Source organism: Halomonas ventosae, assembly GCF_004361885.1.
GTDB lineage: Bacteria > Pseudomonadota > Gammaproteobacteria > Pseudomonadales > Halomonadaceae > Halomonas > Halomonas ventosae_C.
In genome coordinates, this window is sequence record NZ_SNWH01000021.1 from 1 (window position 1) to 44350 (window position 44350).

The following is a 44350-nucleotide window of genomic DNA, read 5'->3' on the forward strand; positions in this document are numbered from 1 at the left end:
GGCGCTCGTCGGAGTACTTCATCGGAACCTCGTCACGCCCCACAGGGTTCAGAGTCTAACAGCCGCTGAGGCTCCAACTAGCTTGACAGTGGGGGGGAAACGACCGTCGAGGCTGTCGACGCCGGCAAGCTCGATGCACTGGCCGATGATCGAGAGGCCGGCATGGCTGGTGAGGGTGCGACCACTGGCGCGGAATTTGACGTTGGGCATGGTAGGCTACGGGTGAAGGGCTGGTTGAGCTATATTGCCATGCAGGTCAGTGGGTTAGAAGTGTTTTTAGGTACCGGGCTCACGGATTCAGGACACAGTCTGCTAGACTCGTCCCATGAAGCAAATTAACTGGAATGCTGAAAAGAACCAGCAGTTGATGAGCGAGCGCGGAGTTTCCTTCGAAGATGTCCTGTTTGCTCTTCAGTCTGGTGGTTTACTTGATGATGGACCTCACCCCAACAGGGACAAGTATCCGAATCAACGCCTGCTTGTGGTTCGGATTGACGATTACGCCTGGCTGGTGCCGTACGTCGAGAATGATAGAGAGATCTTTCTCAAAACGGTCATCCCCAGTCGCAAGGCCACCAAGACATTTCTAGGGGGGTAGCATGGCCAAGACCAAATTGGATCCCGAAGAGCAAGAGCTGCTGGAGGCATACGAATCCGGGGAGTTCGAGTCAGATCTGGATGCCGATCGTCGAGAGTACCTGACGAAGGCAGCGGAAGAAACGTTTAAGAAAGATAAGCGGATAAATATACGCATCTCCAGTCGCGACCTGGAGGCACTTCAACGTCGGGCGTTGGAAGAGGGGCTTCCTTACCAGTCCCTCGTTTCTAGTGTCCTGCACAAGTATGTTTCCGGCGGCCTCAAGGACATCTCTGCTAACAAGTCAGGCCAGCGGACGCGCTAATGCGCGCCGCTGCCTTCTGCGTTATGCAAAGCGTTCGCCTTGACGTACGTACCTATAGGCGTACGCTTAGTGGGAATTGAACATGCAAGAGGTGCGTCATGACCGGAATCACAGCAACTGAGGCACGCAGCAACCTTTATCGGTTAATTGACGAGACCGCCGAATCCCATCAACCTATCGTCATAATGGGCAAGCGGAAAAAAGCCGTCCTGGTTTCGAGGAAGATTGGTTCGCAATCCAGGAAACACGTTATCTGCTCTCTATACCCCGTATGCGGGAGTCTGTTCGTGAGGGTATGGAAATCACGGTGGGTAAATGCGATGAGGAGCTGGACTGGTGACATGGAAGTTGGTTTACATCAAGCAAGTCCAGAAAGATGCAAAGAAGTTAACCTCCAGCGGCCTCAAACCAAAAGCTCAGGAACTGTTAGCGCTGATAGCGAATGATCCATACCGCAAGCCGTCTGCGTTTGAGAAGCTTATTGGTGATCTTGCAGGGGCCTATTCATGCCGCATCAATATAAACCATTGGCTGTTTATGCATCGAGTGGTATAGGTTTTTCCTGTGGGTCGAGTTGACCCGTTGGATCACTCCTTTGAATCGGTTTGCGTCTGGGAGCTTAAGATGCTGGAACTCTACTTGATGCGCCATGCCAAGGCCAAACGGGCGCAAGGTGGCATGGCCGATCATCAGCGGCCATTACGCAAGCGGGGCAGGCGGCAAGCGGCCGCCATGGCACACGCGCTACAGCGCTGGCAGGCGCTGGAGGGCGAGATCCACGTCAGTGATGCGGCGCGTACGCGGGAGACCCTTGACGAGATCGCCAAGCAGCTTTCTGAACCCTCCCTGGTCGAACGGGCGTGCTTTGATGAGGCCCTCTACACTTTCGATGCCCAGGCGCTGCTGGCGTGGTTGAAAGCCCTGCCAGACGAGGTTGAGAGAGTGCTGGTGATCGGCCACAACCCGGCGCTGCTGGAGTTGGCCCGTTGGCTCTGCGCGGAGGCTCCCAGCGAGCTCACCACCGGCAGCCTGTTGCACCTTTCATTGCCGGATACGCCTTGGCAGTCGCTGGAACACCATGCTGCGGAGAACGTGAACTGCCTGACACCGGAGCAGGCCAGTCATGCACTCTTCAAGCGCAAGGCCCCTGCGAAACCGTCCCTGCACAAGGCCAGCCTGGCCAAGCGCATTCGCGGTCAGCTGGAGCACCAGTATCTGATGGTCAGGGTCCTGGAGCCGGGGGTGGCGGCCGGTATCGACCCCGAATTCCTGCACCAGTATCGGGTCAACCTGCGCCGCAGTCGTGCGATCGGCCAGTCCGTGTGGGCTGCCATCAAGGTGCCCGGCTTGAAGAAGCGCTTGAAACACCTCAAGCACCGCGCCCAGGCCACCAGTGACCTGCGTGACCTGGATGTCTTTCTGGAAAGCCTGAGCGAGGCCCCGCCGCCGCTGACATCATATTCCTGTCAGGCCCTCGAGCGTTGGTTGCTGAACCGCCGAGACGAGGAGCATGCTGCGCTTTGCCAACAGCTGGTCACCCCCGACTATGCCGAGGAGATGCAGGCCTGGCGGGACTTTATCTCCTCCGGGAACTTTCGCAAGATCCTGCGCAAGCTTTCGTCGGAGCGCATCGAGGCGGTACTGGCCGAGCGCATCGCCCGTCATGATAGCGACCTGGCAGCCCTCTCCAGCGACTCCCCTGACGCAGCTTTCCACGAGCTGCGCAAGGTCGTCAAACGTATCCGCTATCTGGCCGAGCTGGACCCGAAACGCCACCGTACTTTCCTGTCGAAATTGAAGCGCCGTCAGAGTCTGCTCGGCGACATTCAGGACTTGTGTACGCGACAGGCCTGGATCGAGGCCTTCAGTGCAAGTTCTCGCAACGCTCCCAGGCGGGTGCAGGAGTGTGCTGCCTGGCGCGGCGCCCTCGAGAAGCAGAAGCACTCGCTGCGAGAAGATGTGGTGGCGCTGGCGCCACTGACAGACGTTTACTGAGAATCGCTCAAGCGCTGACCAACTTCGCTCGGCTGATGGCGTTGCCTATCGACCCCCACCGGGATCGACGCCGGAATGCAGCTGTTCAGGAGTCCCCATGCCGACGGTACGTCTTCACGACTGGAACCTCGCCCCTGTTGATGCCATCGCCCTGCAGAAGCGCCTGGCCGGGTGCGTGGAGCGGACCGATCGCCTGGATCCGGTTCGCCATCTCGCCGGCGTGGATATCGGCTTCGAGCAGAATGGTGCGATCACCCGGGCGGCGGTGGTGGTGCTGGCCTGGCCGCCGGGTGCGTCAGGCGAGTTCGAGCCGGCCACCCTGGAGCTGGAGATAGTGGAGCAGGTGGTGCATCGCGAGCCGACGCGCATGCCCTATGTGCCGGGGCTGCTGTCGTTTCGCGAGGTGCCGGCGGCACTGGCGGCCTTCGACCAACTAACGGTGACGCCGCAACTGGTGATGGTGGACGGCCAGGGCATCGCCCATCCGCGGCGCATCGGTGTGGCCAGCCACCTGGGGCTTTGGCTCGACCTGCCCACCATCGGTGTGGCCAAGTCGCGGCTGTGTGGCCGCCACGGCGAGCCCGGGCCGGCGCGGGGCAACTGGACGCCGCTGGTGGATGGTCCGCAGGACGAAGTGATCGGCGCGGTGCTACGCTCGCGGGTGAAGGTGAAACCGATTTTCGTCTCGCCTGGGCACCGGGTGTCGTTGCCCACGGCGCTCGAGTGGGTCACGGCCTGCCTGGGGCGTACCAAGCTGCCAGAGCCGACCCGGCTGGCTGATCGCCTGGCCTCGCGGCGGGGCGAGTAGGAGCTGGCCGCCTGGCTATATGGCCATGCCGGGTTTTGTTTCTTTCATTCGCTCACTTCCTTTTGACCGAGGCGACCATGACTGCATTTTCCGATCCACTTGTCGCCACCCGTGCCTGGGTGGAGAGCTTCGTGGTTGCCCGCGACGTCTGCCCCTTTGCCGGTCGCGAGGTGGCTCGCGAGCGCATCCGCTACCTGGCGGTGCCGGCCCGAGATCGTGAGGCGGCATTGCTGGCGCTGTTCGATGCCTGCCGCCACCTGGATGAGACGTCCGAGGTGGAGACCACCCTGCTGGTGCTCAGCGAGGGGCTCGACGACTTCGACGACTACCTGGATCTGCTGGAGGTCGCCGAGGCGCTGCTGGCCGAGCAAGGCTATGAAGGCACCTACCAGCTGGCGAGCTTCCACCCCGACTATGTCTTCGCTGATACCCAGCCGGACGATCCTGCCAATTTTACCAACCGTTCGCCCTTCCCGATGTGGCATCTGCTGCGCGAGGCAAGCGTGGAGCGGGCCCTGGCCTACCACCCGGACCCGGCAGGCATTCCCGAGGGCAATATCGCGGCGATGCGTGCGCTGGGCCACCCGTCCCTCTTCGCTGCCCTGGCCAGGTTACGCGGCTAGGTGGCAGCGCCGAGCCTAGACAATATCCAGTGGCGGCTTACGGCTCGGCGCCGGAATGCATGCTGGGGGAAGCCGGCATGGGAGTCTCCTGTCGTCAGCCTTCCTGACATAGTTTTCATTGAATCTGGGCGCTGGCCCTCACCGATACAATCGACCTTGTGTCGGGGCTCGGATAGCTCCATGGTATAGGGTGTAGCGGTAATGGTTCATTCCTCAACGAGAAGGAGACGACATGAGCATCCACAAATCCGGCAGCGCCGTCTGGCAGGGAGGCCTCAAGGATGGCAAGGGGACGGTATCCACCCAGAGCGGCGTGATCCAGGATATTCCCTACAGCTTCGCCAAGCGCTTCGAGGGTGAGGCGGGGTCCAACCCTGAGGAGCTGATCGGCGCCGCTCATGCCAGCTGCTACTCCATGGCACTCTCCATGATCCTGGGCGAGGACGGCCTGACGGCCGAGCGTATCGACACCGAGGCCAAGGTAACGCTGGATCAGGTTGAGGGCGGATTCGCGATTACCAAGGTGCATCTGAGCACCGTGGCGAAGATTCCCGATACCGACGAAGCGACCTTCAAGGCGGCGGCCGACAAAGCCAAGGCGGGGTGTCCGGTCTCCAAGCTGTTCAATGCCGAGATCACCCTGGATGCCAAGCTGGAAAACTGAACTTGGCGCCGGTCGCATGGGCTAAAGCATGCTGAATAGCGCCGGTGCCGCCGCAAGGTGGCTCCGGCGTCTTGTTGGAGAAGGGAGTAGCTGCCTGCTCTGGGCCGGGCTACGGCGTAGGCATGCTGCGCTGGGCAGCAGCCACCAGGGCGCGGATTAGCCGTTGCTGGGGGCGGTTGAAGATCAGCCACTCGGGATGCCACTGCACGCCGATCAGGAACTCATGATCGCGGGATGCGATGCCCTGCACCAGGCCATGGCGATCCCGGGCGACGATCTCGATGCCTGTCCCGGTGCGTTGCACAGCCTGGTGGTGCAGGCTGTTGATACGACACCAGCTTACTTTGAGGATGCGATGCAACTGGCTGTCGGCAACGATGTCCACGGTCTTGCGGGGCAGCACGGTGCGTCGCCGCTTGAGCCCTTCATGGGTGGTGTAGATGTCTGGGTCCAGGGTGCCGCCCTGGTAGATATTGATCAGCTGGGCGCCGCGGCAGATACCCAGCACCGGCTTGCCCAGCGGAATGAAGTGTTTTAGCAGCTCGAGCTCGAGCTCATCGCGCTGTGGGTCGACGCGCACATCCAGCTGTACCTCGGCATCGTAGAGGTGGGCCTGGATGTCGTCGCCGCCGCCGATAATCAGGCCATCGAGCGTCTCCGGGAAAGGACGTGAGGGCGATAGCCGCCGCGGTCGGCCACCATGGCGCCAAACGGCAAACCAGTCGAACCACCAGGCGATCCGGCTTTTGGCATCGGAGGTGGTGATGCCGATCAAGGGGCGTTTGTTGCCGCTCATTGGCGAGATACCCAGCGGCGCAGGCGGGTCAGCCAGCGGCGCGGTGCGGATGGACGGTGGCGGGCGAGAAACTGCGCGCTGCGCTCGGCCAGGGTCTCCGGGGTAGTGGCCAGTCGTTCGACCTCCAGCCAGCGGTTCCACTCCGTGACTGCCCCCCAGCCGGGTTCCGAGAGCTGGGCATTAGGCAGGCGGTAATGGAAGGTCGGGCGTGCCTTGACCAGCTTGTTGCTCAGCAGCGCATGGGTATGGTCGGGGCGTAGATAGGCGAACAACGGGAAGAGATCCAGCTCGCGATTGCGGGTCGGGTTGTCGGCTAGGTAGTCGTCGATCAGGGTGTCGAGGTTCGGATCATAGTCCGGGTCGAGCACCCTCAGGGCGTAGGCCCGGGGAAAGGGGTTGGCATGTGGCAGCACCTCGCGGGTGATGTCCACGTGGATCTGTTCGCGCAGCCAGGCGGCGCTCAGCAGGTAGGCGCGCAGGTAGGCCAGCAGGCTTTCGACCTCGAAGTGTGCTACCTCAGGGTTGAGGTGCAGGCCAAAGCCGTAGAGCAGGCTTGCCTCGGTGCCCTTGGCTCCATGCAGGCGCAGCCCCTCGATGAGAACGTCGAGGTCGTCCAGTTCGTGCCAGGGCACCGGCGGGCAGACGATCTCGGTGGGTACCAGGCCGGTGACCACGTCACCGATCAGCTCTCGGGTGCGGGCGTGGAAGTCCAGGCGCATGCGCGCCCATTCACTGTCGCCGGCGGCCTCGGCCTCTACCAAGGCCTGGTCCGGGTGGGCATACTGGGTGTCGAGTTCGATGCCGAAGTTGCCCCAGCGGCTGCCGGTGACCTTCAGGCGATGAGGACTATCTCCTTCGATTTCACCACCGAACAGCCGGCACACTAACTCGGCCGTCTGACGCGGCGGGAGGCCGGCGAACTCAATTTCGACGCCGACGCGACGCGACTCGCCGTCGGTATTGCAGGGTTCGGGTGGCGGTTGCGGCGTCATGACGGCATCCTGTAGGGCATGTTGTCGGCAGCCTACCATACTGCCGCGGTAATCATGGAGTCGGCCTGGCCACGTGCTACTTTCCCCCTCGCCAGCCAGCCCATAGCATAACCAGATACTCGGGAGAGGAGATGTTAGGGAGTCGAGAGAGTGCCTGAAGCGTACCGCAAGCGCAGAGCCCAGCACGGCCTTCTTCGCTGGCTGCCGTTGGTGATGCTGCTGCTGTGCTCTATGGCATCGGCGCAGTCCTCGCTATTGTCCGAGCTGACACCAGGTAACGGAAACACGCCAGCCAGCCATGATCCCCAGGCCTTCCAGGCCTCGCTGGACGAGGTGATCAGCACTCTTGAAGATGCCAAGCAGCGAGAGGCTTTGCTGGAGAGCCTGCGCCAGCTGAAGAAGGCCCATGATCCGCTCGCCGCGGAGACCGGCATCACGCGTCCTCAGGGCCTGCTCGGCGCCCTGGCCGATACTATCAATGATCTCGGCGAACAGGCCGATTCCGGTCAGTCACCAATGGACGAGTGGCGACGCCAACTAAAGCAGGGTTGGTCCGACCTGGTGGCGCTGACGGTGCAGACTGGCAATTCCGAGTTGCTGCGCTTCGTCATCGAGCTGACCGTGCTGCTGGTGATCTGGGCTGGGCTGCTGGTGATCCTGATCGCCCTTGGGCGGTGGCTGGCCAAGCGGCGTGGCTGGCCCCTGGATCTGCCCCGCGAGCCCAGGGCCTGGCTGCTGGTGGTACATTTCCTGCGTCGCATGCTGCCCTGGGCGCTGGCCTTCCTGCTGATGCTGGGTATCGCCCAGCTGGTGCCGCAGAGCGCCGGGCGCATCGCGGCCCTGGTGATCGCTTATGTGGCATTATGTGGTCGTACTCTATCGGTGGTGGTGGAGATCGTGATCTCAGTCTTTACCAACGGCCATCGTTTCATCGCCGTGCAGATTTTGCATCAGCAGAGCCTTAGACCGCTGTTTATCATCGGCGCCTTGATTGCACTGGGCGATGCCTTCAACTCCGCGCGCCTCTCGGAACTCATCGGCAACGACCTGGCAAGCCTGATGTCGGTGCTGGCCAACGTGCTGGCGGCAATGATCAGTGGGCGCTTCATTCTGCGCTTCAAGCGCCCCATCAAGCACCTGATTCGCAATCGCCCCTATACCCTGCGGCGTGACAGGGGCAGCGCCTCGGAGGTAGTTCGGCTGGTCGGCGGCCTGTGGCACGTGCCGGCGCTGCTGCTGGTGGGAGGCTCGCTGCTGGCGATCTTCGTTACCGTGGGCGACGTGGGCACGGCGCTGGCCCGCTCTATCGTCTCGGCCTCTCTGCTGGTGCTGACACTGGTGGTTACCGGCCTGATCCGCCGGCATGGCGAGCGTCGCGCCAAGCGTCGGCGGCTCAGCGACTATCGCCGGCGCCTGGAACGCTTCGGTTATACCCTGGCTCATGTACTGGCCTGGATCGCCTTCGCCGAGCTTTCGCTGCAGGTCTGGGGGGCCTCGCTGATCGGCATCGGCCAGCAGGGGGTGGCCAGCGTGCGTATCGGCCAGGCCCTGCTGGCCATCGGCTTCACGGTGCTGCTGGCCTGGCTGATCTGGATCTTCGCCGACACCGCCATCCAGCGCGCCCTGACCAGCCCGGCGCGGGCTCGCGGGCGTCGGGTCAACCTGGCCCGGGCGCAGACCATCACGCCGATGATCCGCAATATCATCTTCGCCACCATCGTGATCGTTGCCGCCATCGTCGGCCTGGCCAACCTGGGGGTGAACGTCACGCCGCTGCTGGCCGGTGCCGGGGTGATCGGCCTGGCCGTCGGCTTCGGGGCCCAGACCCTGGTGCAAGACCTGATCACCGGCATCTTCATCCTCATCGAGGATTCGCTGGCGGTGGATGACTTCGTCAAGATCAACGGCCACATGGGCACCGTCGAGGGGCTGACCCTGCGTACCGTGCGCCTGCGCGACCTGGACGGCATCGTGCATATCATCACCTTCAGTCGCATAGAATCCATTCACAACATGTCGCGCCAGTTCGGCATCGCCTTGATGCGGATTCGTGTGCCCTTCGACATGAAGATCGACGACGCTACCACGCTGATACAGGAGACCGCCCAGGCGCTGCGCCAGGACCCGATGATGCGCCACTACATCTGGTCGCCGCTGGAGATGCAGGGCGTCGACAGCTTCGAGGACGGCTGCGCCATCCTGCGCATGCGTTTTCGCACCGCCCCGGAAATGCAGTGGGACGTGTCGCGGGCCTTCAACCTGCTGCTCAAGCAACGCATGGAGTCGCAGTCCATCGATCTCGGCGTGCCGCGGCTCAGCGTCAGCATGGAAGGGCAGGGCGGCGGCCGCCTGGATGGCACCGGCGAGGACGCCGAAACGCGCGATGCCAGCGGTCGGCAGCCCGGCGAGGCCGGGGTCGCCGACCCCGCCGGCGAGACCAGTCCCCGGGGCAGTTCGCCGGATCCGGCCTAGCTGCGACCCGCTCATGGTCGAGCGCCGCGAGAGCCTTTATCCCAAGCTCTCCCATGGGCTACTCAAGGTGGCGGGAGCTGGCGTGTCGCTGCACCCATGGCGGGTGACTGCTGTCTTGACGATGCAACTCACTATAGCTACGTCGTACACGTTAGACATATTGCGGCCGACGTTAACGAAGGAAAGGAGTTATGCAATGACCGAACAGATGCTGCAAGACAAGCGCGCCCTGGTCACCGGGGCCTCGAGTGGCCTCGGCCTGGCCATGGCCGAGGCGCTGGCGGAGGCGGGCGCAACAGTCGTGCTCACGGCACGCTCGGCCGACAAGCTCGATACTGTCGTAGCGTCTCTCGCGCAACGCGGGCTTGATGTCCATGCGCAGGTGATGGACGTGCGTGACGAACACTCCATCGCCACCGCGGTGGACGAGGTGCGGCAGCGCTGGGGCGGGCTGGATCTGCTGGTCAACAATGCCGGTATCGGCATGCGCACGGTCAATCCCGACTTCCTCACCGATCCTCAGCCATTCTACCAGGTCTCCGCGGCCGCCTTTCGTGACCTCATCGACACCAACCTGACCGGCTATTTCCTGGTCGCCAAGGGATTCATGCCGCTGTTCCTGGAGCAGCGCAGAGGCAAGATCGTCAATATCACCATGAATCACGCCACCATGCGTCGCAAGGGCTTCGTGCCCTATGGCCCGTCGCGGGCCGGCGCCGAGTCGCTCTCACTAATCATGGCCGAGGATCTCCGCGAGGCGAATGTCGACGTCAACATGCTGTTGCCGGGCGGGGCCACCGAGACCGGCATGATCCCCGAGCAGCACAAGGAGGCGATCAAGGCGCAATTCGATCTGCTCAGCCCCGACGTGATGGCCGAGCCCATCGTGTTCCTGGCCTCGGATGCCAGCGACGGCCTCACCGGCGAGCGTATCGTCGCCAGTGAGTTCGACGAGTGGCGGCGTCAACTCAAGCGTTGAGCCCGTGACACTGATGTGGCCACTGTTAACGGTGTTGTCATGGGGCTTCTTGGTGAGGTTTCCGGAGGCTGTTCCAGTGGTTGTACGTAGACAGGAAAGCCCCCGCTCGAGCCAGGGGGTTGGCCGCTAATCGGGTGTTCAGCTCGTGGCTGTCCGTGTGTTCATAGGCTTCAGGGTCGCGCTACAGCGTCTCCTCCAGCAGCATAGCGAGTCGCTTGTGGTGTAGGGCATCGGCGGCCGCGTCGTAGGAAGGAGCGTCCTTGGCGGTGAAGCCGTGGGCCGCGCCCTTGTAGAGCTCGGTAGTGAAGTGCATGCCGGCCCGGGCCAGCGCCTCGTCCATGCGGGCAATCTGCTCGGGCGGCAGCAGGGCATCCTGGTCGGCATGGCCGAAATAGACTCGCGCCTTGATGGTGTCGACTACATGCACAGGGCTATCGGGGTCGTCGGCCTCTGCCAGGCGAGCCGAGTGAAAGCCGGCTGTGGCGGCCACACGACCGGGATGCTGCGCTGCCATGCGCAGCGCGAAGGCACCGGTCATGCAGTAGCCGACCACACCCAGCTTGCCGTGTCTGAACTCGGCTTCGCTATCGAGGCAGCTCAGCAGGGCGGCGAAATCTCGTGACTGTGCCTCGGGTGTCAGGCGAGCGCCATACTCGACCAGAGTCGGTCGCACGTCAGGGTCGCGAAAGGACTTGCCCTCCGGCACTACCGTCCCCGCTGCATCGCGATAGTAGAGGTTGGGCATCAGCACCGCGTAGCCGTGGTCGGCGATCCGCTGGGTCTTCTCGTGATAACAGGGGCGCAGTCCCCCGATATCGGTGAACAGCACCACGGCCGGCAGCGCACCGGTGGCGTTATCGGGCGTGACGATATGGGCATCGATGATGCCGTCAGCGGCGGGAATGTTGATGGTGCGAGACATGGGCAGGCTCCGAAGTTTCCAGAGTAAGTAACGATAGCATAGCGGCTGCTGCTCATCGCACAGGGCCTCTGGGCTCAGGTTCTCGGCCCCGAAGGGGCGGGCAGCAACGCCTGCATGTTGTACTCCTTGAGCAGCCGGCCACCACCACGCCTACCCCGCCGAGTAGGAGGATGCCCCCTATCTTGATGACGTCCAGCACTGACGCGACCTAAGTAGACATAGCGCTGGTTGGACAGCTCGCGCTGCTGCCAGTCAGCATGCTCGCCCTCCCACTGTTTCTTGAACCGGGACTCTACACCTATCCTTCATACACAAGACTTGAGCTTGACTCGAAGACAAGCTGAACAAAGCAAAAAATAGTGTCAATCCATATCACGCCTTGACATTGGGCCCACCCATAGGTTGTAAGCTCATAACTGAAGCCAAAACAGCCTTTCCGGGCTGGGTAAGGCGAATTCTCTACCATCAGAAAGAAGAGAGTACAGACCATGATCAAGCACAAGCAGCTTCTCGCCATCGCTCTGGCCGCCAGCATGGGCGTCGCCGCCAGCGGTGCCGCCTCCGCGCATGGGATGCAACAGGGCCAGAACATGCCACAAGGCGACATGATGGGCGTTCAGGGCGGCATGGGACCCGGCATGATGATGGGCGGCCAGGGCGGCATGGGACCCGGCATGATGATGGGCGGCCAGGGCGGCATGGGACCCGGCATGATGATGGGCGGCCAGGGCGGCATGGGACCCGGTATGATGACGGGCGGCCAGGGCGGCATGGGACCCAGCATGATGATGGGCGGCCAGGGCGAAATGGGACCCAGCATGATGATGGGCGGTCAGGGCGGCATGGCCGGAATGCTCAACGAGGAGCAGCTGAGTTCCCTGCGCGGGATGCGCAAGGAGCACCGTTCCGCACAATTCAAACGCATGGGCGAGATGATGAACCTGCGTGACGATATGATGCTGCTGATGCAGGGAGAGCGTCCGGATCCGGATGAGGTCCAGGCTCTCCATGGCCAGATGGCTTCCCTTCATGGCGAGATGATGGCGGATAATGTCCGTATGCGTAATCGGATGCAGGACCTGCTGTCCGACAAACAGCGCGAGCAGCTGAAGCAGGACTCTTCCTCCGGCAACAACCCCCAGTGATACTCGATGCCCGCCGCCTGGCGGGCATCGCTCAGCCATCTCGCTCCATATTGCGCTGGGTCAAGGTGGTCAATCGCAGTATTGGCACATCGTGACGGATGAATAACCAGGAAATCACCATGACCGTACCGGTCACACCGTTGCACCGTACTCAAGGCGCACGCCTGCTGGCGTTGCTGATGCTGGGCCTCGGCATCGTCGCCCTGGACAAATATGTCTTCACGTTCCGTCGTCCCCAGAAGGATCGCTCATGAACCGCTTCGTCCCCACCCTCGTCTTCTCCGCCGCCCTGCTGGCCGGCGCCACCACCGCCCACGCCGCCCTGCCCGATGAGGCGACTCTCTACAAGAATCCCCAATGCGGTTGCTGTGATGGATACGCCAGCCGACTCGAAGATCTCGGTGTCGCGGTCACCATCGTCGACGACGTGCCGGTCGTGCAAGTCAAGGAGCATGCCGACCTGCCTTATGGCCTGGGCGCCTGCCACACCATCGAGATGGGTGAGTATGTGATCGAGGGACATGTGCCGCTGGCAGCGGTGGAGAGGCTGTTCGAAGAACGGCCGGCCATCGATGGCATCGGCCTGGCCGGCATGCCCATCGGTACGCCCGGCATGCCTGGTCCCAAGCAGCAGGCGTGGAACGTCTATCAGTTCAGCGGTGGCGAGGCCCGGCCATACATGACGCTTTAATGTCTATGGCGGTCGCTACTCGTCGTGCAGGGCCTGGGGGCTGAGATTTTCGGGCCCGAAGGCGTCCGGCAGCAGTGCCTGCATGTCGTACTCCTTGAGCAGCCGGCCCTCGCCGTCCACCACGCGGATGCGGGTCTCGGCGGTGGCGAACTCGCGGATGCGCTGGCGGCAGTCGCCGCAGGGCGTGCAGAGGTGCAGGCCGGGGCCGATTACCCAGACCTCGTGCAGTTGGCGTTCGCCGGCGCTGGCCATGGCGGCGATCGCCGAGGCCTCGGCGCAGATGCCCTTGTAGTGGGCCACCTCGACGTTGGCGCCGACATAGCGAGTGCCGCTTTCGCTGACCACCAGCGCGCCCACCGGATGCTGCGAGTAGGGGGCATAGGCGCGGTCGCGCACCGCCAGCAGCGCGGTGACGATGGCGGGATCGCTGGAATTGTTCATGGCGTTGCTCCCTTTGCGGCATCATCGCGCAGCACGGCATCCAGCGCGATTCGCATCATGTCGTCGAAGCTACGCTCTCGCGCGGTGCTGTGCAGGGAGTCGCCCCTGAGGATATGGTCCGAGACGGTGCAGATGGTGGCCGCGCGAGCACCGAACTCGGCGGCCACCCCAAAGAGGCCGGCAGCCTCCATCTCCACGCCGACGATGCGGTAGCGCCTGAGCAGCTCGGCGGTCTCCGGGCGCGGGTCGTAGAAGAGATCCGCCGAGAACAGGTTGCCGACCTTCACCGGCACCCCCAGCGACGCCGCGGCGCCCACCGCGTAACGGGTAAGTGTGAAGTCGGCGATGGCGGCGAAGTCCATGCCGGCGAAGCGCGTGCGGTTGACCCCGGAGTCGGTGCAGGCACCGAGGCCGATCACCACGTCGCGTACCGCCACGTCGTCGCGCACTGCGCCGCATGAACCGACGCGGATCAGTGTCCTGACGGCGTACTCGGTGATCAGCTCCTTGGCGTAGATGGAGACCGAGGGGATGCCCATGCCATGGCCCATCACCGAGATTGGCCGGCCCTGATAGCGCCCGGTGTAGCCGGCCATGTTACGCACGGTGTTTACCTGCCGAACCTCGTCGAGGAAGGTCTCGGCGATATAGGTGGCGCGCAGCGGGTCGCCGGGCATCAGCACGGTATCGGCGAAGTCACCGTGCTCGGCGTCGATATGGGGTGTGGCCATCAGTGGCCTCCCTTAGCGTTGGATGGTGCAGTCATGGGGCTTCCCGGCGGATAACGTCATGGATCAGGGGCGGGGGCGTGGCGGGGCCATCGCCTACCTTGATGGCCTTGCTGACTTGCCTGGCGGCTCGGTCGGCATCCGCGGCGCTGGCAGCGTGGATCAACGCCAGCGGACGCTGGGCGTCCACCGTTTCGTCCAGGGAGGCGATGTGTGATAGCCCGACCGCGGGGTCGATGGCCTCGCCGAGGGCACGGCGGCCGCCGCCCAAGGCCACCACGGCCAGGCCCAGGGCGCGGGTGTCGATGGCCTGGACCCGGCCCGGGTGCTCGGCATGCACCGCGCGGGTCACCGGGGCCTGGGGTAGGTAGTGGTCGGGGCGTTCGAGCAGGTCGCTGGGCCCGCCGAGGCCTGCCACCATGCGCGCGAAGCGCTCGGCGACCGCATCTGAGGCCAGTGTCTTATCCAGATGTGCCATGGCCGTCTCTCGGGAGTCGGCCAGTCGGCCGGCCAGCAGCAATTCGGCGGCCAGGTCACGGGTCACTTCCAGCAGGCGGCCATGGCGCTTCTCGCCGGTCAGCAGGCGCAGCGCCTCGCGCACCTCGAGCGCATTGCCGGCGCAGGGGGCCAGCGGCTGGCTCATGTTGGTAACCAGTGCCGTGGTCGGTGTGCCGGTCTGGCTTGCCACCTCGACGAGGGTTCGCGCCAGTCCCCTGGATGCCTCGGCGGTGGGCATGAAGGCGCCGTTGCCGGTCTTGACGTCCATCACCAGGGCGTCGAGGCCGCAGGCGAGTTTCTTGCCGAGGATCGAGCTGACGATCAACGGCAGCGATTCCACGGTGGCGGTGACGTCGCGTATCGCGTAGAGGCGACGGTCGGCCGGGGCGAGGTCGGCGGTCTGGCCGATGATCGCCACACCCACCTCGCGGACCAGGCGGCGGAAGCTGGCGGTGTCCGGGGTCACCGAATAGCCGGGGATCGCCTCCAGCTTGTCTAGGGTGCCACCGGTGTGGCCCAGGCCCCGCCCGGAGACCATCGGCACATGCCCGCCGCAGGCGGCGATCCAGGGCCCGAGCACCAGCGAGACAAGATCGCCCACGCCGCCGGTGGAGTGCTTGTCGAGCACGGGGCCGGGCAGGTCGAGGTCGGACCAGTCGAGTACCTCGCCAGAGTCGCGGATCGCCTCGGTCAGCGTCACCGTCTCTGCGGCGTTCATGCCCTTGAGAAACACCGCCATGGCCAGGGCACCCACCTGGGCATCGGAGAGGCTGCCGTCACTGATACCGGCGACCAGCTGCTCGATCGACTCGCGCTCCAGCACGCGCCCGTCGCGCTTGATGCGGATCAGCTCCGGAAGGAGAGTACGCGCTGTCATCAGAAGCCTTCGGAAGTTGCAATGCCGTCGCTGTCGTCGCGCAGGATTTGCAGCAGGTTGCCGAGCAGTCCCGATGCGCCGAAGCGAAAGTGGGCCGGGGTGATCCAGGCCACGCCCATCAGGCGTTCAGCGAGTTGCAGATAGGCCAGGGCTTCCTCGACGGTACGCACGCCGCCGGCGACCTTGACGCCTACGTCGCGACCGCTGTCACGCACGGCGAGCAGCAGTAGCTCGGTCGCTTCCAGGGTGGCATTGATGGCCACCTTGCCGGTCGAGGTCTTGAGGAAGTCGGCGCCGCCGGCGAGGGCCAATTCGCTGGCGCGGCGAATCAGCGCCGGGTCCTTGAGTTCGCCGGTCTCCAGGATCACCTTGAGCAGCGCATCGCCGGCGGCCTGCCTGCAGGCCGCCACCAGTTCATGACCGGTCGTCTCGTCGCCGGCCAGCAGGGCGCGCCAGGGGAAGACCACGTCCACCTCGTCGGCACCGCAGGCCGCGGCGGCGCGGGTCTCGCGGGCGGCGGCCATGATGTCGTCGCCGCCATGCGGGAAGTTGGTGACCGTGGCCACCTTGACGATGCCCTCGAGGCCATGCGCCTTGAGGGCTCGCCGTGCGGTGACCACGAAGGCCGGATAGATGCATACCGCCGCCGGCGTGCCGGCGGGCGTCTTCGCCTGCTGGCAGAGTGCCTCGATGGTCGCGTCGCTGTCGTCGTCGTTGAGGCTGGTGAGGTCCATCAGTGCCAGGGCCTGGCGCGCGGCCTGCTGCAGTTCGGTCATGGTAGCGTCCTATAAACGAGGAGACGGCGCCGCGCAGGGACGCGGTACCTGTCTGGCGTCTCGGCGGGTGTGTCGATCGCCATGTTTCAGCCACCCAGGGCGAGGAAGAAGCCGGCGAGGGTGGCTGACATCAGGTTGGAGAGGGTGCCAGCCAGCACCGCTTTGAGGCCAAAGCGGGCGATTTCGTGGCGGCGGTTCGGCGCGATGCTGCCCAGGCCGCCGAGCAGGATGGCGATGGAGGAGAGGTTGGCGAAGCCGCACAAGGCGAAGGAGAGGATCGCCGCGGTGTGCGCCGACAGTGCCTTGCCGGTAGCGGCGACCACCTGCTCGCCATCCAGATAGGGGGCCAGGTTGATATAGGCCACGAACTCGTTGACCACCAGCTTTTGGCCGATGAAGGAGCCGGCTAGCGTTGCTTCCTGCCAGGGCACGCCGAGCAGGAAGGCCAGCGGCGAGAACAGCCAGCCGAGGATCCACTCCAGGCTCAGCGACTCGATGCCGAACCAGCCGCCCAGCCCGCCCAGCATGCCATTGAGCAGGGCGATCAGGCCGATGAAGGCAAGCAGCATGGCGCCGACGTTGGCGGCCAGCTTGAGCCCCGAGGTGGCTCCTGCCGCAGCGGCGTCCAGCACGTTGCTGGGCTTGTCCTCGTGCTCCTCCAGCTCCTCCTCGACCTTCGAGACGCTGTCCTCGGGCTCTCGGGTCTCGGGCATGATCAGCTTGGCGAACAGCAGCCCGCCGGGGGCGGCCATGAAGGAGGCGGCCACCAGGTACTCCATGGGGATGCCCAGCGCGGCGTAGCCGGCCAGTACCGAACCGGCCACCGAGGCCAGCCCACCACACATCACCGCGAACAGCTGCGATGGGGTCATGCGGGCAATGAAGGGACGCACCACCAGCGGTGCTTCGGTCTGGCCGACGAAGATGTTAGCGGTGGCGGAAAGCGACTCGGTGCGCGAGGTGCCCAGCGTCTTCTGCAGGGCCCCGCCGAGGAGGCGAATCACCCACTGCATGATGCCCAGGTAGTAGAGCACCGCCGTCAACGAAGAGAAGAAGATGATCACCGGCAGCACCCGGATGGCGAATACGAAGCCGACGCTGTCGACATTGGCCAGGCCACCGAACAGGAAGTCGATACCGTCGTTGGCATAGAGCACCACCTGGCTGACGCCATCGGACACGGTCTTGAGCACCACCTGGCCGACAGGTACATAGAGCACGAAGGCCCCGATGCCGGCCTGGATGGCGAAGGCGCCGACCACGGTTCTCATGCGGATAGCGCGGCGCTCTGTGGAGAAGAGGAGGGCGATGGTCACGAGAGTCACTATCCCTACCAGGCTCATGAAGAGGGTCATGGGGGGCACCTATCTGACTGGGTGGCCTGAGGTGACAGGCATGTGGAGAAAGGCCAGGTGAAATTTATCGCATCAAGTGTTATTTTTCTAACCATTTTTCCTTGTCACCCGGTTGGGAGTGTTACCGGACATGAACGAACGCGCTGCTCGGCGCCTCGCCCGGCTGAGTGACGCCCTGGCTCGAGGCGGGAGCCTGCGCCTGCGGGATGCCGCGGACCTGTGCGGTGTCTCGGAGATGACCATTCGCCGCGATCTGGCCGCCGGGGAGGGCAGCCTCAAGCTGATGGGTGGCCACCTGGTCCGCAGCGACGACCCCCGTTATGCGCCGGTCTACGACCTGGCGGCCCAGCAGGATCGCCATGCCGAGCCCAAGCACCGGCTCTGCGAGCGGGCGGCGCGCCGCATTGCGCCCGGCGACACCCTGTTCATCGACTGCGGCACGACGCTGATGCCACTGGCCGCCGGCTTGCCGGGCGATTATTCGCTGACGGTGGTGACCTATGCGCTGAACGTGGCCAATGCGGTGAGTGTGTTGCCGGGGGTGCGCCTGATCCTGCTGGGCGGGGTTTACCATGGCTCCTCGCGCTCCTTCGCCAGCGAAGCCATGGGCGATGCCATCGGTCGGCTAGGCATCAACAAGGCCTTCCTCTCCGCGGCGGGGGTTCACCGCAAGAAGGGCCTGAGCTGCTTCCACTTCCACGAGGTGGCCCCCAAGCAGGCGGCGATCGCCACGGCCGCGCATCGCCTGCTGGTGGTGGACGCGAGCAAGTGGGGGGTGATCCGCCCGGCGCGCTTCGCCGGGCTCGAGGAGGTCGACGAGGTCATCACCGACGGTGAGTTCGCCGCGCAGGACGCACCGCCATGACGCGGGCGGCCGAAACCTGTCCCCGATCAAGGCAGGTCGGGAAAAGGATTGCTAGGTTGTAAGTTGTAAAAGTACCTAACACCCATTTACTGCTCGCTCATCATCCGGAGACCGTGTCCATGCAAGCCGCAGATGTCATGACCCCCAACGTGATCACCGTCACCCCCGACAGTGACGTCGGCGAGATCGCCAGCCTGCTGCTCGAGCACGGCATCAGTGCCGTGCCGGTGGTAGATGCCGACGACAAGGTGCTCGGCATTGTCAGCGAGGGGGATCTGATGCGCCGGATCGAGAACGACACCGACCAGCACAGGTCCTGGTGGCTAAAGCTGCTCAGTGGGGGCGGCAATGCCGTGGACTACGTAAAGAGCCATGGCCGCAAGGCCAGCGAGATCATGACGCCGCACCCGCTCACCGTCAGCGAGGACGAGCCGCTGCACCGCATCGCCTCATTACTGGAGAAGCGCCATATCAAGCGGGTGCCGGTGGTGCGGGATGGCAAGCTGGTAGGTATCGTTAGCCGCTCCAACCTGCTGCGCGGTTTGTCGGTGGGCCGCCAGTCGGCCGGTGGTACCGACGATCGGGCGATCCGCGACGCCATCCTCAAGGAGGTGGACGAGAACACCGGGGTGATGGTCGACCGGCTCAACATCATCGTCGCCGATGGCAAGGTGCAGCTCTGGGGCCTGGTAGACAGCAAGGAACAGCGCCAGGCTGTGCAGGTCGCGGCGGAGAACATCGACGGCGTGACCGAGGTGGAGAACAACCTCGGCTTCATGCCCCGTGGCGTGGGTGGCTACTGAGCCGCGTCGATCGGGCATACGACAGCGGGGCGGCCATCCGGCCGCCCCGCGTCCGTTGAGGCAAGCTGTCCGCGCCGGAATAAGGCGCGCGGCACGTTTAGTCTGAGTCGCGGCCCTGTACCTTCACCAGGGCCGTCTCCAGACTCTCGACGGTGCGCTGCGGGTGGTGAAGCTTGTCGAGGCCGAACAAGCCGATGCGGAAGGCGCGATAGTCGTTGCCTTCGTCACACATCAAGGGCACCCCGGCGGCCACCTGGACCCCGGCGGCCAGGAACTTGCTGACAATGGCCTCGTCATCGGTGTAGCAGACCACTACGCCGGGGGCTTCGAAGCCCGGGGCCGCGACGCTGGCAAAGCCGTGCTTGGCGAGCATCTCGCGCACGCGTCGCCCCACTTCCCACTGCTCGTCACGCACCTTGTTTAAGCCATACTGCCGGGTCTCGCGCATCACGTCGCGCAGCCGACGCAGGCCGTCGGTGGGCAGGGTGGCGTGATAGGCGTGGCCACCAGCCTCGTAGGCTTCCATGATTGACAGCCACTTCTTCAGATCGCAGGCGAAGCTGGTGCTGGTGGTCTCCTCGATGATCTCCCGGGCCGCGGGCGAGAGCATGACCATGCCGCAGCAGGGGCTGGCGCTCCAGCCCTTCTGCGGGGCACTGATCAGCACATCGACTCCGACATCCTGCATGTCGACCCACAGCGTGCCGGAGGCAATGCAGTCGAGCACGAAAAGCCCACCCAGTTCGTGGATGGCATCGGCGATCTGGCGCAGGTAGTCGTCCGGCAGCAGCATGCCCGAGGCGGTTTCCACGTGGGGAGCGAAGACGATATCAGGCTGCTGGTCATGGATCGACGCGACCACGTCCTCGATGGCAGGCGGGGCGAAGGGTGAGGTCGGGTCATCCTCGTCGAGGCGACGCGCCTTGAGCACACTGACCTCGGCGGGGATCTTGCCCATCTCCAGTATCTGGCTCCAGCGATAGCTGAACCAGCCGTTGCGGATCACCAGGCAGCGACGATCCTTGGCGAACTGGCGTGCCACGGCTTCCATGCCGAAGGTACCGCTGCCGGGGACGATTACCGTCGAGTGGGCATTGTACACCTCCTTCAGGGTGGAGGAGATGTCGCGCATCACGCCCTGGAAGCTCTTCGACATGTGGTTCAGTGAGCGATCGGTGTAGACCACCGAGTACTCGAGCAGCCCATCGGGGTCGACATCGGGAAGCAAGCCGGCCATTTCGTTCTCCGTGTAGATGTTTCGGGCCTGCTGCATTCAGGCCGTCTGTCCCCCGAGGATATTCCGATTCCCTCTGTCGGGCCAGCCACAGGATCAACCCTGGACTCACCGCTTAGTGTGGTTGGGCGGCCTGAATGGCGGTCAGGGCGATGGTGTAGACGATGTCGTCGACCAGAGCGCCGCGCGAGAGGTCGTTCACCGGCTTGTTGAGCCCCTGCAGCATGGGGCCGACGCTGACCACCCCGGCGCTGCGCTGTACCGCCTTGTAGGTGGTATTGCCGGTATTGAGGTCGGGGAAGATGAACACGGTGGCACGACCCGCCACCGGCGAGTCTGGGGCTTTCTGACGGCCCACACTCTCGATGGCGGCGGCGTCGTACTGCAACGGGCCATCGATGCATAGCGAGGGCTCGCGTTCCCGGGCGATACGCGTCGCCTGGCGAACCTTCTCTACATCGGCGCCGCTGCCCGATTCGCCGGTGGAGTAGCTGATCATGGCTACCCGCGGCTCGATGCCGAAGGTCACGGAGGAGCGGGCGCTCTGGATGGCGATCTCGGCCAGGGCCTCGGCATCCGGGTCGGGATTCACGGCGCAGTCGCCATAGACCACCACCTGCTCGGGCAGCAACATGAAGAAGATCGATGATGCCAGGCGATAGTCCGGCGCCGTGCGGATCAGCTGGAACGCCGGGCGCAAGGTATTGGCGGTGGTATGGATCGCCCCGGAGACGAGGCCGTCGACCTCGTCCTCGGCCAGCATCATGGTGCCGAGTACCACGTTGTCCTGTAGCTGAGAGGCGGCCGTTAGCTCATTGAGCCGGTCGGGACGGCGTTCGACCATGGGTTTCACATAGTCTCGGCGAATGCCCTCCGGGTCGAGGATCTCGAGGTCCTCGGGCAATTCGATGCCGCGCTGGCGGGCGACGTCTTCGACCTCCTCGCGCTTGGCCAGCAGCACACAGCGTGCGATGCCGCGCCGCTGGCATATCACGGCGGCTTCCACGGTGCGCGGTTCGCTGCCCTCGGGCAGCACGATACGCTTGCTGGCCTGCTGGGCCATCTTTACCAACTGGTGGCGGAAGGCGGCAGGGGATAGCCGACTCGGGTAGCCGCGGCTGAGGTTCTCCTTGAGCCATGACAGATCGAGGTGATCGGCGACGAAGCGGGTCACCTGCTCGGCCCGCTCCGGGTCGTCGATGGGAATGTCGTTGGGCATGTGATCGAGACGCCGGGCGGTAGTGAAGCTGTCGGTATCCACCGCCATCACCGGCAGTCCACTGCGCAGTGCCGGCCGGCAGATCTCGACCATGGCGTCATTGGGCAACTCATCGTGGGTCAGCAGGATGCCTGCCAGGGGCACGCCGTTCATGGTCGCAAGCGCCGCGGCGAGCAGGATGTCGTCGCGGTCGCCGGGAGTGACCAGCAGACGGCCGGGGCGGAATACGTGCAGGGCATGGGAGGCGCTGCGCGCGCACAGGCTGGTACCCAGCACGCGGCGGCTGGCAGCCTCGCCCTCGTGCAGGAAGCGTGCCTCCAGGGCTCGGGCGACATCCAGTACCCGCGGTGCCGAGAGGGACGCATGCCAGGGCGCCGCGCCGATCAGCTGGAAGCGCTCGCCGCCCAGGGTCGGCAGGTGGCGGCGCAGGCTGGCAACCAGCTCCTCGTCACGCCAGGCGCTGAGCCCGGCAGCGGTCAGCGGCATGGCGGTATCGTCATCCGGCAGCAGACGCAGCCGCATCAGGATACAGCCCAGGGTACGCGGTGATTCCACGCCATCGAAGGCCTGAGCATGCATGTCCAGCTGCTCCGCCAGGTCCTGAGGGTCGTTCAAGTCACCATCGGCCACCAGAATGATGCGCGCATTGAGGGCATGTGCCAGTTGGACATTGAGCTGGGTGGCGTAGCTGCTGTGCGAGCTGGGCGCGAGCCCCTCGACCACCACTAGCTCGGGAGCTTCGTCCGCCTGCGGGGTAGCAACCTGGGCATGACGCTCTACGGCCTCTTCCATCAGCTCATCACTGTGCTCCTCGCGCAGCAGGCGCTCCAGGCGTGCCTGGGAGAGCGGCTCGGGAGGCGACAGGCCCAGGGTGCTGGAGACCAGGGCGCAGGAACGATCCGGCCCGTCGCCATTGAGCTCGTTCTGTCGGAACGGCTTGAGAAAGCCGGCCTTGAGCCCGAGGGTATCCAGGGCGCGTATCAACCCGAGACAGGCCGAGGTCAGGCCCACGCCGCTATCGGTAGGCACCAACAATAGGGTGCGAGGCTCGGGGCGTTGATCAACGGGCGTCATGATGGCTCTCCTGCAGCAGCTGACGGGTTTCCTCGGCGATGCGCTGCTCCTCGTCGGTGGGGATGACCCACAGCTCGGGGCCTACGTCCTGGTCGATGCGGCGCTCGTCTCCGTTCGAGGTGGCGCCATTGGCCTTGGCGGAAAGGCGCAGGCCGAAGTGCGGCAGATGCTCGACTATCCGCGCGCGCACGGCGCTGGCATGCTCGCCGATACCGCCGGTAAAGGCGATGCCATCCAGGCGGGGCAGCGCGCAGGAGAGGGCCGCCAGCGACTTGGCCACGCGGTAGCAGAACACCTCGATGGCCAGTTCGGCGCCCGCATGATGCTCGGCGGCCGCCTGTTCGAGACGGCGCATGTCGTTGGAGAGGCCTGAGAGCCCCAGCAGGCCGCTCTCCTTGTTGAGCAGGGTATCGATGCGCTTCAATGACCAGCCCAACTGACGACCCAGGTGAGCGTGCAGGCCGGGGTCCACGTCGCCGCTACGGGTGCCCATCACCAGCCCTTCCAGGGGCGTCAGCCCCATGCTGGTATCCACGCTCTCGCCCTGCCAGACCGCACAGGTCGAGCAGCCGTTGCCCAGGTGGGCGATCAGCCAGCCACCGGAGTGATGCTTGCTGAGGGCATCGAGCCGGGCGCTGACATAGGCGTGGCTGCTGCCATGGAAGCCGTAGCGACGGATGCCGTGTTGGCGATAGAGCTTCTCCGGCAGTGCATAGCGATAGGCCCGAGGTGCCAGGGTCTGGTGGAAGGCGGTATCGAAGACTGCCACCTGGGGCAAATCGTGGAAGAGTGCCAGGGTCGCATTAAGCCCGGCGAGATTGGCCGGGTTATGCAACGGCGCCAGTTCACTGGTGGCCTCGATGGCCTTATGCACCTCGGCATCGATACGGGTGGCCCGGGTGAAGCGCTCGCCACCATGGACGATACGGTGGCCCACCGCCAGGGGCCGCACCCCTTCCAGGCGTTCGAGGATGGCCGCCATGGCCGCGGCGTGGTCGGCGCCGTGCAGAGGGCACGAGAAGTCACGACCGGCGCTGTCGACCCCGGCGAGGCGCGCCTCCTGGCTGCCCAGTCGTTCGGCCTTGCCGGCCAAGCGAGGCTGGTCAGGAGAGGCAGGAACCAGAGCGTACTTGATGGACGAGGAACCGCAGTTGATTACCAGTACCGGGTCATGCATGGCGCCTCCTGTTCCGGGCGTCGAGTGTGCGGGCGTTGCGGCCAGGGCCCAGGACATGGCCCTAGGCAGAAGAAATCTAGCATGTTGCAGTGCAGAATGCAGTGACTTGCACGGCTTGGCGGCGTGGCCTCAGCCCTTTTCGTTGCTCGCTTGGACGCGACGCATCTTGTACTTTCGTCTAAGCTATACCAGAATGATGAAACGCAGGGAAACGCTGTTTCCTAATTGGGAGGTTCACTATCATGAAGACCATCACTCTTTCTGCCGTCTCCACTGTCCTGCTGCTGGTCGGGGCCTCTGCACATGCCCAGGGCGGCCCGCTGAGCTACCAGCCGAGCCCTTACCTTGGCGGTGACGCCATGTTCTGGGAGCTCGACCCCGATGGAGGTAGCAGCTTCGACAGCACCGGCCTGCGCCTGCGCGGTGGCGTAGCGTTCAACGACTATTTCGGTCTCGAGGCCCATCTCGGTACCGGTGGCTCCGATGGCCCGGCCGAGCTCGATTATCTGGCTGGCGCGTATGCCAAGGGGACCCTGCCGATCGCCCCGGAATTCCGCCTCTACGGCCTGGCGGGCTTCAGCGAGGTAGATTTCAACGCCGATGACGAGAGCGATTTCTCCTATGGCGCGGGCGCCGAACTTGATGTAGCACCCAACCTCGCCGTGGGTGCCGACTATATGCGCTACCTGGACCAATCGAACTACACCTTCGACGCTGCCAGCGTCGGGGTGACGTTCCGCTTCTGATCGGCCGGCTCGTTCTTGGCGCCATAATGAAACACCCCCGCCGGGCAACCGGCAGGGGTGTTTTTGTTGAATGGGCACGCCAGTGGGAGCGGATTACCTTATTTAGATTTTCTTGTAGAGTTCACCGTCCTGCGCGTGGAACTTTTCGGCCTGCTCCTCCATGCCTTTCATGACGGCGCCCGTATACCGGACAACCAGTGACACCCGTGTTTAGGCATAAGGGGTTAGTCTTGCTGATCGAGCCCCATTTGCCAGAAATCGATCTCCAGCCGGGTCGCATCGCGGAAGATGACTACGAGTTCGCTGAAGCGTTGCGGTGTCACTTCGCTCAGCCGCGCATCGAGCCAGTCCCGCTCGCGGGTCATGGCGCCCTGAAACTCATCGCTTTCGTACATGGCGATCCAGGCATCGAAGGGGTTGGTCGCGCCGCGCAGGGTAAAAGGTTGCGCGTTCAACCAGTTGGCGATCTCGCCATAGCCGATCAGGCAGGGTGCCAGTGCCACATGCAGGTCGAGCAGATCGCCGCGGCTGCCGGTATCCAGCACGTAGCGGGTGTAGGCCAGCGTGGCCCGGGCCTCGGGCAGCCTGGCCAAGTCACCCTCGTTGATGCCCCATTCGCGGCAGTAAGCCACATGCAGGCCGAGCTCGATATCGACGATCGTCTTCAGCCCTTCGTGGGCCTGGCGCAGGTCGGCCAGCGAGCGGCTCTTGTAGATCGCCAGGGCCTGGGCGCGAGCGAAGTGGATCAGGAACAGGTAATCCTGTGCGAGATAGTGACGAAAGGCGGTATCGGCAAGCGTGGCTTGTCCCAACTGGCGGACGAAGTCGTGCTCGATATAAGCACTCCACTCATCCGCACAGGCACGGGTCAGGTCGGTGAAGCAATAGCCCATGGCTCCTCCAGTATAACGACGATCCGGAGGGCAGCGGCGAGAATCAGGAATGGCGCGGAAGGGGCGTTGAGCAAGGCCGGCCATTGCTTGATCCCTACGCCGGTACACTCACTAAAGAGGCCACCCTCTAAAGCGATCACCCGGATCAGGTTCCGCGGGATCCGCCATGCCTCAATGGCGATCTCAGCCGGCTTCACCGGCACCCCGTCAAGCATTGCGCGCGAGACGCGCGAAGAGCAGTTTGGGCCAGGAGCGTTGAAGGGTCAAATGGGGGCTGATCTTCTTCAGGCCGATGCCAAGCCGATGCCGCAGCAGGCAGGCGCAGCGCCGGATGCCGGCGATCAGGTCTGAGCAACGCTGTGCCGGATACGTTGCCCGGCTTCGAGATCGCGCAGCGCGCGCTTGCGCTCCAGGCCGCCGGCGTAGCCGGTTAGGGCCCCCTTGCTGCCCACTATCCGGTGGCAGGGCACCACGATGGTCAGCGGGTTGCGGCCAATGGCGGTACCCACCGCGCGGGCAGCGCCGGGGGCCAGGCCTAGCCGATGAGTGAGTTCGCCGTAGGTAGCGCGCTCGCCGTAGGCAATGGCGGCGAGGGCTCGCCAGACGCGTTGCTGGAAGTCGCTGCCCGAGGGGGCGAGCGGCAGCGAGAAACGCGCTAGGCGTCCGGCGAAATAGGCGTCGAGCTGGGATCGGGTCTCGTCGAGCAGGGTGTCGTCGCCGTTGTCGGGCGTGTTGCTGGCAATATCAGGGCAGTGGCGCTGGCCGACGAAGAAGATGCCGGTGAGGGCGTCTTGCTCTGCGCGCAGCAGCATCTCGCCGAGCGGCGAATCGATGCGGGTCTGGCGGATCATGGGCGCTTCTCCAGTGAAGAGGATACCTCGCCGAGACTGGCGTGACGCTACAAGTGCGTGGCAGCGAAGTACCGCCAGGGCAGCCAGTCTCCGGGCGCGCGCTGACCAATGTATTACAATTGCGCATTGGGCCCTGCCCGGCTGGTGGGAATCGATCAGCGATCTGGCCCACTCAGTCGCCGACGGTCAGCCGATAGAGCCCCGTCTCGCCGGCATCGGTGGTGAAGTAGACGGTGTTGTCGGGGCCCACCACCACGCCCACCGGACGGGCCCAGCGCCGGCCCTCAGCGTCCTGGAAGCCGGTGACCAGCGGCATCACCTTGCCGTGGTGGCCGTCGGCATCGAGACGCACGCCCATCAGCGCCGGTTCGCGGCGTGTCGCCGGATCGCCGCTGGCGCTGCCGGTGGGCGCGGTGCCCCAACTGCCGTGAAGGACGCTGATCAGGTCGACGCCGAGGGGATGGCCGTCGGGGAGGAAGGTCAGCCCCATCGGCGCGCTGCGCGCCGGGAAGGTGGCAACAGGCGGCGTGACCGCGCTTGCCGGCTTCGGCGGAGCGGTGTCGATGCAGTTGTCGCGTTTCACCTCGCCGTCGATCCATTGGAACCAGGGCATGCCAAAGAAGCGTCCCGGCTCGGCGCGTACCAGTACCTCGCGGGGGCGCTTGAAACCCCAGTGATCCGGGCCGTTGTTGTTGGCATAGAGCGTGCCATCGTCGCGCCAGGCCAGGCCGACGGGGTTGCGCAGGCCGCTGACGTAGGGGCGCCAGGCGGGCTTGGCGCCACTCTCGTCGAGAACCATGACGCCGCCGCGGCGATCATCGAAGGGGTAGTCGCCGCCCAGGTACTGATTCGAGCAGTTGCCCTGGATGCCCAGCGAGAGATACAGCCGGCCGTCGGGGCCGAGACTCAGCGAGCGCGAGTTGTGCCCGCCGCCACCGGGAATCGCCGCGACTTGGTGGAAATCGTCGGCGTCAAGCGTGGCGCCCGTGTGATAGTCGGCGCGCAGCAGGGCGTCGGTAGTGGCAACGTAGAGCGCCTCGCCGCGGCGCACTGCGCTGTGCGGATAGTCGTCGAGGCGGACCAGTTCCTGCGCATTATCGTAGGGCGGCGTCAGGCGATAGACCGTGTCGGCCTGGCTGCCGATGAACATCTCGCCGTCGTGGCTCAGACTGATCAGGCGCGGGTTGTCGAGTGCGACGAGCTTGGCGATGTGCGCCCCGGCCGGCGCCTCGAGACGCTGCGAGGTGCCAGCCACGGCGACCGTGGTCTGCGCCGCCTCCTGTGCCCGGGCGGGGGTGGTTAAAAGTGGCGTCATCAGCAGCGCGGCAAGCAGCGAGACGCGCTGGACACAAGCTGGGAGCCGGACCGACATGAAGAACCTCCGATAGTATGGGTGCGTCCCGTTAGCGTAGTCGACACCCGGCGCGGTGGGCGACGCGTCAGCGATAGAGCCGGAAATGTTTGAAGTCCGGGTGGTCTTCCGCCTCCTGAGGGGTCTTGCGATAGCGCTTGTACTCCCATTGGTACTGGGCCGGGTCCAGGGCGATAACGGCCTCCACACTGGCATTGACGCCGGTGGCCGAGGTGACCTCGTCGGTGGCGTAGACGCGCGGGTCGGCGGCCAGGAAGTGTACGGCGAAGCCCTTGCCGGGCAGGCGCAGCGCCACCCCGGTGACGACCCGCGCCTGGGTGCGCGCTACCAGCTTGGGCAATAGGGTGGCGGTGTAGGCGAGCCGGTTATAGAAGGGCGCGAAGACACCTCTGCCCCAGTCAGGCTCCTGGTCGGGCAGGATGCCCACCGCCTCGGCGCGCTTGAGGGCTTTGAGCAGCGCGGCCACGCCACGGGGGGTGGTGGGCACCAGGCGCGCACCGCGGCGCTCGCGGCCCTGGCGGATGATTGGTTCCAGCGGGGCGAGCTTGGGTGGCTCGTACATGGCGGTGAAGGGGAAGTGACCGGAGAGCCAGAAGTTGAGCACCTCCCAGTTGCCGAAGTGGGGGGCCAGTACGATGACACCGCGGCCCTCGTCTCGGGCCTTGTCGAGTAGTTCGCGACCATGGACCTCGAGAATTGAGGCCTCGACCCGCTTAAGATCGCCCCGCCAGGCGAACCCCAGCTCAAGCATAGTGGCGGTGGAGTGGGTCAGGCTCTGCCGGGCGAGCTGACGGCGTTGGGCGTCGTTGCACGAGGGGTAGACCGTCATCAGATTGGTCCGAGTGACTCGCCGCTCGCGGCGACTCAGCTGCTCCACCAACGGGCCGGCCAGCCTGGCCAGCCACCACAGGGTGGTGAGGCGTCGCCTGGCTAGGCTGCGCCACAGGGTGGCGATGGCGCGGGCCTGAAGTTCGCTGGAGGGAGACTCACCCGCGGCCATGGCTCACACCCACCAGGTGTCGACATGATCCGGGGCGCGATGCTCGTTAAGGGTCTTGAGCCCCTTCACACAGCGGAGCACCAGCCATACCACCGCGGCCAGCCAGGTGAGAAAGCCGATCAGTACCAGGGTCAGTAGCCCGGAAATGCCGAAGTAGAGCAGAGCGATCCAGAAGGTGCGGATCTGGTAGCGATAGTGCTCGTCGAGCCAGGCCGGGCCGTTGCCGCGGTAGACGTAGGCGATCACCACGCCGACCAGCGAGGTGAGGCCGCCGGTGATTATGCCGGCCAGATGCAGCACATACACCACGATAGGGAGGGTAGTGTCGGGGCCACTGCCGTGCTTGGCGATGGCTCGGTCGTTCTGCGCTTGCCGTTCGTTCATGGCGCCTCCCTGAAGATCGATGGTGGGAGCCAATCATACCGGTCGAAGCGCGCAATGCCAGCGAACTTCAGGCCAGTGAACCTCAAGCCAGCGGGTGTTAGTCAGGTCGGGGCTTCACCGGGCGGCTGAGCTCCAGCAGGTTGCCGTCCGGATCGCGCAGATAGAGCGAGGTGAGTTCGCCGGTGGCACCCTGGCGGGTTACCGGGCCGAGCTCGACCTCAACGTCCAGCGCCTCCAGATGGCGCTGCACCTCATCGAGTGGCAGCAGGCTGCGCAGGCAGAGATCGAGGCTGCCGGGCGTGGGGGTGGCGGCTCGAGGGGTGACGTCGGTGGCAGTCCAGTGCAGGCGCAGGGCGATATCGCCCAGCATCAGGTCGACGCGCTCGCGGTCACGGTAGCGCACTTCTAGTCCCAGCACTCGAGAGTAGAAGTCCACGGCACGGGAAATATCGGTCACGGTGATGACCAGGTGGTCCAGACCTGACAGCATTCGGGTCTCCTTGCGGGTTCTGGAGCGAACAGGGGAATCGTGGAGGGAGTGTTGTGGCTCAGAGGATACGATGATGCTGACTTGTCCGCTATGCGCGTCCACCGACACCGGGCACTTTCACCGTGATGGGCGGCGCGACTATCATCGTTGTGGTCACTGCGCGCTGGTGTTCGTGCCGCCGGCCCAGAGGCTCGGGCTGGTTAATGAGCGCAAGGTCTACGACCAGCACGAGAATACCCCGCACGATCCTGGCTACCGGCGTTTCCTGTCGCGGCTCTACGAGCCGTTGCGCATGCGGCTCTCGCCCAGCGCCCAAGGACTCGACTTCGGCTCGGGGCCGGGGCCGACGCTATCGGTGATGTTCGAGGAGGCGGGCCACCCCATGGCGATCTATGATCCCTTCTATGCGCCTGACGTGTCGGTGCTCGAGCAGAGCTACGACTTTATCACCGCCAGCGAGGTCGCCGAGCACCTCTTCGCGCCGGGCCGCGAGCTGGCACGACTGGCCGACCTGCTGAGCGTCGGTGGCTGGCTGGGGCTGATGACCAAGCGCGTCACCACCCCCGAGGCCTTCATGCGCTGGCACTACATCCTCGACCCCACCCATGTGGTCTTCTTCAGCGAGGCGACCTTCCGTTGGCTGGCTGACGAGCTGGAGATGCATGTCGAGTTCCCTGCCGCTGACGTGGTGCTGTTTCACAAGCATAAACGCCGTGGCTGATGGCGCCGGGGATGACCGGGTGAGCCCTTGCTGGCACTGCACAGGCCGTCTGTAGCAGCGAGCGGGGGAGCATTTGACTCGCCGGCTGGGAAGCGTATGATTGCCGCGCCCACGATGCTGCGAACGTCGTAACCAATGCCGAGACAGGCGCTTCACGGCACTGTTTTTTTGTTGCTTGCTACTCCACGCTGCTCCCCTTTATCGACTGCTGTGAGGCACTTCATGTCGCGGCATCTGCTGGCCATGGCCCTCCCGCCCCTGCTGGGGCTTTTCATCCTGGGCATCGGCAACGGCTTTTTGGCCACGGTGATCACCCTGCGGCTGGATGCCGCCGGGGAGTCTCCGGTGGTGATCGGCTGGGTCTCGTCGGCCTACTTCATCGGTCTGGCGCTGGGTGCCATGCTCAACGACCGGCTGCTGCTGCGCATCGGCCATATTCGCGCCTACGGCAGCTTCGCCTCGCTGGTGGCAGTGACCGTGCTGCTGCAGGGGCTGGTGGCCGAGCCGTGGGCCTGGTTCGCGTTGCGCCTGATCGGCGGCTGGGCCACGGTGGGCGTCTACCTGGTGATCGAGAGCTGGCTGCTGGCCTCCGGCGATGCCCGAGTGCGTGGCCGCCTGTTGGCGCTCTATATGATCTCGCTGTATGCCGCCGGCGTCTTTGGCCAGCTGCTGCTTGGCGTCACCGAGGGCATGGGCGGGGCGACGTCATTCATAGTGATCGGCATGCTGGCCTCGCTCTCGGTACTGCCCATGGCGATGATCCCGCGGGTCTCACCGCTGATCGAGAAGGCCGAGCCGCTCTCACCGCTGCGCCTGATCACCCTGACCCCTACCGGGGTGATGGGCAGTTTCGGCTCGGGGTTGCTGGTCGCGGCCGTCTACTCCCTGTTGCCGCTCTACCTCCAGCGCACCGGCCTTGCGGTCGACCGGATCGGGCAGATGATGGCGGTGGTGGTGCTCGGTGCCATGCTCCTGCAGTACCCGGTGGGGCGCTGGTCGGACCGCCATGATCGCCAGCAGGTTCTTATCCTGATCGGGGCCTTCTGCACCCTGATCTCCTTGGCGGTACTGTGGCTGCCAATGAATGCCTGGCTCCTGGCCGGGCTACTGTTCCTGCTCGGCGGAGGCGTCTTCTCGCTGTATCCGGTGGCAGTCGGCCATGCCGCCGACCGTGCCCCGGCCGGGGCCCTGGTGCGCATGAGCCAGGGTCTGCTGCTGATCAACGCCATCGGCTCGGCGCTGAGCCCGCCGCTGATCTCGCCGGTGATGAGCCTTTTGGGTGATGCCGGTCTGTTCTGGGCCTTTGGCGGCCTGGGTCTGTTCCTGGTGGCCTTCTTCGTCTGGCGGCGTAGCGTGCGTCCGGCGCCGGTACCGGTGGCGCCGTTCCATGCCAGTACGCCGATGTCGGCGGCAGGGGCGGAGCTCGCTATCACCGATGAGTGGATGCAGGGCGCCATCGAGCACGAGCACATCGAGGATCTGTCCGGCGCTGTACCCGAGGTCGAGGTGGCCGAGCCGCTGGTAGGGCCGCCACCCTCCGATGAGCCGCATATCGTCTACTACGACGACTCACGAGCTGATGCCCCGCAGCCACCACCCGCCCAGGAGGCGCCGTCGGGCATTGAGCGGGGCTCAGGGCGCGGCTGAGATACCCTGCGGCCGGATGCTAAGACCTTGGGATAATGGCTGGTGAGCAGTCGCACCTCTAGGATCGACGTACACATTTTCCTGAGGAGCCTCAATGATCCCCTTTGCCGCGCCTGTCCGCGACACTCGTTTCGTGCTTGAGGAACTGCTCGAGCATCGTTCGCTCTCCTTGCCCGGCTTCGAGGAGGTTAGCCCCGAGCTGGTAGAGGCCGTGCTGGAGGAGGCCGCTCGGCTGGCCAACGAGGTATGGGCGCCGCTCAATGCCAGTGGCGACCGTCAGGGCTGCACTCGCCGCGATGACGGCAGCGTGAGCGTCCCCGATGGCTTCGCCGAGGCCTACCGCGCCTATGCTGAGGGCGGCTGGAATGGCATTGGCGTCTCCGAGGCGTTGGGCGGCCAGGGGCTTCCTGAGGTGGTGGCCAGCGCCGTGCAGGAGATGCTCCACGGCGCCAACATGGCGCTGGGGCTGTGCCCGATGCTTACCGCTGGCGCGATCGAGGCCCTGGCCCACCACGGCAGCGACGAGCAGCAGGCCACCTACCTGGCGAAGCTCGTCGAGGGCACCTGGAGCGGCACCATGAACCTCACCGAGCCCCAGGCGGGCTCGGATCTCTCCAAGGTGCGCACCCGCGCTGTGCCCCAGGAGGATGGCAGCTACCGGCTGTTCGGCCAGAAGATCTACATTACCTGGGGCGAGCATGACGCCGCCGAGAACATTATTCACCTGGTATTGGCGCGAACTCCCGATGCCCCCGTGGGTAACAAAGGCATCTCGCTGTTCCTGGTGCCGAAGTACGTGGTGAAGAAGTACGTGGTGAATGAGCCCCAGGTCAATCAAGACGGGAGCCTGGGCGAGCGCAACGATGTCATCTGTGCGGCCATCGAGCACAAGCTGGGGATCCACGGCTCGCCCACCTGCACCCTGAGCTTCGGTGAAAACGGCGGCGCCATCGGCTACCTGGTGGGGGAGGAGGGTCGCGGCCTCAACCACATGTTCACCATGATGAACGAGGCGCGCCACAAGGTGGGCGTGCAGGGTATCGGTGTGGCCGAGCGCGCCTGCCAGCAGGCCTTCGCCTATGCCCTGGAGCGGACCCAGGGGCGCAGCCCGCGCTCCGGGCGTAATGACTGCACGATCAGCGATCACCTCGACGTGCGCCGTATGCTGCTCTCCATGCGCGCTCGCACTGATGCCCTGCGCGCGCTGGCCCTTTACTGCGCCGCCCAGCTCGACGTGGCCCGCCACGCGGCGGACGCGGCCGATCGCACGGCGGCCCAGGCGCGGGTCGACGTGCTGATTCCGGTGGTCAAGGCCTTCTCTACCGACCAGGCGGTGGAGATCGCCTCGCTGGGCATCCAGGTCCACGGCGGCATGGGCTATATCGAGGAGACTGGTGCTGCCCAGTTGCTGCGCGATGCCCGCATCGCCCCCATCTACGAGGGTACCAACGGCATCCAGGCGCTGGACCTGGCCGGCCGCAAATTGCAGCGCGACGGTGGGGTCGCCATGGCCGCCTTGATTGACGAGGTGGAAGGTACCGCACGGGCACTCTCGGCAACCCCCGCGCTGGCAACCCTCGGCGAGGGACTTGCCGCCGGTGCCGCCGATCTTACCGCCGCCCTAGCCACCCTGCTTGAGCAGGGCAGTGACCCGACGCGAGGTGCCGATGCCGTCCAGGCCTATGCCACGCCCTTCCTGAGCCTTGCCGGACATGTGTTGTGTGCCTGGCAGATGGGCCGGGCCGCGCTGGCGGCCAGCGCGGCCATCGACGCAGGAAGCGACGATCCCGGACAGCCGGACCACTTCTACACGGCCAAGCAACAGGCCGCCGACTGGGCCATTCGCCAGTGGCTACCTGAAGGCCGTGCCCAGCTGGCGGTGATCGAGGCCGGCATGGCGAGCCTAGCCGCCTTCGACCCCAGCGCCCACTGACGCCATCACCGCCGGCTGCGTGCCGGCGGCACGGTCTTATCCATCGTTCACCCCTTATCAACTGCCAATCCGCTAACGGCTGCCTAGTGGGAAAGGAGATACCCATGCAATTGAAGCATCGCAAACACGGCGAGGAACAACCCTACTGGCCTGCGGGGCCGTTCAAGGTTCGCCTGCCCTTCATTCACTACCGCTGGGAAATGGCCGAGATGATCCAGGCGCTGATCATGTTCGTTGTCAGCCTGGCCATGATTCCACTTCTCGAGCAGTATCTGGGCCTACCCTACGATGTGGCACTGGCCTTCGTGGTGGTGTGTGGCATTGGTTTCATGTTGCCGGCGTTACTGGGCGTGCCCATGGTGCCTGGCTGGATCACCCCTGCGATCCCTGTCGTACTAGTCTTCCTTGGGGACTTCGAGCCGGGTCCCGAAGCCATCCAGGCGCTGTTTGCCCTGCAGTTACTGGTGTTCCTGATCTTCTTTCTCCTGGGGGTGACTGGCTTGGGACGTAAGCTGGTGCATCTAGTGCCTAACTCGCTGCAGGCGGGCATCATCATCGGTGCCGGTATCGCCGCTATTACCGGGGAAATCCAGGAGGGCGGTCGTCTGGCGGAAACACCGATCTCGCTGATCATTGGCATGCTGGTCGCGATCTTCATGCTGTTCTCCGCTGCGTTTCGCAACTGGGTCCAGGATCACGCCATCATTCGCAAGATTGCCAACTACGGCATGGTGCCGGGCATGGTCATCGCCATCCTGGTGGCTTGGGTGTTGGGTGAGTACCCGCGCCCGGTCATCGAGTGGGGCATCACCCTACCCAACTTCAGTGACATGTGGTCATACCTTCCGTTCATGGTGGGCTTTCCGGGTCCGGAGGTATTCCTGCTAGCTGTGCCTACGGCGGTAATCGCCTACGTCATCGCCTTCGGTGACATCCTAGTAGGCCGCAGTCTGATGTCACGGGTTGATCATCTGCGCGGCGACGAGAAGATCGACTACAGCACCGACCGGATTCATCACGTCACCGCCATCCGCAACCTAATGCATGCCTTCCTAGCGCCTTACCCGGGGCTGGCTGGGCCGATATGGACCGCTGTGACCGCCACCATGGCCGAGCGCTACAAGCAGGGCCGTAACGCTATGGAGTCCATCTACAGTGGCGGCGGCACCTTCTGGATCACAGGTTTCATTGCGCTGTTCATTCTGCCGCTAGTCAGCATGTTTCAGCCGGTACTCCCCATCGCGCTCTCCCTGACCCTGCTGCTGACCGGCTATATCTGTCTGATGGTAGGCATGGAGCAGACCAAAACCACTGCCGAGCGCGGTGTGGCGGGCACCATGGCCGTGGTACTGGCAGTGTATGGCGCCGGCTGGGGCCTAGCCGCCGGGGCAGTGCTCTATTATCTGGTGGAAAAGCAGAACCTTTTCGGTCGTGAGGCACAGCGTTCCCTTTCCGATAAGGCGGTGGAGGAAGGTGAGATATCCAAGGATACAATGCAGTAGGAGTAAAACGCGAGCCCGAGCTACAAAACGCAGGTCAATTTGACGACCATCAATGAATCAGCAGACGATAGGCGTACCTCATGACAACTTCCCTCTTCGAACAGGGCCTGCCCAAGACCCCCGCCAACTTCGTGCCACTTTCGCCGCTGACTTTCATCGAACGCACTGCCTCGGTCTATCCAGACTACCCGGCGGTGGTCCATGGCGAGATTCGCCGCGACTGGGGCACCACCTGGGAGCGCTGCCGGCGGCTCGCTTCGGCGCTGGTGAAGCGCGGCATCCAACCGGGAGAGACAGTGGCTGCCATGCTGCCCAATGTGCCGGTGATGTTCGAGGCCCACTTCGGCGTGCCGCTAGCGGGTTGCGTACTCAATACCCTGAACATCCGCTTGGATGACGAGGCGATTGCCTACATGCTGGAGCACGGTGAGGCGAAGGCGATCCTGGTCGACCCCGAGTTCGCTGACGTCGTCGAGGCGGCAGTGAACAAGCTTGATAAGAAGCCGCTGATTATCGACGTGGCGGATGCGCAATTCCTTCCCGAGTGGCGCGCCATCGGCGAGCTTGAGTATGAGGCGCTGCTCGCTGAAGGCGACCCGGCTCACCCCTACCGGCTGCCCGAGGATGAGTGGCAAGCGATCTCGCTCAACTACACTTCCGGCACCACCGGCAAGCCCAAGGGCGTGGTCTATCACCATCGCGGCGCCTATCTGAACGCTACCAGTAACATCCTGGTATGGGCGATGCCGCACCACCCAGTCTATCTCTGGACCTTGCCGATGTTCCACTGCAACGGCTGGTGCTTCCCTTGGACCATCGCCGCCGCCGCCGGCACCAACGTCTGCCTGCGCAAGGTGGAGGCGAAGAAGGTGATGGACCTGATCGCCGACGAGGGGGTGACCCACTTCAGCGGCGCGCCCATCGTGCTCAACGGTCTGGTCAACCTGCCGGACGCCGACAAGCGCGATTTCGACCACCCGGTGAAGGTCACCACTGCCGGCGCCGCGCCGCCCGCCTCGGTGATCGCCGGCGTCGAGCGGCTGGGTATCGACGTTACCCATGTCTACGGCCTTACCGAGGTCTACGGCCCGGTGACTTCCTGTGCCTGGCGCGAGTCGTGGGACGAGCTGCCCATGGAAGAGCGAGCAAAGCTCAAGTCCCGCCAGGGGGTGCGTTATCCCATGCTCGAGGCGCTCTGCGTGGCCGACCCCAACACCCTGGAGCCAGTGCCCAAGGATGGCGAGACTATCGGCGAAATCTTGATGCGCGGCAACAACGTAATGAAGGGTTACCTCAAGAATGAGGAGGCTACCCAGCAGGCGCTTGAGGGTGGCTGGTACCATACCGGCGACCTGGCCGTGTGGCATGCCGACGGCTACATCGAGATCAAGGACCGCTCCAAGGACATTATCATTTCCGGCGGCGAGAACATCTCCACCATTGAGGTGGAGGATGCCATCTATGCGCACCCGGCGGTGGAGGAGGCCGCGGTAGTGGCCAAGCCCGACGAGAAGTGGGGCGAGACCCCTTGCGCCTTCGTCAAGCTAAAGGTGGGCTATGGTGAGGTGACCGAGCAGGATATCATTGACCACTGTCGGGCGCATCTGGCTCACTTCAAGGCACCGAAGACGGTGATCTTCAGCGAGCTGCCCAAGACCTCCACCGGCAAGATCCAGAAGTTCGTGCTGCGTCAAGAGGCGCGCAGGCAGTGACCACAATGGGAGAGAGGGCTATGAGTGAGCAACCGATCGGCGTGGTGGGCGCCGGCACCATGGGTCAGGGTATCGCCCAGGTCCTGGCCACCAGCGGCTTCGTCGTCAAGCTCTATGACGTGGCCAATGAACAGCTCGGGCGTGCCCGGTCGGCCATCGACAAGGGCCTGGGTAAGCGGGTGGCCAAGGAGAAGCTCAGTGATGCCGATCGGGAGGCAGCCCTTGCTCGGCTGGATACCACCACCACGCTGGATGCCCTGCAAGACTGCGAGGTGATCATCGAGGCCGCCCCCGAGCAGCCGGAGATCAAGGAGAAACTGTTCCGCGACCTGAGCCGCCTGAGCCACGATGCGATACTCGCCTCCAATACCTCCTCGCTGTCATTGACCCGGCTCGCCGCGGTATCCGAGCGCCCCGAGCGGGTGGTCGGCATGCATTTCTTCAACCCGGTGCCGGTGCTCAAGCTGGTCGAAGTGATCCGCGCCGAGCAGACCAGCGATGCCACTGTGGCGCGCATCGAGTCGCTGGCGAAGGCGCTGGGCAAGACCGCCGTGCCAGTCGGCGACTCCCCCGGTTTCGCGGTCAATCGCCTGCTGGTGCCGATGATCAACGAGGCGGCCTTCCTGGTGCAGGAGGGAGCGGCCACTGCCGAGGCGGTGGACGAGGCCATGAAGCTCGGCGCCGCCCATCCCATGGGCCCGCTGGCGCTAGGCGACCTGATCGGCCTGGATGTCTGCCTGGCGATCATGGAGGTGCTGCAGGCGGGCTTCGGCGATCCCAAGTACCGCCCCTGCCCGCTGCTTAAGCGTATGGTGGATGCCGGTTATCTGGGGCGGAAGACGGGCCGAGGTTTTCACGTCTACTAATAGGTTGCACGGAGTTCCACGCCGGATGCGCCTCCGGCTGATCCGGCCTACGTTAGTCACGGCTCCAACCGTAGGCCTGGTAAGCGACAGCGCACCAGGCGTAGATTGCTGAAGTCGACAATGAGGGGATTGCCGCCCAACCAAGCGTTCGCTAGGGTTGGGCGGTCTACCTTCAAGAACACTATCAGGAGCCCCCAAATGAGTGAGTCCCCGATCGAAGTTGTAGAAAACGCCGGCATCGTGCGTCTGACCATCAACCGCCCCAAGGCGCTGAACGCCCTGAACAGTGAGATCCTCACCGAACTGGAGTCCGTTCTTGCCGATCTCGAGCGGCGCGACGACCTGCGGGCGGTGCTGATCACCGGCGACGGCGAGAAGGCCTTCGTGGCCGGCGCCGATATCGCCGAGATGCGCGACAAGACGCCGGAGCAGGCCCGCGCCTTCGCCCGCCAGGCGCTGCGCACCATCAAGCGCCTCGAGACCCTGCCCGTCCCTGTGGTGGCGCTGGTCAACGGCTTCTGCCTGGGCGGTGGCTGCGAGCTGGCACTGGCCTGCGACTGGGCCGTGGCCAGCGACAATGCCATCTTCGGCCAACCCGAGGTGGGCCTCGGCGTGATCCCCGGCTTCGGTGGCACCCAGCGCCTGCCGCGTCGTGTCGGTCCGGCAATGGCCATCGACCTGTGCATCACCGGACGCAAGATCGACGCCCAGGAGGCCCTGCGCATCGGCCTGGTCAATCGCGTGATGCCCCAGGCCGAGCTCGAGGCCTATGCCGAGGAGCTCACCAAGCAGCTCTCCGGGAATGGCCCCGAGGCCGTACGCAGCGCCAAGCAGGCCATCCATGATGGCATGGACCAGGATCTGGACAGCGCCCTAGCCCTCGAGACCAGCCTCTTCGCACTCTGCTTCGCCGGCGAAGAGCAGAGCGAGGGCATGAGCGCCTTCGTCGAGAAGCGCAAGCCGAACTTCTGAACTTTTCATACCCCGTAAAACGGCCGTAGCGTCACCGCCACGGCCGTTGTCGTATACAGGTGAAACGGGCGCGAATGTCCGACGCGACTCAGCGCAGCGGGTCGACCCCCTGGCCGGAGAGTTCCGGGAAGTCATCGTGCATCGTCAGCGGCTCAATGTCGCCGCGCGTGGCGAGGAATTCAGGGCGCCGAGATGGGGCTGCATAGGGTTCTTCCAGGGTGTTGTCCACGCTGTTGTAGACGAAGAACAGATTGGAGCGCGGCCAGGGCGACATGTTCTCGTTGGAGGCGTGCAGGGTGTTGCACTCGAACAGCAGTAGTGAGCCTGCCGGCCCCTTGGGTGCCTGGATGCCGCCACGCTCTGCCAGGCTGGCCAGCGACTGCTGGTCGGGCACGCCCAGCGTCTGCGCCTTGAGCGACTCTTGCCAGTTGGCCTCGGGTGTTTCGCCCACGCAGGGCACGAACTGGTGATGGGAACCGGGGATCAGCATTAGCGGACCGTTGAACTCGTTATTGTCGGTTAGCATCAGTGAGGCACTTACCGCCCGCATGCGTGGCATGCCATCCTCGGCGTGCCAGGTCTCGAAGTCAGAATGCCAGTCGAAGCCGCTGCCCTGGAAGCCGTATTTGTCATTGATGCGCGACTGGTGGATATAGACCTCGCTGCCCAGCAGCTGGCGCACCATGCCCAGAATGCGTGGGTCGCGAGTCAGACGGTCGAAATGCTCTGAAAGCTGGTGCATGCCGAACACGGAGCGAATGGCGCCGCTGTTGGGGTCCTGGATGACCTGCTCCGAGCGCATCAGCGACTCGTCATTGGCCATCTGCTTGAGTTCCTCGAAGAACGGCTCGATGCGATCCCGGGAGAAGAATCCCTCGAACCACAGGAAACCATCACGCTCGTAGCGCGAGAGGGCCACTTCATCCAGTGGGCCTTCCCAGCGGCGTTGATTGCGGGCATGCACCACCGGATCCCGGCGGGCAAACGGTGCACGGTACTCGGTCAGGCGAGTGGGATACGGGTCGAGACGATCCACCATAGAGAAACCTCCTCGTGATTGCTGACATGTGAATTTAGAATGTTGCGGGTAAAGTGGGAAATCCTGCGCTCTCTGTCACCTGTGGCCTGTCACCTGCGACATTATTGATCAGGCAGGCATTTGACATGGCATCATTCTTTCTTATTTTCTGGTCGAGACTGCCGGAGTTCAACCCCCGCTCCCTCCGGTCGGGGGACTTACTCTGCCGGTGGCGCCAGCGTCCTTCGCAGCCGCGCCACCCGCTCCTCCATGCGCGCGACATGGCTGCCATGCCAGTAGAGTTTGCCGCAGGCCTTGCACTGCAGAAAGTCGTCCACATACTGACGCGTCAGGGGTTCGAGCCGGTCGATCACCGACGCCTTGTCGACCCTGACTAGCAGGCCGTTGCAGTCCGTGCAGCGGGTAAAGGGCGCGAACACCGGCGCGAGGTCGAATTCCCGGCACACCTCCTCGACCTGCCGCCAGGGGTCGTCGCTGCGCACGTAATGGGCGAGACGAATCCGCTTGCGCTTGAGCAGCAGGCGGTCGCGGGTCAATACCACGCGCTGCTCCTGCTCGGCGCGGATGGCCAGTTCAGCGTCGCCGATGTCGTTGCGGTAAAGGCAATCGAAGCCCAGCATGCGCAGGTAGCGGGCCAGCCGGCCCAGTTGGGCATCCGCCAGGAATCGTGGGCAGGCGGGTGGGTGAGGGCGCAGGTGGTGGGCAACCTGCGGGGCCGTCGTCCACGGATAGACCGCCACCCGTTCGCCACCGCTCAGGATGTGCTCGAAGCCCACCGAGACGCCGTCGACCAGGATCACGTCCACCTCGGTATGCGGGACACCCAGCGACTCGATCACGTCCTTGATGGCGGCCCGGCGCGACACCTCGCAGGAGAAGCGCTCGCCGCACGAGGCGGGCGGCAGGAAGTCGTTCAGCCGGTCATGGAAGCGGATGTCGGCATGGGACATGGTGTTTGTCCTCGAAGAGGCCTCAGGTCAGTCTAGGCGATGCGTCCACGAGCCAGCGACATCTCACTGGATGGTCGATGCGACTTGACGTGAGCCGCATCATTACCCGTATTATTCAGGATTCCGGCGTGCGGCTATCATGCCCAATGGCATGGGCAGTTTTTTCGGCATGCCAACGCCTTCATGTCAACTCGGCAAAAATCGACGAATGAACACGACATTTATCATCGACTGGCGACGTTAGGGTGATCGATTTCTTCCAACAGCTTGATCCTGTCATGCAGGCGCTCTTGGCGACACTCTTCACCTGGGGTGTCACGGCGGCAGGTGCGGCTCTAGTATTCGTGACCAACGCCTTAAACCAACGCTTGATGGATTCCATGCTGGGCTTCGCCGCGGGCGTCATGATTGCCGCGAGTTTCTGGTCGCTGCTTGCCCCGGGTATTGCCATGGCAGAGCAGTTGGGCCACCTTCCCTGGCTGACCGCCGTCATCGGCTTCATGGGGGGAGGTATCTTCATGAGGTTGGCCGACAGACTGCTGCCACACCTTCACCCTTTCTTGAGCATGGATAAAAGTGAAGGGATACCGACGACCTGGCAACGCAGCACGCTGCTCGTGCTGGCGATAACCCTTCACAATATTCCCGAAGGCCTAGCGGTAGGCGTGGCTTTTGGCGCGGTGGCTGCGGATCTCCCCTCGGCCACTCTCGGTGGCGCATTTGCCCTGGCGATCGGTATCGGCATCCAGAATTTCCCAGAGGGTACTGCCGTCGCCATGCCCTTGAGAAGAGAGGGGATGAGCAAGCGGAAAAGCTTCTTGTTCGGGCAGGCATCGGGCGTCGTGGAGCCTATTGCTGGAGTTCTTGGCGCGCTGTTTGTACTGAAGATGCAATATATATTGCCCTACGCACTCTGCTTTGCTGCCGGCGCCATGATTTTCGTGGTGGTGGAAGAGTTGATTCCAGAGTCCCAACGAAAACATGAAAACATTGACCTGGTCACCATGGCGACAATGAGCGGTTTTTCGATAATGATGATGCTGGACGTGGCGTTGGGGTGAGGGTGCAATGCCTTGAAGCGAGCGGCATGCTCCCCATACCTGATTTATGATGCTTCATCACCGGCACGGGCCGATTGAAATTGCATCCACGACGGGTAGACTCGTCGTTCGATTTGGCTGACGGAGAGACGATGGATACGGAACTGAGTGAATTCGAGCAACAGATGCGACGCGAGATCAATGCCTTCATGGATAATACCCGAGAGACGCGGCGCAAGTCGGTGATCTCGCCCCCCGAATGGCCTATGGACGACCATCCTACTACCCCCAAGGCAGTGCGCAGCAAGCCTGCCGGCGCACCGAAGACCGGCCACCTGGTCAAACTTGCGGTGCGCACCAAGCCGCTGGAACTCGATCGTGTCTTCGAGCATGTCTCCTCCAGCATCTCCAAGGTCGAGGCCCAACTCGAGGCCGAGAAGGCCGCTCGCAAGGCGGGCTATCCGATTATTGGCTATGTGGTCGAAACCCACCGGCTGTAGGGCGCTTGATGAAGATCACCCAACTCAACATCTAGCCGGTCAAGTCATTAAGTGGCATCTCCCTCGCCGTACTCTTCACCATGCCGGCACCCTTTCGCTGAGACGCCCAACCCTCTCTGGCGCGACTGCCAATCCTCGAAGATCAACGCCATTGACATCCGCACCCTGGTCGCTGAGCGCGTTATACCAGTGGAAAGGTTCGTCCTGAGCCTTGCCGTTCTTGGCCCTGCGCATCACTTCCATCAGTGCGCGGGGTCCACCCGGCTGCCCAGTGAGGCATTGCGCCGGAACCAGCCGGCGATGCTGGCCCGGGGCAGGCGGGTAGGCAGCACCTCGTGGGGTATGCTCTCGGCGAGGAAGCAGGCAAAGGTGCCGGCCTCGGGGCGTACCCGGGCCACTTCGCGGTCGGGATCATCGGCGGAGAAGATCACCATCTCGCCACCGGCCTCGGCGGGCCATCCGGGGTTGAGGTAGCCCACCGTGGAAATCACCCGGTTGGCACGGCCACGGAAGCTGTCGAGGTGTCGCAGGTAGAAGGCGCCGGCCGGATAACGGGCGAAGTGCGCCTCGTACTCGAAGAGGCCCAGGAACAGCGCCCGGTTGAGTTCCTGCTGCAGCTCGCCCATGGCCTCCAGATAGCGGCGCCGAGCGCGGCTCTCGCGGTCCAGCCAGCGAATGGCATCGCCGCGGATGTCGCGGCGCAGGGCATGGGCCTGGCCGCGACCGATGCCGGCCTGCTCGAGGGCTTCGTGGTCGGCCATGGTAGTCACTTCACGATAGAGCTCCGCACACAGCTCGGCGGGGAGAAACCCCTCGCCGACGTACCAGCCTTGGGCCACCAGGGCATCGACCAGCTCGGCCAGGCGTCCGCGGGGCAGGGCGGTGCCCGAGGGGAGCGTGGTCGTCGTCATGGGCGAGAGACTCGGCGCTCGGGGAGATAGAGCAGCTCGCCCGGCGGGCGCTCGAAGAGGCTGATCGGCATGCCGAAGCCCTCGGCGAGCAGTTCCACCAGCATCATTGCCGAGAGCCCCCAGATCACGTGGCCATCGGTTCGGTAGCTGGGCACGTAGTAGTCGCGGCCGTCCACCCGTATCACGTCGGTGTGGGTGCGCTGGTCCTCGAGGAAGTGCGACAGCGGCACCTCGAAGATGGCATCGAGCTCGCCCGGGTCGGGGACAAGCGGCAGGTCGGGCGGGATCAGCCCCACCCAGGGGGTGACGCGCAGGCCATGCAGCGAGACCACCTCCGAGAGCCGGCCGAGCAGTTCCACGCGCTCCGGCGGCAGGGCGATCTCCTCCAGGGACTCGCGCAGCGCGGTGGCCAGCAGGTCGCTATCCTGCGGTTCGCGCTTGCCACCCGGGAAGGCCACCTGGCCGCTGTGGGTGTTGAGGTGATCGGCGCGACGGGTGAACAGCAGGGTCGGTTCGGGCCGGTCGACGATGGGCAGCAGTACCGCGGCCTCGGGCAGGCGCAGGCCGACCCGGCGTGGTCGGTGTGCTTGCAGGCGTTCGCGAAGGTTCTCTAACATGGGGTTTCCATCGGGTTTGATTCCTTCTACTCGGCCGCCATGAGCGGCGTCAAGCCCTGACCGGGTGGTCGTCTATAGTGGACCCTGAAATCCAGACACTGGTTTAAGCTATCGCCTGGCCGATTTCGAAGGGATCGATGATGTCGAATCAGAAACGCAACACCCACT

The 44350-nt window shown here is 64.4% G+C and carries 48 protein-coding genes and 1 riboswitch; of the genes, 26 read left to right on the plus strand and 22 right to left on the minus strand.

From position 1 onward, the window contains the following. Nucleotides 1-48 precede the first annotated feature (48 nt). Nucleotides 49-210 carry a hypothetical protein gene (locus DFO68_RS15540; protein WP_166637576.1) on the minus strand — a complete coding sequence of 54 codons (162 nt, stop codon included), beginning with the start codon at nucleotides 208-210 and terminating at the stop codon, nucleotides 49-51. 115 nt (nucleotides 211-325) lie between these two features. Here DFO68_RS15540 and DFO68_RS12735 point away from each other — a divergent pair, with 115 nt between their 5' ends. The 8 genes from DFO68_RS12735 to DFO68_RS12770 all read left to right on the plus strand — a co-directional run bounded on the left by DFO68_RS12735 (nucleotide 326) and on the right by DFO68_RS12770 (nucleotide 4992). After that, the gene (locus DFO68_RS12735; protein ID WP_133484021.1) at nucleotides 326-598 is read left to right on the plus strand and encodes a DUF4258 domain-containing protein; all 273 of its coding nucleotides are present in this window, start codon (nucleotides 326-328) and stop codon (nucleotides 596-598) included. Nucleotide 599: 1 nt separating this feature from the next. Further along, nucleotides 600-902, plus strand: coding sequence for a CopG family antitoxin (locus DFO68_RS12740; protein ID WP_084342454.1), 303 nt, complete (start codon nucleotides 600-602; stop codon nucleotides 900-902). A gap of 98 nt (nucleotides 903-1000) precedes the next feature. Then, nucleotides 1001-1348: a type II toxin-antitoxin system Phd/YefM family antitoxin gene (locus DFO68_RS12745; protein ID WP_432206846.1), complete on the plus strand. Its 348-nt coding sequence runs from the start codon at nucleotides 1001-1003 to the stop codon at nucleotides 1346-1348. Then, nucleotides 1251-1457 carry a Txe/YoeB family addiction module toxin gene (locus DFO68_RS12750; RefSeq protein WP_432206847.1) on the plus strand — a complete coding sequence of 69 codons (207 nt, stop codon included), beginning with the start codon at nucleotides 1251-1253 and terminating at the stop codon, nucleotides 1455-1457. The genes DFO68_RS12745 and DFO68_RS12750 overlap by 98 nt, the downstream gene beginning before the upstream one ends. A 69-nt stretch (nucleotides 1458-1526) precedes the next feature. Then, nucleotides 1527-2897, plus strand: coding sequence for a CHAD domain-containing protein (locus DFO68_RS12755; protein ID WP_133484023.1), 1371 nt, complete (start codon nucleotides 1527-1529; stop codon nucleotides 2895-2897). Nucleotides 2898-2994: 97 nt separating this feature from the next. Further along, nucleotides 2995-3705: a deoxyribonuclease V gene (nfi, locus tag DFO68_RS12760; RefSeq protein ID WP_133484024.1), complete on the plus strand. Its 711-nt coding sequence runs from the start codon at nucleotides 2995-2997 to the stop codon at nucleotides 3703-3705. 77 nt (nucleotides 3706-3782) lie between these two features. After that, nucleotides 3783-4328 (plus strand): DUF1415 domain-containing protein, encoded by a 546-nt coding sequence (locus tag DFO68_RS12765; RefSeq protein WP_133484025.1) that lies wholly within the window; start codon nucleotides 3783-3785, stop codon nucleotides 4326-4328. 232 nt (nucleotides 4329-4560) lie between these two features. Next, a complete protein-coding gene (locus DFO68_RS12770) occupies nucleotides 4561-4992 on the plus strand; it encodes an OsmC family protein (protein WP_133484026.1) in 432 nt (143 codons plus the stop codon). A gap of 109 nt (nucleotides 4993-5101) precedes the next feature. On the opposite strand, the gene DFO68_RS12775 is transcribed toward DFO68_RS12770, so the two are convergent. Both DFO68_RS12775 and DFO68_RS12780 read right to left on the minus strand, forming a co-directional pair. Beyond that, nucleotides 5102-5788, minus strand: a complete 687-nt coding sequence (locus DFO68_RS12775; protein ID WP_133484027.1) for a gamma-glutamyl-gamma-aminobutyrate hydrolase family protein — start codon at nucleotides 5786-5788, stop codon at nucleotides 5102-5104. Then, nucleotides 5785-6780, minus strand: a complete 996-nt coding sequence (locus tag DFO68_RS12780) for an amidoligase family protein (RefSeq protein ID WP_133484028.1) — start codon at nucleotides 6778-6780, stop codon at nucleotides 5785-5787. Before DFO68_RS12780 ends, DFO68_RS12775 begins: the two co-directional genes overlap by 4 nt. A 213-nt stretch (nucleotides 6781-6993) precedes the next feature. Here DFO68_RS12780 and DFO68_RS12785 point away from each other — a divergent pair, with 213 nt between their 5' ends. Both DFO68_RS12785 and DFO68_RS12790 read left to right on the plus strand, forming a co-directional pair. Continuing rightward, nucleotides 6994-9252, plus strand: coding sequence for a mechanosensitive ion channel domain-containing protein (locus DFO68_RS12785; RefSeq protein ID WP_133484061.1), 2259 nt, complete (start codon nucleotides 6994-6996; stop codon nucleotides 9250-9252). 196 nt (nucleotides 9253-9448) lie between these two features. Next, nucleotides 9449-10231 (plus strand): SDR family NAD(P)-dependent oxidoreductase, encoded by a 783-nt coding sequence (locus DFO68_RS12790; protein WP_133484029.1) that lies wholly within the window; start codon nucleotides 9449-9451, stop codon nucleotides 10229-10231. A gap of 181 nt (nucleotides 10232-10412) precedes the next feature. Here DFO68_RS12790 and DFO68_RS12795 read toward each other — a convergent pair whose 3' ends face one another. Beyond that, nucleotides 10413-11153, minus strand: coding sequence for a dienelactone hydrolase family protein (locus DFO68_RS12795; RefSeq protein ID WP_133484030.1), 741 nt, complete (start codon nucleotides 11151-11153; stop codon nucleotides 10413-10415). 488 nt (nucleotides 11154-11641) lie between these two features. Between DFO68_RS12795 and DFO68_RS12800 the strand changes: the two genes are divergently transcribed. The 3 genes from DFO68_RS12800 (at nucleotide 11642) to DFO68_RS12805 (ending at nucleotide 12989) form a co-directional block, all read left to right on the plus strand. Next, nucleotides 11642-12298: a hypothetical protein gene (locus DFO68_RS12800; RefSeq protein WP_133484031.1), complete on the plus strand. Its 657-nt coding sequence runs from the start codon at nucleotides 11642-11644 to the stop codon at nucleotides 12296-12298. A 119-nt stretch (nucleotides 12299-12417) separates the two neighbouring features. Further along, nucleotides 12418-12552 (plus strand): hypothetical protein, encoded by a 135-nt coding sequence (locus DFO68_RS15955; protein WP_279512838.1) that lies wholly within the window; start codon nucleotides 12418-12420, stop codon nucleotides 12550-12552. Further along, nucleotides 12549-12989, plus strand: coding sequence for a DUF411 domain-containing protein (locus DFO68_RS12805; RefSeq protein ID WP_133484032.1), 441 nt, complete (start codon nucleotides 12549-12551; stop codon nucleotides 12987-12989). Before DFO68_RS15955 ends, DFO68_RS12805 begins: the two co-directional genes overlap by 4 nt. A 15-nt stretch (nucleotides 12990-13004) precedes the next feature. Here DFO68_RS12805 and cdd read toward each other — a convergent pair whose 3' ends face one another. The 5 genes from cdd to DFO68_RS12830 form a co-directional block, all read right to left on the minus strand. Beyond that, nucleotides 13005-13430, minus strand: a complete 426-nt coding sequence (gene cdd, locus DFO68_RS12810; RefSeq protein ID WP_133484033.1) for a cytidine deaminase — start codon at nucleotides 13428-13430, stop codon at nucleotides 13005-13007. After that, nucleotides 13427-14161, minus strand: coding sequence for a purine-nucleoside phosphorylase (gene deoD / locus DFO68_RS12815; RefSeq protein WP_133484034.1), 735 nt, complete (start codon nucleotides 14159-14161; stop codon nucleotides 13427-13429). The genes cdd and deoD overlap by 4 nt, the downstream gene beginning before the upstream one ends. A gap of 31 nt (nucleotides 14162-14192) precedes the next feature. Continuing rightward, nucleotides 14193-15533 carry a thymidine phosphorylase gene (deoA, locus tag DFO68_RS12820; RefSeq protein WP_133484035.1) on the minus strand — a complete coding sequence of 447 codons (1341 nt, stop codon included), beginning with the start codon at nucleotides 15531-15533 and terminating at the stop codon, nucleotides 14193-14195. Next, complete coding sequence (deoC, locus tag DFO68_RS12825) at nucleotides 15533-16309, minus strand: deoxyribose-phosphate aldolase (RefSeq protein ID WP_133484036.1); 777 nt, start codon at nucleotides 16307-16309, stop codon at nucleotides 15533-15535. Before deoC ends, deoA begins: the two co-directional genes overlap by 1 nt. Before the next feature lie 86 nt (nucleotides 16310-16395). Further along, nucleotides 16396-17664, minus strand: a complete 1269-nt coding sequence (locus tag DFO68_RS12830) for a NupC/NupG family nucleoside CNT transporter (RefSeq protein WP_133484037.1) — start codon at nucleotides 17662-17664, stop codon at nucleotides 16396-16398. A 130-nt stretch (nucleotides 17665-17794) separates the two neighbouring features. Between DFO68_RS12830 and DFO68_RS12835 the strand changes: the two genes are divergently transcribed. Continuing rightward, nucleotides 17795-18529 (plus strand): DeoR/GlpR family DNA-binding transcription regulator, encoded by a 735-nt coding sequence (locus DFO68_RS12835; RefSeq protein ID WP_133484038.1) that lies wholly within the window; start codon nucleotides 17795-17797, stop codon nucleotides 18527-18529. A gap of 119 nt (nucleotides 18530-18648) precedes the next feature. Further along, nucleotides 18649-19332, plus strand: coding sequence for a CBS domain-containing protein (locus tag DFO68_RS12840; RefSeq protein WP_133484039.1), 684 nt, complete (start codon nucleotides 18649-18651; stop codon nucleotides 19330-19332). 97 nt (nucleotides 19333-19429) lie between these two features. Here the strand turns inward: DFO68_RS12840 and DFO68_RS12845 are convergent, their stop codons facing one another. The 3 genes from DFO68_RS12845 to DFO68_RS12855 all read right to left on the minus strand — a co-directional run bounded on the left by DFO68_RS12845 (nucleotide 19430) and on the right by DFO68_RS12855 (nucleotide 24036). Next, nucleotides 19430-20569, minus strand: coding sequence for an aminotransferase class V-fold PLP-dependent enzyme (locus DFO68_RS12845; protein WP_133484062.1), 1140 nt, complete (start codon nucleotides 20567-20569; stop codon nucleotides 19430-19432). 112 nt (nucleotides 20570-20681) lie between these two features. Then, on the minus strand, nucleotides 20682-22859 hold the full coding sequence (pta, locus tag DFO68_RS12850; RefSeq protein WP_133484040.1) for a phosphate acetyltransferase: 2178 nt from the start codon (nucleotides 22857-22859) through the stop codon (nucleotides 20682-20684). Then, nucleotides 22846-24036, minus strand: a complete 1191-nt coding sequence (locus tag DFO68_RS12855; protein WP_133484041.1) for an acetate/propionate family kinase — start codon at nucleotides 24034-24036, stop codon at nucleotides 22846-22848. Before DFO68_RS12855 ends, pta begins: the two co-directional genes overlap by 14 nt. Nucleotides 24037-24278: 242 nt before the next feature. On the opposite strand from DFO68_RS12855, the gene DFO68_RS12860 reads away from it, so the two are divergent. Further along, a complete protein-coding gene (locus tag DFO68_RS12860) occupies nucleotides 24279-24782 on the plus strand; it encodes a porin family protein (protein ID WP_133484042.1) in 504 nt (167 codons plus the stop codon). A 224-nt stretch (nucleotides 24783-25006) separates the two neighbouring features. Here DFO68_RS12860 and tenA read toward each other — a convergent pair whose 3' ends face one another. Further along, nucleotides 25007-25675: a thiaminase II gene (tenA, locus tag DFO68_RS12865; protein ID WP_133484043.1), complete on the minus strand. Its 669-nt coding sequence runs from the start codon at nucleotides 25673-25675 to the stop codon at nucleotides 25007-25009. A 74-nt stretch (nucleotides 25676-25749) separates the two neighbouring features. After that, nucleotides 25750-25892, minus strand: a riboswitch (TPP riboswitch). Between tenA and DFO68_RS15545 the strand changes: the two genes are divergently transcribed. Beyond that, a complete protein-coding gene (locus DFO68_RS15545) occupies nucleotides 25850-26026 on the plus strand; it encodes a hypothetical protein (protein WP_166637577.1) in 177 nt (58 codons plus the stop codon). Its footprint overlaps the riboswitch before it by 43 nt. On the opposite strand, the gene DFO68_RS12870 is transcribed toward DFO68_RS15545, so the two are convergent. From DFO68_RS12870 to DFO68_RS12890, 5 genes are all read right to left on the minus strand, one after another. Further along, nucleotides 26017-26526 carry a methylated-DNA--[protein]-cysteine S-methyltransferase gene (locus DFO68_RS12870; RefSeq protein ID WP_133484044.1) on the minus strand — a complete coding sequence of 170 codons (510 nt, stop codon included), beginning with the start codon at nucleotides 26524-26526 and terminating at the stop codon, nucleotides 26017-26019. The genes DFO68_RS15545 and DFO68_RS12870 overlap by 10 nt on opposite strands. 172 nt (nucleotides 26527-26698) lie before the next feature. Then, on the minus strand, nucleotides 26699-27898 hold the full coding sequence (locus DFO68_RS12875; RefSeq protein WP_133484045.1) for a PQQ-dependent sugar dehydrogenase: 1200 nt from the start codon (nucleotides 27896-27898) through the stop codon (nucleotides 26699-26701). A 67-nt stretch (nucleotides 27899-27965) separates the two neighbouring features. Continuing rightward, on the minus strand, nucleotides 27966-28898 hold the full coding sequence (locus DFO68_RS12880) for a lysophospholipid acyltransferase family protein (RefSeq protein WP_133484046.1): 933 nt from the start codon (nucleotides 28896-28898) through the stop codon (nucleotides 27966-27968). Between the two features lie 3 nt (nucleotides 28899-28901). After that, on the minus strand, nucleotides 28902-29282 hold the full coding sequence (locus DFO68_RS12885) for a DUF4870 family protein (RefSeq protein WP_133484047.1): 381 nt from the start codon (nucleotides 29280-29282) through the stop codon (nucleotides 28902-28904). Between the two features lie 97 nt (nucleotides 29283-29379). Next, nucleotides 29380-29772, minus strand: coding sequence for a VOC family protein (locus tag DFO68_RS12890; protein ID WP_133484048.1), 393 nt, complete (start codon nucleotides 29770-29772; stop codon nucleotides 29380-29382). Nucleotides 29773-29842: 70 nt separating this feature from the next. On the opposite strand from DFO68_RS12890, the gene DFO68_RS12895 reads away from it, so the two are divergent. The 7 genes from DFO68_RS12895 to DFO68_RS12925 all read left to right on the plus strand — a co-directional run bounded on the left by DFO68_RS12895 (nucleotide 29843) and on the right by DFO68_RS12925 (nucleotide 39125). Further along, nucleotides 29843-30493 carry a class I SAM-dependent methyltransferase gene (locus DFO68_RS12895; protein WP_133484049.1) on the plus strand — a complete coding sequence of 217 codons (651 nt, stop codon included), beginning with the start codon at nucleotides 29843-29845 and terminating at the stop codon, nucleotides 30491-30493. Nucleotides 30494-30715: 222 nt separating this feature from the next. Then, the gene (locus tag DFO68_RS12900; RefSeq protein WP_133484050.1) at nucleotides 30716-32140 is read left to right on the plus strand and encodes an MFS transporter; all 1425 of its coding nucleotides are present in this window, start codon (nucleotides 30716-30718) and stop codon (nucleotides 32138-32140) included. A 94-nt stretch (nucleotides 32141-32234) separates the two neighbouring features. Next, on the plus strand, nucleotides 32235-34073 hold the full coding sequence (locus DFO68_RS12905; RefSeq protein WP_133484051.1) for an acyl-CoA dehydrogenase: 1839 nt from the start codon (nucleotides 32235-32237) through the stop codon (nucleotides 34071-34073). A 104-nt stretch (nucleotides 34074-34177) separates the two neighbouring features. After that, nucleotides 34178-35575, plus strand: coding sequence for a solute carrier family 23 protein (locus tag DFO68_RS12910; protein WP_133484052.1), 1398 nt, complete (start codon nucleotides 34178-34180; stop codon nucleotides 35573-35575). An 80-nt stretch (nucleotides 35576-35655) separates the two neighbouring features. Further along, nucleotides 35656-37287, plus strand: a complete 1632-nt coding sequence (locus DFO68_RS12915) for an acyl-CoA synthetase (protein WP_133484053.1) — start codon at nucleotides 35656-35658, stop codon at nucleotides 37285-37287. 20 nt (nucleotides 37288-37307) lie between these two features. Further along, nucleotides 37308-38153 (plus strand): 3-hydroxybutyryl-CoA dehydrogenase, encoded by an 846-nt coding sequence (locus DFO68_RS12920; protein WP_133484054.1) that lies wholly within the window; start codon nucleotides 37308-37310, stop codon nucleotides 38151-38153. Between the two features lie 198 nt (nucleotides 38154-38351). Then, nucleotides 38352-39125, plus strand: coding sequence for an enoyl-CoA hydratase-related protein (locus DFO68_RS12925; protein WP_133484055.1), 774 nt, complete (start codon nucleotides 38352-38354; stop codon nucleotides 39123-39125). 88 nt (nucleotides 39126-39213) lie between these two features. On the opposite strand, the gene thpD is transcribed toward DFO68_RS12925, so the two are convergent. Together thpD and DFO68_RS12935 are read right to left on the minus strand one after the other, a co-directional pair. Further along, the gene (thpD, locus tag DFO68_RS12930; protein ID WP_133484056.1) at nucleotides 39214-40164 is read right to left on the minus strand and encodes an ectoine hydroxylase; all 951 of its coding nucleotides are present in this window, start codon (nucleotides 40162-40164) and stop codon (nucleotides 39214-39216) included. Between the two features lie 197 nt (nucleotides 40165-40361). After that, entirely contained in the window at nucleotides 40362-41114 is a 753-nt protein-coding gene (locus DFO68_RS12935; RefSeq protein ID WP_208107429.1) for a Mut7-C RNAse domain-containing protein, read from the minus strand. Between the two features lie 245 nt (nucleotides 41115-41359). On the opposite strand from DFO68_RS12935, the gene DFO68_RS12940 reads away from it, so the two are divergent. Both DFO68_RS12940 and DFO68_RS12945 read left to right on the plus strand, forming a co-directional pair. Continuing rightward, nucleotides 41360-42175, plus strand: a complete 816-nt coding sequence (locus DFO68_RS12940) for a ZIP family metal transporter (protein WP_133484057.1) — start codon at nucleotides 41360-41362, stop codon at nucleotides 42173-42175. 131 nt (nucleotides 42176-42306) lie between these two features. Beyond that, on the plus strand, nucleotides 42307-42654 hold the full coding sequence (locus tag DFO68_RS12945) for a hypothetical protein (RefSeq protein WP_133484058.1): 348 nt from the start codon (nucleotides 42307-42309) through the stop codon (nucleotides 42652-42654). Nucleotides 42655-42896: 242 nt separating this feature from the next. Here DFO68_RS12945 and DFO68_RS12950 read toward each other — a convergent pair whose 3' ends face one another. Further along, nucleotides 42897-43565 (minus strand): 2OG-Fe(II) oxygenase, encoded by a 669-nt coding sequence (locus tag DFO68_RS12950; protein WP_133484059.1) that lies wholly within the window; start codon nucleotides 43563-43565, stop codon nucleotides 42897-42899. Next, on the minus strand, nucleotides 43562-44182 hold the full coding sequence (locus tag DFO68_RS12955; RefSeq protein WP_133484060.1) for a CoA pyrophosphatase: 621 nt from the start codon (nucleotides 44180-44182) through the stop codon (nucleotides 43562-43564). The genes DFO68_RS12950 and DFO68_RS12955 overlap by 4 nt, the downstream gene beginning before the upstream one ends. Nucleotides 44183-44350: the final 168 nt, after the last annotated feature.

Bases quoted from the DNA above. Each gene is read 5' to 3' on its own strand.
- nfi (WP_133484024.1), top strand. From the start codon at position 2,995: ATGCCGACGGTACGTCTTCACGACTGGAACCTCGCCCCTGTTGATGCC.
- DFO68_RS12840 (WP_133484039.1), top strand. From the start codon at position 18,649: ATGCAAGCCGCAGATGTCATGACCCCCAACGTGATCACCGTCACCCCC.
- DFO68_RS12795 (WP_133484030.1), bottom strand. From the start codon at position 11,153: ATGTCTCGCACCATCAACATTCCCGCCGCTGACGGCATCATCGATGCC.
- DFO68_RS12950 (WP_133484059.1), bottom strand. From the start codon at position 43,565: ATGACGACGACCACGCTCCCCTCGGGCACCGCCCTGCCCCGCGGACGC.
- DFO68_RS12885 (WP_133484047.1), bottom strand. From the start codon at position 29,282: ATGAACGAACGGCAAGCGCAGAACGACCGAGCCATCGCCAAGCACGGC.
- DFO68_RS12900 (WP_133484050.1), top strand. From the start codon at position 30,716: ATGTCGCGGCATCTGCTGGCCATGGCCCTCCCGCCCCTGCTGGGGCTT.
- DFO68_RS12920 (WP_133484054.1), top strand. From the start codon at position 37,308: ATGAGTGAGCAACCGATCGGCGTGGTGGGCGCCGGCACCATGGGTCAG.
- tenA (WP_133484043.1), bottom strand. From the start codon at position 25,675: ATGGGCTATTGCTTCACCGACCTGACCCGTGCCTGTGCGGATGAGTGG.
- deoD (WP_133484034.1), bottom strand. From the start codon at position 14,161: ATGGCCACACCCCATATCGACGCCGAGCACGGTGACTTCGCCGATACC.
- DFO68_RS12895 (WP_133484049.1), top strand. From the start codon at position 29,843: ATGATGCTGACTTGTCCGCTATGCGCGTCCACCGACACCGGGCACTTT.
- DFO68_RS12855 (WP_133484041.1), bottom strand. From the start codon at position 24,036: ATGCATGACCCGGTACTGGTAATCAACTGCGGTTCCTCGTCCATCAAG.
- DFO68_RS12735 (WP_133484021.1), top strand. From the start codon at position 326: ATGAAGCAAATTAACTGGAATGCTGAAAAGAACCAGCAGTTGATGAGC.
- DFO68_RS12935 (WP_208107429.1), bottom strand. From the start codon at position 41,114: ATGTCCCATGCCGACATCCGCTTCCATGACCGGCTGAACGACTTCCTG.
- DFO68_RS12740 (WP_084342454.1), top strand. From the start codon at position 600: ATGGCCAAGACCAAATTGGATCCCGAAGAGCAAGAGCTGCTGGAGGCA.
- DFO68_RS12880 (WP_133484046.1), bottom strand. From the start codon at position 28,898: ATGGCCGCGGGTGAGTCTCCCTCCAGCGAACTTCAGGCCCGCGCCATC.
- DFO68_RS15540 (WP_166637576.1), bottom strand. From the start codon at position 210: ATGCCCAACGTCAAATTCCGCGCCAGTGGTCGCACCCTCACCAGCCAT.
- DFO68_RS12785 (WP_133484061.1), top strand. From the start codon at position 6,994: ATGCTGCTGCTGTGCTCTATGGCATCGGCGCAGTCCTCGCTATTGTCC.
- DFO68_RS12790 (WP_133484029.1), top strand. From the start codon at position 9,449: ATGACCGAACAGATGCTGCAAGACAAGCGCGCCCTGGTCACCGGGGCC.
- DFO68_RS12945 (WP_133484058.1), top strand. From the start codon at position 42,307: ATGGATACGGAACTGAGTGAATTCGAGCAACAGATGCGACGCGAGATC.
- DFO68_RS12830 (WP_133484037.1), bottom strand. From the start codon at position 17,664: ATGACCCTCTTCATGAGCCTGGTAGGGATAGTGACTCTCGTGACCATC.
- DFO68_RS12765 (WP_133484025.1), top strand. From the start codon at position 3,783: ATGACTGCATTTTCCGATCCACTTGTCGCCACCCGTGCCTGGGTGGAG.
- DFO68_RS12905 (WP_133484051.1), top strand. From the start codon at position 32,235: ATGATCCCCTTTGCCGCGCCTGTCCGCGACACTCGTTTCGTGCTTGAG.
- DFO68_RS12860 (WP_133484042.1), top strand. From the start codon at position 24,279: ATGAAGACCATCACTCTTTCTGCCGTCTCCACTGTCCTGCTGCTGGTC.
- DFO68_RS12800 (WP_133484031.1), top strand. From the start codon at position 11,642: ATGATCAAGCACAAGCAGCTTCTCGCCATCGCTCTGGCCGCCAGCATG.
- DFO68_RS12780 (WP_133484028.1), bottom strand. From the start codon at position 6,780: ATGACGCCGCAACCGCCACCCGAACCCTGCAATACCGACGGCGAGTCG.
- DFO68_RS12755 (WP_133484023.1), top strand. From the start codon at position 1,527: ATGCTGGAACTCTACTTGATGCGCCATGCCAAGGCCAAACGGGCGCAA.
- DFO68_RS12870 (WP_133484044.1), bottom strand. From the start codon at position 26,526: ATGATCCGCCAGACCCGCATCGATTCGCCGCTCGGCGAGATGCTGCTG.
- DFO68_RS12910 (WP_133484052.1), top strand. From the start codon at position 34,178: ATGCAATTGAAGCATCGCAAACACGGCGAGGAACAACCCTACTGGCCT.
- DFO68_RS12835 (WP_133484038.1), top strand. From the start codon at position 17,795: ATGAACGAACGCGCTGCTCGGCGCCTCGCCCGGCTGAGTGACGCCCTG.
- deoA (WP_133484035.1), bottom strand. From the start codon at position 15,533: ATGACAGCGCGTACTCTCCTTCCGGAGCTGATCCGCATCAAGCGCGAC.
- deoC (WP_133484036.1), bottom strand. From the start codon at position 16,309: ATGACCGAACTGCAGCAGGCCGCGCGCCAGGCCCTGGCACTGATGGAC.
- pta (WP_133484040.1), bottom strand. From the start codon at position 22,859: ATGACGCCCGTTGATCAACGCCCCGAGCCTCGCACCCTATTGTTGGTG.
- DFO68_RS12775 (WP_133484027.1), bottom strand. From the start codon at position 5,788: ATGAGCGGCAACAAACGCCCCTTGATCGGCATCACCACCTCCGATGCC.
- DFO68_RS15545 (WP_166637577.1), top strand. From the start codon at position 25,850: ATGGCGATCTCAGCCGGCTTCACCGGCACCCCGTCAAGCATTGCGCGC.
- DFO68_RS12805 (WP_133484032.1), top strand. From the start codon at position 12,549: ATGAACCGCTTCGTCCCCACCCTCGTCTTCTCCGCCGCCCTGCTGGCC.
- DFO68_RS12915 (WP_133484053.1), top strand. From the start codon at position 35,656: ATGACAACTTCCCTCTTCGAACAGGGCCTGCCCAAGACCCCCGCCAAC.
- cdd (WP_133484033.1), bottom strand. From the start codon at position 13,430: ATGAACAATTCCAGCGATCCCGCCATCGTCACCGCGCTGCTGGCGGTG.
- DFO68_RS12770 (WP_133484026.1), top strand. From the start codon at position 4,561: ATGAGCATCCACAAATCCGGCAGCGCCGTCTGGCAGGGAGGCCTCAAG.
- DFO68_RS12955 (WP_133484060.1), bottom strand. From the start codon at position 44,182: ATGTTAGAGAACCTTCGCGAACGCCTGCAAGCACACCGACCACGCCGG.
- DFO68_RS12875 (WP_133484045.1), bottom strand. From the start codon at position 27,898: ATGTCGGTCCGGCTCCCAGCTTGTGTCCAGCGCGTCTCGCTGCTTGCC.
- DFO68_RS12925 (WP_133484055.1), top strand. From the start codon at position 38,352: ATGAGTGAGTCCCCGATCGAAGTTGTAGAAAACGCCGGCATCGTGCGT.
- thpD (WP_133484056.1), bottom strand. From the start codon at position 40,164: ATGGTGGATCGTCTCGACCCGTATCCCACTCGCCTGACCGAGTACCGT.
- DFO68_RS12890 (WP_133484048.1), bottom strand. From the start codon at position 29,772: ATGCTGTCAGGTCTGGACCACCTGGTCATCACCGTGACCGATATTTCC.
- DFO68_RS12845 (WP_133484062.1), bottom strand. From the start codon at position 20,569: ATGGCCGGCTTGCTTCCCGATGTCGACCCCGATGGGCTGCTCGAGTAC.
- DFO68_RS12745 (WP_432206846.1), top strand. From the start codon at position 1,001: ATGACCGGAATCACAGCAACTGAGGCACGCAGCAACCTTTATCGGTTA.
- DFO68_RS15955 (WP_279512838.1), top strand. From the start codon at position 12,418: ATGACCGTACCGGTCACACCGTTGCACCGTACTCAAGGCGCACGCCTG.